This window comes from Membranihabitans marinus, assembly GCF_019802045.1.
GTDB lineage: Bacteria > Bacteroidota > Bacteroidia > Chitinophagales > Saprospiraceae > Membranihabitans > Membranihabitans marinus_A.
This window is the reverse complement of record NZ_JAHVHU010000008.1, coordinates 57,672-115,342: the sequence shown is the minus strand read 5'-3', so window position 1 is coordinate 115,342 and position 57,671 is coordinate 57,672. Positions and strand designations below refer to the sequence as shown.

Annotated in this window: 51 protein-coding genes and 1 tRNA gene (2 of these 52 cut by a window edge); 14 read left to right on the top strand and 38 right to left on the bottom strand. The window is 43.1% G+C overall.

Annotated elements, in window-relative coordinates; translation table 11 throughout:
- A protein-coding gene (gene scpA / locus KUV50_RS09265; protein ID WP_222579855.1) for a methylmalonyl-CoA mutase crosses the window boundary here: on the bottom strand, positions 1 to 1,789 show its 5' portion. The gene continues 215 nt to the left of window position 1, outside the view; the window shows 1,789 of its 2,004 coding nt (coding positions 1–1,789); it begins with the start codon at positions 1,787 to 1,789; its stop codon lies off the left edge, out of view.
- A gap of 135 nt (positions 1,790 to 1,924) precedes the next feature.
- Positions 1,925 to 2,425 carry a DinB family protein gene (locus KUV50_RS09260; protein WP_222579854.1) on the bottom strand — a complete coding sequence of 167 codons (501 nt, stop codon included), beginning with the start codon at positions 2,423 to 2,425 and terminating at the stop codon, positions 1,925 to 1,927.
- A gap of 154 nt (positions 2,426 to 2,579) precedes the next feature.
- Between KUV50_RS09260 and KUV50_RS09255 the strand changes: the two genes are divergently transcribed.
- Positions 2,580 to 3,806: a M16 family metallopeptidase gene (locus tag KUV50_RS09255; RefSeq protein ID WP_222579853.1), complete on the top strand. Its 1,227-nt coding sequence runs from the start codon at positions 2,580 to 2,582 to the stop codon at positions 3,804 to 3,806.
- An 84-nt stretch (positions 3,807 to 3,890) separates the two neighbouring features.
- Here KUV50_RS09255 and ribA read toward each other — a convergent pair whose 3' ends face one another.
- From ribA to KUV50_RS09230, 5 genes are all read right to left on the bottom strand, one after another.
- Positions 3,891 to 4,478, bottom strand: a complete 588-nt coding sequence (gene ribA, locus KUV50_RS09250) for a GTP cyclohydrolase II (protein WP_222579852.1) — start codon at positions 4,476 to 4,478, stop codon at positions 3,891 to 3,893.
- A 121-nt stretch (positions 4,479 to 4,599) separates the two neighbouring features.
- Positions 4,600 to 5,694, bottom strand: coding sequence for a chorismate mutase (locus tag KUV50_RS09245; protein WP_222579851.1), 1,095 nt, complete (start codon positions 5,692 to 5,694; stop codon positions 4,600 to 4,602).
- Between the two features lie 7 nt (positions 5,695 to 5,701).
- Positions 5,702 to 6,544: a prephenate dehydrogenase gene (locus KUV50_RS09240; protein WP_222579850.1), complete on the bottom strand. Its 843-nt coding sequence runs from the start codon at positions 6,542 to 6,544 to the stop codon at positions 5,702 to 5,704.
- A complete protein-coding gene (locus KUV50_RS09235) occupies positions 6,541 to 7,722 on the bottom strand; it encodes a pyridoxal phosphate-dependent aminotransferase (RefSeq protein ID WP_222579849.1) in 1,182 nt (393 codons plus the stop codon). The genes KUV50_RS09240 and KUV50_RS09235 overlap by 4 nt, the downstream gene beginning before the upstream one ends.
- Positions 7,712 to 8,539: a prephenate dehydratase gene (locus KUV50_RS09230; RefSeq protein ID WP_222579848.1), complete on the bottom strand. Its 828-nt coding sequence runs from the start codon at positions 8,537 to 8,539 to the stop codon at positions 7,712 to 7,714. The genes KUV50_RS09235 and KUV50_RS09230 overlap by 11 nt, the downstream gene beginning before the upstream one ends.
- Before the next feature lie 609 nt (positions 8,540 to 9,148).
- Here KUV50_RS09230 and KUV50_RS09225 point away from each other — a divergent pair.
- The 3 genes from KUV50_RS09225 (at position 9,149) to KUV50_RS09215 (ending at position 15,445) form a co-directional block, all read left to right on the top strand.
- Positions 9,149 to 11,299 carry a S9 family peptidase gene (locus KUV50_RS09225; RefSeq protein WP_222579847.1) on the top strand — a complete coding sequence of 717 codons (2,151 nt, stop codon included), beginning with the start codon at positions 9,149 to 9,151 and terminating at the stop codon, positions 11,297 to 11,299.
- A complete protein-coding gene (gene smpB / locus KUV50_RS09220; protein ID WP_222579846.1) occupies positions 11,299 to 11,760 on the top strand; it encodes an SsrA-binding protein SmpB in 462 nt (153 codons plus the stop codon). The genes KUV50_RS09225 and smpB overlap by 1 nt, the downstream gene beginning before the upstream one ends.
- A gap of 226 nt (positions 11,761 to 11,986) precedes the next feature.
- Complete coding sequence (locus tag KUV50_RS09215; protein ID WP_222579845.1) at positions 11,987 to 15,445, top strand: gliding motility-associated C-terminal domain-containing protein; 3,459 nt, start codon at positions 11,987 to 11,989, stop codon at positions 15,443 to 15,445.
- A gap of 101 nt (positions 15,446 to 15,546) precedes the next feature.
- On the opposite strand, the gene KUV50_RS19585 is transcribed toward KUV50_RS09215, so the two are convergent.
- From KUV50_RS19585 to gltX, 3 genes are all read right to left on the bottom strand, one after another.
- Positions 15,547 to 16,398 carry an OmpA family protein gene (locus tag KUV50_RS19585; protein WP_410000040.1) on the bottom strand — a complete coding sequence of 284 codons (852 nt, stop codon included), beginning with the start codon at positions 16,396 to 16,398 and terminating at the stop codon, positions 15,547 to 15,549.
- A gap of 230 nt (positions 16,399 to 16,628) precedes the next feature.
- Complete coding sequence (locus tag KUV50_RS09205; RefSeq protein ID WP_222579843.1) at positions 16,629 to 16,847, bottom strand: hypothetical protein; 219 nt, start codon at positions 16,845 to 16,847, stop codon at positions 16,629 to 16,631.
- Between the two features lie 10 nt (positions 16,848 to 16,857).
- Entirely contained in the window at positions 16,858 to 18,393 is a 1,536-nt protein-coding gene (gene gltX, locus KUV50_RS09200) for a glutamate--tRNA ligase (protein ID WP_222579842.1), read from the bottom strand.
- Positions 18,394 to 18,524: 131 nt separating this feature from the next.
- Here gltX and KUV50_RS09195 point away from each other — a divergent pair, with 131 nt between their 5' ends.
- Together KUV50_RS09195 and KUV50_RS09190 are read left to right on the top strand one after the other, a co-directional pair.
- Positions 18,525 to 19,178 (top strand): polysaccharide deacetylase family protein, encoded by a 654-nt coding sequence (locus KUV50_RS09195; RefSeq protein WP_222579841.1) that lies wholly within the window; start codon positions 18,525 to 18,527, stop codon positions 19,176 to 19,178.
- Between the two features lie 253 nt (positions 19,179 to 19,431).
- Complete coding sequence (locus tag KUV50_RS09190; RefSeq protein ID WP_222579840.1) at positions 19,432 to 19,785, top strand: YkvA family protein; 354 nt, start codon at positions 19,432 to 19,434, stop codon at positions 19,783 to 19,785.
- Between the two features lie 331 nt (positions 19,786 to 20,116).
- Here KUV50_RS09190 and KUV50_RS09185 read toward each other — a convergent pair whose 3' ends face one another.
- The 4 genes from KUV50_RS09185 to KUV50_RS09175 form a co-directional block, all read right to left on the bottom strand.
- The gene (locus KUV50_RS09185; protein WP_222579839.1) at positions 20,117 to 20,755 is read right to left on the bottom strand and encodes an O-methyltransferase; all 639 of its coding nucleotides are present in this window, start codon (positions 20,753 to 20,755) and stop codon (positions 20,117 to 20,119) included.
- 46 nt (positions 20,756 to 20,801) lie between these two features.
- Positions 20,802 to 20,909: a hypothetical protein gene (locus KUV50_RS19725; protein WP_410000038.1), complete on the bottom strand. Its 108-nt coding sequence runs from the start codon at positions 20,907 to 20,909 to the stop codon at positions 20,802 to 20,804.
- Positions 20,902 to 21,087: a four helix bundle protein gene (locus KUV50_RS19720; RefSeq protein WP_410000039.1), complete on the bottom strand. Its 186-nt coding sequence runs from the start codon at positions 21,085 to 21,087 to the stop codon at positions 20,902 to 20,904. Before KUV50_RS19720 ends, KUV50_RS19725 begins: the two co-directional genes overlap by 8 nt.
- A 91-nt stretch (positions 21,088 to 21,178) precedes the next feature.
- Entirely contained in the window at positions 21,179 to 22,090 is a 912-nt protein-coding gene (locus KUV50_RS09175; RefSeq protein WP_222579837.1) for a DMT family transporter, read from the bottom strand.
- A gap of 172 nt (positions 22,091 to 22,262) precedes the next feature.
- Between KUV50_RS09175 and KUV50_RS09170 the strand changes: the two genes are divergently transcribed.
- Positions 22,263 to 22,607 carry an ATP-dependent Clp protease adaptor ClpS gene (locus KUV50_RS09170; protein WP_222579836.1) on the top strand — a complete coding sequence of 115 codons (345 nt, stop codon included), beginning with the start codon at positions 22,263 to 22,265 and terminating at the stop codon, positions 22,605 to 22,607.
- Positions 22,608 to 22,628: 21 nt separating this feature from the next.
- Positions 22,629 to 23,321: a leucyl/phenylalanyl-tRNA--protein transferase gene (aat, locus tag KUV50_RS09165; protein WP_222579835.1), complete on the top strand. Its 693-nt coding sequence runs from the start codon at positions 22,629 to 22,631 to the stop codon at positions 23,319 to 23,321.
- Between the two features lie 141 nt (positions 23,322 to 23,462).
- Here aat and KUV50_RS09160 read toward each other — a convergent pair whose 3' ends face one another.
- Complete coding sequence (locus KUV50_RS09160; protein ID WP_222579834.1) at positions 23,463 to 24,269, bottom strand: alpha/beta hydrolase; 807 nt, start codon at positions 24,267 to 24,269, stop codon at positions 23,463 to 23,465.
- Positions 24,270 to 24,552: 283 nt separating this feature from the next.
- Positions 24,553 to 27,366, bottom strand: a complete 2,814-nt coding sequence (gene uvrA, locus KUV50_RS09155; protein ID WP_222579833.1) for an excinuclease ABC subunit UvrA — start codon at positions 27,364 to 27,366, stop codon at positions 24,553 to 24,555.
- A gap of 223 nt (positions 27,367 to 27,589) precedes the next feature.
- On the opposite strand from uvrA, the gene KUV50_RS09150 reads away from it, so the two are divergent.
- Positions 27,590 to 28,171, top strand: a complete 582-nt coding sequence (locus KUV50_RS09150) for an RNA polymerase sigma factor (protein ID WP_222579832.1) — start codon at positions 27,590 to 27,592, stop codon at positions 28,169 to 28,171.
- Positions 28,172 to 28,506: 335 nt separating this feature from the next.
- Here KUV50_RS09150 and KUV50_RS09145 read toward each other — a convergent pair whose 3' ends face one another.
- On the bottom strand, positions 28,507 to 30,447 hold the full coding sequence (locus KUV50_RS09145; protein ID WP_222579831.1) for an OstA-like protein: 1,941 nt from the start codon (positions 30,445 to 30,447) through the stop codon (positions 28,507 to 28,509).
- Positions 30,448 to 30,608: 161 nt separating this feature from the next.
- Here KUV50_RS09145 and KUV50_RS09140 point away from each other — a divergent pair, with 161 nt between their 5' ends.
- The gene (locus KUV50_RS09140; protein WP_222579830.1) at positions 30,609 to 31,070 is read left to right on the top strand and encodes a DUF4293 domain-containing protein; all 462 of its coding nucleotides are present in this window, start codon (positions 30,609 to 30,611) and stop codon (positions 31,068 to 31,070) included.
- Between the two features lie 343 nt (positions 31,071 to 31,413).
- Here the strand turns inward: KUV50_RS09140 and KUV50_RS09135 are convergent, their stop codons facing one another.
- The 10 genes from KUV50_RS09135 to KUV50_RS09090 all read right to left on the bottom strand — a co-directional run bounded on the left by KUV50_RS09135 (position 31,414) and on the right by KUV50_RS09090 (position 42,358).
- Positions 31,414 to 31,905, bottom strand: a complete 492-nt coding sequence (locus KUV50_RS09135; protein ID WP_222579829.1) for an ExbD/TolR family protein — start codon at positions 31,903 to 31,905, stop codon at positions 31,414 to 31,416.
- 22 nt (positions 31,906 to 31,927) lie between these two features.
- Positions 31,928 to 32,476, bottom strand: coding sequence for an ExbD/TolR family protein (locus KUV50_RS09130; RefSeq protein ID WP_222579828.1), 549 nt, complete (start codon positions 32,474 to 32,476; stop codon positions 31,928 to 31,930).
- Positions 32,477 to 32,494: 18 nt separating this feature from the next.
- A complete protein-coding gene (locus tag KUV50_RS09125) occupies positions 32,495 to 32,968 on the bottom strand; it encodes a hypothetical protein (protein ID WP_222579827.1) in 474 nt (157 codons plus the stop codon).
- A 12-nt stretch (positions 32,969 to 32,980) separates the two neighbouring features.
- Positions 32,981 to 33,700, bottom strand: a complete 720-nt coding sequence (locus tag KUV50_RS09120) for a MotA/TolQ/ExbB proton channel family protein (RefSeq protein WP_222579826.1) — start codon at positions 33,698 to 33,700, stop codon at positions 32,981 to 32,983.
- 92 nt (positions 33,701 to 33,792) lie between these two features.
- A tRNA-Ser gene (locus KUV50_RS09115) sits at positions 33,793 to 33,879 on the bottom strand.
- Between the two features lie 146 nt (positions 33,880 to 34,025).
- Positions 34,026 to 34,784, bottom strand: coding sequence for a TatD family hydrolase (locus KUV50_RS09110; RefSeq protein ID WP_222579825.1), 759 nt, complete (start codon positions 34,782 to 34,784; stop codon positions 34,026 to 34,028).
- Positions 34,785 to 35,363: 579 nt separating this feature from the next.
- Positions 35,364 to 38,102 (bottom strand): 2-oxoglutarate dehydrogenase E1 component, encoded by a 2,739-nt coding sequence (locus tag KUV50_RS09105; protein ID WP_222579824.1) that lies wholly within the window; start codon positions 38,100 to 38,102, stop codon positions 35,364 to 35,366.
- 105 nt (positions 38,103 to 38,207) lie between these two features.
- Positions 38,208 to 39,302: an ABC transporter permease gene (locus KUV50_RS09100; RefSeq protein WP_222579823.1), complete on the bottom strand. Its 1,095-nt coding sequence runs from the start codon at positions 39,300 to 39,302 to the stop codon at positions 38,208 to 38,210.
- Entirely contained in the window at positions 39,299 to 40,654 is a 1,356-nt protein-coding gene (locus KUV50_RS09095) for an ABC transporter permease subunit (RefSeq protein WP_222579822.1), read from the bottom strand. The genes KUV50_RS09100 and KUV50_RS09095 overlap by 4 nt, the downstream gene beginning before the upstream one ends.
- Positions 40,655 to 42,358: an ABC transporter substrate-binding protein gene (locus KUV50_RS09090; protein ID WP_222579821.1), complete on the bottom strand. Its 1,704-nt coding sequence runs from the start codon at positions 42,356 to 42,358 to the stop codon at positions 40,655 to 40,657.
- A gap of 43 nt (positions 42,359 to 42,401) precedes the next feature.
- Here KUV50_RS09090 and KUV50_RS09085 point away from each other — a divergent pair, with 43 nt between their 5' ends.
- Entirely contained in the window at positions 42,402 to 43,313 is a 912-nt protein-coding gene (locus tag KUV50_RS09085; RefSeq protein ID WP_222579820.1) for a TIGR01777 family oxidoreductase, read from the top strand.
- Positions 43,314 to 43,438: 125 nt separating this feature from the next.
- Here the strand turns inward: KUV50_RS09085 and KUV50_RS09080 are convergent, their stop codons facing one another.
- Both KUV50_RS09080 and KUV50_RS09075 read right to left on the bottom strand, forming a co-directional pair.
- Positions 43,439 to 43,882, bottom strand: a complete 444-nt coding sequence (locus tag KUV50_RS09080) for a phosphoheptose isomerase (protein ID WP_222579819.1) — start codon at positions 43,880 to 43,882, stop codon at positions 43,439 to 43,441.
- A 52-nt stretch (positions 43,883 to 43,934) separates the two neighbouring features.
- On the bottom strand, positions 43,935 to 44,822 hold the full coding sequence (locus tag KUV50_RS09075; RefSeq protein WP_222579818.1) for a M23 family metallopeptidase: 888 nt from the start codon (positions 44,820 to 44,822) through the stop codon (positions 43,935 to 43,937).
- A 274-nt stretch (positions 44,823 to 45,096) separates the two neighbouring features.
- Here KUV50_RS09075 and KUV50_RS09070 point away from each other — a divergent pair, with 274 nt between their 5' ends.
- The 3 genes from KUV50_RS09070 to KUV50_RS09060 all read left to right on the top strand — a co-directional run bounded on the left by KUV50_RS09070 (position 45,097) and on the right by KUV50_RS09060 (position 49,768).
- A complete protein-coding gene (locus KUV50_RS09070) occupies positions 45,097 to 47,964 on the top strand; it encodes a tetratricopeptide repeat protein (protein ID WP_222579817.1) in 2,868 nt (955 codons plus the stop codon).
- Positions 47,965 to 48,033: 69 nt separating this feature from the next.
- Positions 48,034 to 48,468 carry an RrF2 family transcriptional regulator gene (locus tag KUV50_RS09065; protein WP_222579816.1) on the top strand — a complete coding sequence of 145 codons (435 nt, stop codon included), beginning with the start codon at positions 48,034 to 48,036 and terminating at the stop codon, positions 48,466 to 48,468.
- Between the two features lie 52 nt (positions 48,469 to 48,520).
- Positions 48,521 to 49,768, top strand: a complete 1,248-nt coding sequence (locus tag KUV50_RS09060) for a hypothetical protein (protein ID WP_222579815.1) — start codon at positions 48,521 to 48,523, stop codon at positions 49,766 to 49,768.
- Here KUV50_RS09060 and KUV50_RS09055 read toward each other — a convergent pair.
- The 9 genes from KUV50_RS09055 to KUV50_RS09015 all read right to left on the bottom strand — a co-directional run.
- Entirely contained in the window at positions 49,765 to 50,235 is a 471-nt protein-coding gene (locus KUV50_RS09055; RefSeq protein ID WP_222579814.1) for an acetyl-CoA carboxylase biotin carboxyl carrier protein subunit, read from the bottom strand. The genes KUV50_RS09060 and KUV50_RS09055 overlap by 4 nt on opposite strands.
- A complete protein-coding gene (locus KUV50_RS09050) occupies positions 50,216 to 50,611 on the bottom strand; it encodes a hypothetical protein (RefSeq protein ID WP_222579813.1) in 396 nt (131 codons plus the stop codon). The genes KUV50_RS09055 and KUV50_RS09050 overlap by 20 nt, the downstream gene beginning before the upstream one ends.
- Before the next feature lie 73 nt (positions 50,612 to 50,684).
- The gene (locus KUV50_RS09045) at positions 50,685 to 51,149 is read right to left on the bottom strand and encodes a polymer-forming cytoskeletal protein (RefSeq protein ID WP_222579812.1); all 465 of its coding nucleotides are present in this window, start codon (positions 51,147 to 51,149) and stop codon (positions 50,685 to 50,687) included.
- A gap of 19 nt (positions 51,150 to 51,168) precedes the next feature.
- Positions 51,169 to 52,227: a PorP/SprF family type IX secretion system membrane protein gene (locus tag KUV50_RS09040; protein ID WP_222579811.1), complete on the bottom strand. Its 1,059-nt coding sequence runs from the start codon at positions 52,225 to 52,227 to the stop codon at positions 51,169 to 51,171.
- Between the two features lie 186 nt (positions 52,228 to 52,413).
- Positions 52,414 to 53,598, bottom strand: a complete 1,185-nt coding sequence (locus KUV50_RS09035) for an amidohydrolase family protein (protein ID WP_222579810.1) — start codon at positions 53,596 to 53,598, stop codon at positions 52,414 to 52,416.
- Positions 53,595 to 54,638, bottom strand: a complete 1,044-nt coding sequence (locus KUV50_RS09030) for a DUF1015 family protein (RefSeq protein WP_222579809.1) — start codon at positions 54,636 to 54,638, stop codon at positions 53,595 to 53,597. Before KUV50_RS09030 ends, KUV50_RS09035 begins: the two co-directional genes overlap by 4 nt.
- A 405-nt stretch (positions 54,639 to 55,043) precedes the next feature.
- Positions 55,044 to 55,568, bottom strand: a complete 525-nt coding sequence (locus KUV50_RS09025) for a GbsR/MarR family transcriptional regulator (protein WP_222579808.1) — start codon at positions 55,566 to 55,568, stop codon at positions 55,044 to 55,046.
- Entirely contained in the window at positions 55,546 to 56,646 is a 1,101-nt protein-coding gene (gcvT, locus tag KUV50_RS09020; protein WP_222579807.1) for a glycine cleavage system aminomethyltransferase GcvT, read from the bottom strand. The genes KUV50_RS09025 and gcvT overlap by 23 nt, the downstream gene beginning before the upstream one ends.
- Positions 56,646 to 57,671, bottom strand: partial view of a peptidylprolyl isomerase gene (locus tag KUV50_RS09015; RefSeq protein ID WP_222579806.1) — the final stretch only. 1,104 nt of this gene lie beyond the right edge of the window; only the last 1,026 of its 2,130 coding nucleotides appear in the window; its start codon lies beyond the right edge, outside the window; it ends in the stop codon at positions 56,646 to 56,648. The genes gcvT and KUV50_RS09015 overlap by 1 nt, the downstream gene beginning before the upstream one ends.

Here is a 57,671-nt window from a genome sequence, read left to right as displayed (position 1 = left end):
CACCTAAAAAGTGAACATCGTTCTCGATCGCCTGACGTGCAGCATCTTCCGGGGTCAGAAACAACGGACCAATATCTACATCAAATCCAATATCGGCAAAACTACTGGCGATCATCCGCGCACCCCGGTCATGACCATCCTGACCCAACTTAGCAATAAGAATCCGGGGTCGTCGTCCTTCTTGTTCTTCAAATGCAGCACACTTTTGTTGCGCTAGTTTATATTGGTCATTACTACTCATTTGACTACCATATATGTGTTGAATTAAACCAGACCGGGCTTGGTACCGCCCAAAGACCTCTTCCAGGGTGTATGATATTTCACCCAGCGTGGCCCGGCTTCTTGCTGCTTCGACGGCCAACTCCAGCAAATTATTCCCATTTTTGGCTCCCTTTCTTAAGGCGGTCAAAGCATCGCTAACCTGTTTTTTATTTCGTTGTTTTTTGACTGTATCAAGCTTTCTCTGCTGATCACCCAGTACTTTTTGGTTATCAATCAACCGGACTTCCGGGGCCTTGGTTTTGTTGGATTGCGTCAACACATTCACCCCGACCATTTCAAAATGACCTAGTTCGATATCGGCCTGTCTTTTCGCAGCAGCTTCCTCAATTTTTTGTTTAGGCACCCCACTCTTAATCGCTTCCGTCATTCCACCCATCGACTCAATATCTTTCACATAGGATAATGCTTCACAGTATATCTTTTTGGTCAAATTTTCTATATATTCTGAGCCGGCCCATGGATCGATGGCTTGCGTCACTGCAGATCTATCTCTTAGATATAACTGAGTATCTCTGGCAAGTTTTGCAGAATGATCAGAAGGAAGTGCGAGTGCCTCATCGTATGAGTTTGTATGCAGAGATTGAGTTCCTCCAAACAAGGCGGCCATGGCTTCCATTGTTGTTCGGGTCAGATTGTTAATCGGTTGCTGTGCCGTCAAACTCCAACCGCTCGTTTGAGAATGGGCTCGTAAACGTTGGCTGGTGGATTTTGCCGGCTGGAAGTCAGCCATTTGGTCACTCCATAGTTTACGAGCGGCTCTTAGTTTAGCAATTTCCACATAAAATGATGTACCTATTCCCCAGAAGAACGACATTCGCGGGACAAAATCATCCACTTCCAACCCAGCCCGAAGACCTGCCCGAACATATTCCACCCCATCCGCTATGGTATAACCCACCTCCAAAGCCGCGGGTGCACCAGCTTCGTGCATGTGGTATCCACTAACAGAGATGGAATTAAAACGGGGCATATATTTTCCAGTATATGCCATGATATCAGATACGATCCGCATCGAAGGTTCCGGAGGATAAATGTAGGTATTACGTACCAGAAACTCCTTGAGAATATCGTTTTGAATGGTTCCGGTGAGCTTATCCAACGAAACGCCTTGTTCTTCGGCGGCTACAATATAGAATGCCATGACCGGAATCACCGCGCCATTCATCGTCATGGATACAGACATCTTGTCCAAAGGGATTGCGTCAAACAACACCTTCATATCTTCCACAGAATCAATCGCTACTCCCGCTTTACCCACATCTCCACTGACCAGATTGTGATCCGAATCATACCCCCGGTGTGTGGGCAAATCAAATGCTACGGACAATCCTTTTTGTCCGGCTTTTAAATTGGCTCTGTAAAAAGCATTACTTTCTTCTGCGGTCGAAAAGCCGGCATATTGTCTGATCGTCCAAGGTCGCCCCACATACATACTGGCATATGGACCTCGCGTAAAAGGTGGCAAACCAGCCTGTCCAATTTCCCATTTGCTGTTTTCATTGCTCATAGTAAACTAAAGATAAAAATACCTGTGTATCCATTCGAATAAAATCAATTTATTATCACAAAAGAAGCATCACTCACATCATGCCTCCGAAGGTATATCTGAATTAACGAAACGAAGCTTTGCGTTTTTTCCCGGTTAAGCGTCCCTCCGCGGGTACACGCCCAACATGCGCCCCATCATCACCAATTGTCCCGTATGATAAGCAGAATGTTCTATGACCAAAAGCACTTCCCGAAATATGGTGTGGATCTCATCGGAATTCTCAGATTGACCCGCTACCCGGTCGTCCAAACCATATTCTGATGTACGTATTAAGTCCGCCAATTGATCCCGCTCTGTGAAATAGGATTTCTTAAGCGCTTCCCACTCTTTCTCATGGTTCGGACCTGTTTTACCTGGCCAGTAATCGCCCGGCCAGACCGGAGGCTCATAAGAGCTATGAATACAGTAGTTTAAAATATCCAGCTGTGTAAACCGAATATGCCAAAACAATTCATAAAAAGAGTATGGGAATGGTTCCGGTCGAAAACCGATCTTTTCGAACGGAACGAGATTCACGATCTTTTCCACAGGCCGAAATGCCTGCCCCATCTTGAGGTGGTAGATAAGTTCATGGGGTACACGGTCTTCGTTCATTATGTCCAATATTTTTATCACGGTGTATTGCACCAAAATTGCAATAAACACTATAACTTTATGATTAATATACAACTTTTAGACCAATTGTCCGGTAAGAATCAACGACTTGTTCTATCTTCGTTTTCCTATGGTCAATTATGAAAAATTTGTTTTGAAGAATGGTCTCAAGGTCATTCTGCACCGAGATGAGGATTCAACGCTTGCAGCGGTGAACCTGTTATATCAACTGGGTTCCAAAAACGAACAAGAAGATCACACCGGTGTCACCCACCTGTTTGAGCACATGATGTTTACCGGCACCAAATCGGTACCGGACATCGATCAGTTATTGCAAGAAGCTGGTGGAGAAAACAACGCCTTTACCAATGCAGATTATACCAATTACTACTCCTACGCGCCCACCAGCAATCTGGAGTTGCTTCTGGCCATTGAAGCAGACCGAATGTACGATCTCGCCATCACCAGAGAGAAGTTTGACATTCAGAAAAATGTAGTTATTGAAGAATTTTATGAGACATGTCTAAATCAGCCCTATGGAGACGTGTGGCATCTGATGTCGGATATGGCTTTTAAAAATCATCACTATAAATGGCCGACGATTGGAAAAACACCAGATCATATTCATAAGTCCACCTATGAAATGATTCATGAATTTTATCAATTTTACTGTCCAAACAATGCCATTTTATCGATTGGCGGTCACATCGACATTGACCATGTCAAAAAATTGGTCCACCAGTACTTTGATCCGATCCCGCCGAAATCGTATGAATTACCAGATCCGGGCCGCGAACCCGAGCAAATGAGTTCCCGGTACAAACAAGTCCAGCGCAATGTACCCACATCGTCTATTTATATAGGGTTCCATATCCCGGAACGGATTCACCGTGATTTTTACACCCTGGATATGATGACTGATTTTTATGCAAGTAATAATTCTTCCTATTTGTATAAAAAATTGGTTAAGGAAAAAGATCTGTTTTCAGGTATCGACGCCTGGGTGGTCGGTTCTATGGATCCGGGGTTGTTGCTTTTTGAGGGAAAACTAAATGACGATACACCTATTGATGTCGCGTTATCTGAACTTCAGACAACCATCGAAGAAGGCCCGCGTGGTCTGACCGACCGAATCGTAAAAAAGATAAAGAATAAAATCCATACCAATTTGATTCAAAGTGAAGTCAATATACTCAACAAGGTCATTTCATTGGCTTACTTTGAAATGCTGGGTAACATCGAACTGATTAATTCCGAAGGCCGTATTTATGATGCGATCGATCAGAATGAAATGATCAGCACGACGAAAAAGTACATCGATTTTAAAAAAGCCAATATTCTGATTTACGAATCCGTGGATCAGTTTACCAACAAAGGGTAATACCACAAGACCATTGCGGGGGGAGTAGTTACCGCCGAAACCGAAAAACCAAAAAGAATACAACCATGGCCTGCGCTCAGTCTTCTATTGGTGGTCAAGCAAATGACCGAAATAATCTTCTTTGGTTTTCATATAACCCTGATTACTTTCCCGGATAGGAATGATTAAGGGTTCCCGGTGAACCAGTTTTACAGAAGATTCCCGGATCGCTTCGACCTTTTCAGGGTTATTCGTCAAAAGTGTGATTTCCCGAACATCCAATTTTTCTAATATTTGCACGGCGACGTCGTAGTGCCGTTCATCCGGGTCAAATCCCAGGTGTACATTGGCTTCTACGGTATCCAATCCCTCATCCTGGAGCATGTATGCCTTGAGTTTATTCACCAAACCTATGCCCCGGCCTTCTTGCCGAAGATAAATGAGGATTCCACCTTCTGCGCCGATGCGTTCTAAGGAAGCACTCAGTTGTTCTCCGCATTCACACCGGTGAGAGCCAAATGTATCTCCGGTCAGACACTCCGAATGTATGCGAACCAACACCGGTTTATCCATATTGGTTTTTGTACTGACCAATGCCAGGTGGGGACTGTATTCATCTTCGTGATCACCAAATGCAATCACTTTAAAATCTCCATAGTCGGTGGGGATGCTTGCCTGTGATAATATCTTCATTGAACCGTGGATGCGTGTGCCAAAAAATAAGAGAATAAACTAATCATATAAAAACTTAAAGCCTGAATAGTTTATTCTCTTTCGTTCTTAATTTCCTGAAGCGCCAAATAGTAAGCAGTACTTACTTTACAGCATTCTCATTCTCACTTTGCATAATTTGTTCCTGACGGCTGATTGATTCTTCGTGAATTGCTTTGAGCACTTTATCGACGAACCGGGAGGAAAGCCCCATTGGTCCAGCTTTCTCCATCATGCCTTCCAAGATCTCGGACCATCGTCCCTGCTGGTAGATGGTGATGTTGTTCTGTTTTTTATACTCTCCGATTTTCTCGGCCAAATTCATTCGATCTGCAAACAACTGAAACAGTTCCTTGTCGATCAAATCAATCTGAGATCGAAGGTCTTCCAGGTTGTGTTGAAAAACCGGATCATCACCCGTTTCTTTACGAACGATTAATTTGTCCAGTACATTTTTCTTTAGATCAGCCGGAGTCACTTGCTGGGCTGCGTCACTCCACGCATCGTCCGGCGTTGGGTGGGTTTCCAACATGACGCCATCAAAGTTCAAATTGAGCGCTGCTTGTGAAACCGAATACAGGTTTTCCCGGTTTCCGGCAATGTGCGAAGCATCACACAAAATCTGAATTCCAGGAAACTCTTGTTTCAGGGCCAGTGGGATCTGCCACTGCGGGCTGTTCCGGAACACACTCTTACCAAACTTGGAGAATCCCCGATGAATCACACCTACCCGATCCAGACCGACGTTGAGCAAACGCTCGATACCGCCCATCCACAGTTTCAGATCCGGATTAATCGGATTCTTCACCAGGACAGGGATATCCGTCCCTTTTAAAGCATCTGCAATCTCCTGCACGGCAAAAGGATTCACCGTCGTTCGCGCACCGATCCACACGACGTCAACTTTTGCTTTTACCGCTTCAAAAGCGTGATCTTTGTTCGCTACTTCGGTGGTAATTTTATAACCAAACTCGTCACGAACTTTCTTGAGCCATTCCAGCCCTTCTGCTCCGATGCCCTCAAACGAATTGGGACGGGTACGGGGTTTCCAAATTCCGGCACGAAACAAATCGACCTTCACATCATTCTCTGCCAATTGGCGGGCGGTTTCCATTACTTGTTGCTCTGTTTCCGCACTACATGGGCCCAACACCTGTATGGGTCGGGTTACATTTTCAAAAACTGGTTTAAACTTCATCATTCAATTATTTAAGTATTTTTTTAATATCATTAGCACGTTCCATGAGTGCATGAAAACGCTCAAAATCCTTTTTGATCAACATCGTCCTGAACTGGCTGATTACGTTGATATGTTCATCCAATACATCCAGGACATTGTCTCGGTTTTGTTCGAAAATAGGAATCCAGGTATCCGGGTTACTCTTCGCCAGCCGCACCGTACTCGAAAAACCACCACTAGCCAGTTCAAAAATCCGGTTTTCATTTTTTTCTTTTTCCAAAACAGTTAGCGCCAGAGCAATGGAACTGATGTGTGATATATGCGACACATAGGCGGTATGTACATCATGCTCTGCTGAATGGTATTCTACAACATCCATTCCAATCCGCTCGTACATCGTTAATATTTCATCCACCACCTCTTTATCGCTGTCTTCCACATCGCAGAATACGCACACCTTTCCCTCAAATAACCGTTGCAAAGCCGCTTGCGGACCACTATATTCCGTACCGGCCATGGGATGCGTGGGCAAGTACCGAGAACGCTTCGGGTGTCCCTTCACACTTTCTACCATATCTTGCTTCGTACTGCCCACATCGATGACCATCTCCTGATCAACCAGGTCCAACACCTGTGGAAGTAGGCGAACAATTGATTGCACCGGCACCGCTAGAATAACCACATCAGATGCTTGAACGAGTTTTTCCAGACTATCGCATCCCTCATCAACGATTCCTTTCTGAAGAGCCACTTCAACGTGCACTTCTAGCTGATCATACCCATACACCCGGCTGGCATAATTACACTCCCTCAGAGCCAATCCCATCGAACCACCGATTAATCCCAATCCAATAATCCCAACCTTCATACGACTGCATTTTTGGTTTTGATCAACTCCTTGACCCGATTCCGGGCTTCATCCAACTGGTCATTCTCGATGCAAATCGATATGCGGATATATGGATCGCCTTGTGTTCCAAATATACCACCTGGTGTAATGAAGACATCCGACTGATAAAGCAACTCATCACTCAAAGCATACCCATCTTCATAATCCGAAGGTACTTTTCCCCAGGCAAACAACCCGGCCTGATTTCGTTCAAAGTCACATCCGAGATCTTCCAGTATCTGATACGCAATTTCTTTTCTATTTCGGTACATGCTATTGAGCTCTTCATACCATTCATCATCCAATTTCAAGGCTGCTGCGGCAGCTAACTGAGTCGCCCGAAACATCCCTGAATCCATATTGGATTTGAACTTGATGACTTCGGATAAAAATTCCTCCCCACCTACCAAAGCGCCAATTCGCCAACCGGCCATATTGTGAGATTTACTCAGTGAATTCAACTCAAGGCAACAACTCCGGGCACCCGGCACAGAAAATATACTACGGGGTTCCGGATTGAGAATAAAGCTGTAAGGATTGTCATGGCAAATCAAAATATTGTGTTTGTCACCAAAAGCAACCAGTTCTTCCCAAAACGAGGTCGTCGGTTGTGCCCCGGTCGGCATGTGAGGATAATTGACCCACATCAACCGAACCCGTGATAAATCTTCTTGCGCCAATTTTTCTAGATCCGGCATCCACCCATTGTCTGCGGACAACTTGTAAAGCCGGTTTTCCCCACCTGCCAATGCGGTAGCTGATTGATAAGTTGGGTATCCCGGATCGGGAACCAATGCTTCATCACCAGGATTGAGGAAAGACATACTTATGTGCATAATCCCCTCTTTGGATCCAATCAAAGGTAATATTTCAGTGTCTGCATCCACAGAAACCGAATACCGCTTCTGATACCAATCACTAAAGGCTCTGCGAAGCTCCGGTATGCCGTAATAACTCTGATAGCCGTGCCCTTCTTCTTTTTGAACTTCCTGATTAAAAACCGACCGCACAGAAGGGGCCGGGGGCTTATCGGGACTTCCGATGCCCAGGTTAATGATGGGCTTGCCTGATACTTTCAATCGGGCAATCTCCTTTAATTTTCGGGAAAAATAATATTCCTTTACCTCGGATATTCGATTTGACGGTCTAACCTTCATAATGCTGTCCTTCTTTATATTTTCCTAATACCCGAACCCCCCGCGCATGTTGGGATAATTCATCGATGATTTCATCTAAACGTTCAGGTTGTGCCAATACAAAATCAGCAAAAAACAAATATTGCCAGGGCTCTCCAAGTATGGGTACACTTTGAATTTTTGTCAGATTACACTTGTTTAGAGAAAGATTCTCCAAAGCCTTATAGAGGCTGCCAATAGCATGGGATACCCGAAAAGAAATCGATATCTTATCAAATTGCTGGTCCGGCATGTGGTCATCCAATACCAAAAACCGGGTGTAGTTTTGCTTATTTGTCTCAATGCTTTCTGCCAGCATTTCCAGATGATACATTTCTCCGGCCAATGAACTGGCTATCGCACCAATCTGATTGTTTCCATTTTGAGAAATGTCATACGCAGATTCCGCCGTATCATAAGTTGATACCAACTGTACATCCGGATACTGTGAAAAAAACTGTTCACACTGAGCCAATGCGATCGGATGGGAATGAACTTCTTTCAGATCTTTCAGCTGCGTACCGGGTAATGCAAGCAGGTTCTGCTTAATCCGTAGATACGTTTCACCCACGATTTTCACACCGGAGTTCTGGATGAGCGAGTAGTTGCGGAGCAAGGTTCCGGCAATACTATTCTCGATGGCCATCATCCCATAATCAATCGTGTCATCATTCATCACATCAGTGATGACTTCATCAAAAGTATGTCGCCCCACCACCTCCACGGGACTGCCTTCATAATTCGCAGCTGCTATGTGATGGAAAGCACCGGGAAATCCTTGTATCGAAATTCTTTTCATAAAGTTTGTTCGTTCCTGTCCTAAATAAAAAAAGGCCCCAAATTTGGGACCTGATTTAGTTTTTCACATTGTGCAATAAACGTCAGATCCCTTTTTGATCGCCAAAAAAGAAATAAACGAAATAAGCGTTTTGTGTACTGTAGTTCATTGCCTATGTATTGTACCGGTCAAATCTAAGGAATATTTTCCGGAAAGAGAAAAATATTTTAGCTTGACAATCAATGCGAAAGGGAAAATCACCAACACAACCTAGAATAATTTTCCAATAACAGGAGAATTACGCGTCTTGATAGAATATTATTCTACATGAATACCATATATAGAAATATTTTTTTTAATCCGTCCACGCTAAAATTAATCCGGTTCGTCAACGGATCCTATAATTAAAGGTTGGCATGACAGAAGCCAGCTCTTGAAAGACAACGCAGACCGTTTCAAAAAAAGCTTTTCACCAGATATTCGTGCCACGATTTTCCGATTCAATCATCCCCCTTCGCTGGATTCCTCCACACTTTATCCTATTTTTGTCAACCAAACCAGATTATATGCATTATACAAATTGGATCATAAATACAGGCTATGCATTTTAAAATATTAATATTAACAATCATGACATTAGCTATGGGATTGACGACAGCCGTTGCCCAGAAAGAAATAACCCTGGAAGACATTTGGTCAAAAGGTACTTTTGCGGCCAAATCCATACCCGGGTTTAACTTTATGAATGATGGTCGTCAATATACCTTGAGAGAAGGAAACACGATCGCGGCCTTTGATATCACCACGGGAGAAAAAACACAAACCATTTTTGATCCACAAACCCTGCGTGAAAAAAACGGGTTTGATGGCAAGTTCGCCAGTTATACTTTTTCACCGGATGAACAGCTTATTTTATTGGCTACCAACCGCAAACAGGTTTACCGCCGATCTTTTCTGGCCACCTACTATCTATACGACCGGAATAAAAATGAAATATCTCTGCTCTATGATGCGGACAGACAGATGAATGCTCATTTTTCGCCAGATGGAATGAAAATAGGATTTGTGCACAAAAACAACCTGTATTATAAAGACCTGGCTACAGATGAAGTAGTTCAGATTACAGAAGACGGTCAGGAAGATGCCATTATTCATGGTGCCGCCGACTGGGTATATGAAGAAGAATTTGCCATTACGAGAACTTTTGAGTGGTCACCCGACGGCCGTTTTCTTGCATGGATCCGGTTTGATGAAAGAGCCGTTCCCCAGTTTACCATGACCAACTACAGAAACGGACTTTACCCCGACTACGAGACTTTCAAATATCCGAAAGTAGGGGAGAAAAACGCTCTGGTTTCTGTACACTTATATGATGTGGAGGATGACCGTTCCCGGGAAGTTGATATCCTAACCTCAGAATCTGACCTCTATATTCCACGGATAAAATGGACCAAACAAGCAGACCAACTGGTTGTGTTCGTATTAAACCGGCACCAAAATAATCTTAAATTAATCCTCGCCAATGCCAACAACGGGGACGCTCGTGTACTCATGGAGGAATCCAACAAATACTATATTGACATCGATGACAATCTGACCTTCCTCGAAGATCGGGAACACTTCTTGTGGACCAGTGAAAAAGCGGGCAGAAATCAAGTTTATCTCATTGATTTTGATGGTCGCAAGAAAAGGATAACACCAAAAAACGATATAGTCACTGAAGTTTATGGTTATGATCCGGCCAGAAAACAAATTTATTATCAGGCCATCGACCATTCACCACTCCAACGAGCTGTTTTTTCAATAGACCTTAAGGGGCAGGTCAAGAAATTAACGAGTGCTGATTTAGAAGGTTGGAACGGTGCCCGATTTAGCACCACGTTTGACTACTATGTACTGGTCCATGCTACGGCAGATTCGCCCCCGGTGTATTCAGTGTATCGCAATGATGGAAAACTCATCCGGGTCATCGAAGACAATGCAGAATTAGCGGACCGGACCACAGAATATGGTTTCCAACCCAAAGAATTTTTCACATTTAAAAATCAGGAAGGTACTACCCTCAATGGGTACATGATCAAACCAAATGATTTTGATTCCACCAAAAAATACCCGGTTTTCATGTTTCTTTATGGGGGGCCGGGAAGTCAGCAGGTGGTCGATGATTGGCAAGGTCGATACCTGACCTGGTTTCAAATGCTGGCTCAAAAAGGATATATTGTTGCCTGCGTCGATAATCGGGGGACAGGTGGTCGCGGTGAAGAGTTCAAGAAACAGATCTATATGAATCTGGGCAAAATGGAAACAGCAGACCAGATTGATGCGGCGAAATACCTTGGAGATCTGCCTTACATTGATCCGTCCCGAGTAGGCGTATTCGGGTGGAGTTATGGTGGATACATGTCTACGAACCTAATCCTTCATGGCAACGACGTCTTTAAAATGGCTATTGCTGTAGCGCCTGTCACCAATTGGCGCTGGTATGACACCATTTATACCGAACGTTATATGCGGACCGAAGCTGAAAACGAGCAGGGGTATCACGATTACTCACCGGTGTATTATGCTGACAAACTAAAAGGTTCCTATTTACTGGTTCATGGTTTATCCGATGATAATGTTCATTTTCAACACGCCGCAGAGATGGCACGCGCTTTAATCGACGCGGGCAAAGAATTTGACACCATGTATTATCCCAATGACAACCATGGGATTTCAGGACCGGGATCCAAGCTTCACTTATTTCGCCTTATGACCAATTTTATTAAAGAAAACCTATAATGGCTCAAAGCAACACCATCCAAATCAAGAATCGCAAAGCAAAATTTGAATATGAATTCATAGAAGAATTCAATGCGGGGATCATACTCCACGGCGCCGAAGTCAAATCCGTGCGTGCGGGAAAAGCCAACCTGGCAGACGCTTTCTGTTATTTTAAAAAAGGTGAACTCTACATCAAAAATTTTCATATCGCAGACTACAAATACAATACGGTACTGGAAATGCGTCCCACTCGTGAACGGAAGCTACTTCTCAAAAAGCGGGAACTTCGAAAAATCCATAAAATCGTCAAAGAGAAAGGGCTGACCATTATTCCGTATCGGGTATTTATCAATGAACGTGGATGGATCAAGGTTCACATCGCTGTAGCACAAGGTAAAAAAGTGCGTGACAAACGACAATCCATTAAGGAACGGGAAAGCAAACGAGAGATGGCACGGGCCAAGAAAATTGATTATTAATAATTACTCAGATATTAATCAGCCAATTATTAGTTCGTAGGACGTCAACCTGAACCACATCAAACAACTATAATTCCACCCAATACATCTTTCAACGTATAAAATTCTAATATTTATATTTATACAAAATAACAACAAACTATTGAAGTTTATTTCGTATATTGGTACCCCATTTTTTGAAAAATCAAAACATCATATTGATTTTATAATTCAATAGTGGCCAGCCATGGCAAGATCGTGGCAAAGAATTGTTGTTGCATTTGGAAGTATGATCTTAATTACTTTCACCAGCCTGAACGGGCAAGGCCACTGGAATGCCTCCAATTGTGGGAATTATGCCCCAACCCTGGATCGGATTGTCACCAACAGTTGTAGCAGTTATGAACCGGATGAATATTTTATTTTTCATACCAATAATAGCAATCTCAATGTATCGGGGCAACAACTCAGTATCCGGGTGAATGTAACCAACGGCAGCTTTGTTTCTGATCGATGGACCTCCAATCCCACAGCTCTGCAAGCCATGAACCAACAAAGTGGTTGTGGAAAACCACTATTTTTGGATCCTTTTGCCGCTCCCTATAATGGCACCATCCCGGCACATGCCAACGTCATCGCATTTGTTCAGCGCAGCCCCGATTTCAGTGGAAAGCTCTCCGGATTGTGCAGCCAGAAAGCCATTTTTGTCCTTTTTGGTAATTATACACCTGGTTTTATCAAGTCGATGTTTGCAAACACCTGCGGATCCAAACCTGGATGCACCCGCCATATCGTGATGAACCTGGGTGGGTGCAGCTATGATATCGTTTATGAACCGGATCGGCAGTCCAATAAGAACGGTGATTACATTTACGGCAGTGGAAATTCTATTCGATATGGCAACGCCTCTAGTTGCCACCCCGTCTTTGCACCACCCAAATATACGCCACCGCCAATTCTTAACCGCACCGAACTGATGAAATGTGAAAATGATGCAGACATCTTTCACAACTTTTCAGTAATGAACGGAGATAATTTTACAGCCTGGTATACCAATATAAATGATCCTCCGATCCATCGGGGCCCTACATTCCGACCACCAGCTTCTTTATTCCCCCAACCCGTCAATAGTCAGACAGCCTCTCGCTCCCTCTTCGTTGCGAACGAATACGGTGGGCGTTCTGGCAAACCCGTTGAATTAACACTTACGACGTATCCGTCTCCCCTCACTGCATCTATTTCACTACTGTGTGGTGGTGATCAAACCTGTAACTTCTGTGACGGTCAGGAAGTCCTATTGGAACTCGATCTTGATCAAAATACACAACAGGGTGGTTTTCCATATAGCAACCTTATAATCAAGAACAATACCACCGAATTCCCGATAACACCACTCCAGACCGGAATCAATAAAATTGTATTACCGCCTCCTTCCTCAGCAAATAATACCTACCGGACCGTTTCGGTTGAAAATAAATACGGTTGCATTTCGACCTCAGGATTTAAAGTAGGCGAACAAGCGATTAATATCCAGAAAAGCACGGCTTATACTCTTCCAAAAATTCCGGATATGTGCACCAGCAGTAACAAATTTCCACTCCCACTTACGGTAGACCAAGTGACCGGGTCCTGGTTTATACAGAACAGATTGATTAAAGAAATTAATCCAAAATCCCTGAAGCCGGGAATCCACTTTGCCACATTCAAACCTTCTAAGCCCTGTCATTCCATTGATTCGGTGCCGTTCCAAATCAGTCCTGTCCCTACTGCGGAAATACTGTTGTCCGATATTGATTGCAGCAAATCCACTTATACACCACAGCTTTCCAGAAGTTCAAGTGCAGGCGGTAAATGGTCCATATCGCCTAAAATCCCCATCGATGGAGTGACCGGCAGCGTTTCCATGAAAGATTTCTTCCCAGGAACTACCTATACCTGGTCCTATCACGTTGGTACAGAATGCATGATCATAGTGGAAGCTGCTATCACTGCACGGGACTGCGTTTGTAAGATATCAAGTAGATCGACTGCTTTATCTTGCAACGACAACGCCACCCCGTCTGATTCCACCGACGATACCTTCACTTTCGATTTAGTCGTAACCGGTAAAAATCATTCCGGACAGTGGATCTTTCAGGATGGATCGTTCAGTGGAACCTACGATACCCCGACTCCGATCGGACCATTCCGAATCAGCGATGGAACACGAACCATCCGAATCAGGGACCATGATGACCCAACGTGTACTACCGAAATTACGATCGACCCACCACCTGCCTGTTCCAACCAATGTGAGATATCGGCAGCACTTACTCAGGTCACGTGCCACGACAACGCCACCCCGTCTGATTCCACCGACGATACCTTCACTTTCGATTTAGTCGTAACCGGTAAAAATCATTCCGGACAGTGGATCTTTCAGGATGGATCGTTCAGCGGAACCTATGACACTCCGACTCAGATCGGACCTTTCCGAATCAGCGACGGAACACGAACCATCCGAATCAGGGACCATGATGACCCAACGTGTACTACCGAAATTACGATCGACCCACCACCTGCCTGTTCCAACCAATGTGAGATATCGGCAGCACTTACTCAGGTTACGTGCCACGACAACGGCACGCCATCTGATACTACCGACGATAACTTCACCTTCGAGTTATCTATGTCCGGACAAAATCACTCCGGAAACTGGACCCTCCAGGATGGATCGTTCAGCGGAACCTATGACACTCCGACTCAGATCGGACCTTTCTCGATCCATAATGGTCAGCAATCCATCCGGATAATAGATGCGAATGATCAAGCCTGTCAGGCAGATATTTCGATCGATCCACCACCTGGCTGTTCCAGCCAATGTGAACTTAAATTTAACCTCAGAGATTCATGCGTAATCGACTCACTTGGGGAGAAGTACATCTACTATTTCATCCAAGTTAACCCCATCCAGCCTTATACAACCATAGGCATATATTTTCAGAATCAGCTGTTTGATATTGTGCCTGGAAGTGGTGAAATTCCTATTGGACCTTTTATGAAAGGTGACATAGGAAAAGAGATTTTCATCACCCATAATAGTCATACTAATTGTCAACACACTTTTAAAATCACTGCTCCTTTGAAATGTAAACATCCTTGCAATCTAAAGATTTCAGATATTTCTCACCCCATCTGCCTGCAGGCTTCGAGTGGAACTTTGAAAGCTAGACATCTTAGTCTGAGAGTTTATTCGAACACTTACCCGGTCCTTTTACAGTTGAATGATCATACAATAGGAAAAGCGATAAACTCTGATTTAAATACATACACTCTTCCGACAGTGCATAGAAAGGCTGTTTCGGGCACCTACACCCTATCCGCCAGAGAAAGCGAGCAATGCAGTACAGAAATCATTCTGAATAGTGCGTGTCTACCGGAAGACATTACATTCCCTAATGCCTTTACACCGAACCAGGATGGGGCCAACGATCTTTGGATTGCACGACTTCCTGATGAAAGTAAAATTATACGGGCAACAATATATGATCGATGGGGAAGGCAAATATACAATGCAGATCAAAAAACATTGTACTCTGGAGAAATTATCTGGAACGGCATGGATGGATCTGTATCCTCAGGAACCGGAGTTTATAAGTTTGAAATAATCTGGACGCACAAATCAAAGAAATATATTCATTCGGGAGACATCCTGCTTATCCGGTAAGCACATTTTATACTCCTGAAACTAAAAAAAACGGGTCGAAAATGATATCATTTTCGACCCGTTCTATATATTATACTGATTTGGCAATTATCCGATCCAGATTATTCGGGAGCCATCAAGCTAAAGTACTGATCCAATTTTGGAAGTACAATTATTTCTGTACGACGGTTCAGTGCTCGTCCGTCGCTAGATCCGTTGCTTGCTTTTTCGATGTATTCAGATCGTCCACCGGCAGTCATTCTCTTCGGATTTACATCATGTTCTGTTTGCAATGCGCGAACAATTGAAGTAGCTCGAAGCACACTCAAATCCCAGTTGTCTTTGATGCACGATGTAGCGATCGGAACGTTGTCTGTATGTCCTTCTACAAGGATGTCAAAGTCATTGTGATCATTAACGATTTTAGCAATTTTTGCTAACACACTATTCGCTTCAGAGGTGATCGCGGTGCTTCCGCTTCGGAATAACAGTTTGTCAGAAAGAGAAATAAATACAACCCCTTTCTTCACTTCTACATTCACATCATCATCGTTCACGTCAGAGAGTGATCTTTTCAGTTTTTGAACCAAGACCAGATTCAGGGAATCTTTGCGTCGCATCGTTGTGTTCAAATCCTGTATATATTTACCTTGTCGATCCAGGGCATTCAGTGACTTCTTGATGCTTTCAGCACCAGTTCGGCTTAACACTGAAAGTTCCTCCAAACGTCCCAAAAGGTTGGTATTTGTTCGCTTCAGGTAATCGATCTCATCTTGCAATTCTTTTACCCGGCTTTGGCTGTTTGAAGCCTGTGACTTAGATTCTGACAATTGGGAATTCAACTCAATCAGTCGTCGGTCTACATCTTCTTTCTGAGCCAACAAAGCAGCAATTTCCTGCTCACAGTCTTTCTTCTCTTGTTCAAGCTGATCCTGTAGGGCTGTGTATTTTTTCTTACTTACACAGGAGGTCATGGATAGGCCAATCACCAGCACAAGGCATAATAGTAGATTTGTTTTCACGGTAACAAGTTTTAATATCAATAAAATTATTTGCGTATTCCAGGCGCTAAAATATTACATTTATATCACATAATGCGAAAAATCACAATGAATTTTAAGATAGTTATTTAACCACCTTCCAATCCCCGCCTTTGATTGGGCAAAAACGATCCCACAGCCACATCTTCCCAGGAATATTCTTCCTATTCTTCCTGATCGATGGTCGTATAAAGTTCTTCCAATTGTTTTTTTACTTTCGGAGAAAACTTTTTGTCATCCACCTGTTCATTGAGAAAGGAATTCAGATCTTCCTGGCTCAAAGTCGTTTTAACCTGGCCAAATTCATCAATATGAATATTAAATCCTTTTAGATCGTCATGGATTCTTGGATTATCTTCCTCTTTCTTACCTTCCTGTGCCATATTTATCGCTTTAAACCGTGGGGAAATATTCTAACGCTTTATTGAGTCTGTTGTTTACTTTTTCTTTCCCAATCACTTCCATCATTGCAAAAAGGTCGGGCCCTTGGAGTACCCCGGCGACTGCTAACCGAAGAATGGGCAATACGACACCATATTTCGTACTCTGAGTAGCAACAAATTCTTCAACTATGGATTTTAGAGTGCTCCGGTCAAAAGGTTGTGCATTTTTAATGTCATCAAATAAGGTAAGGTACAACTCCTGATTTTCTTCTTTATATCTTTTTTTGATCTGTTTTTCATCATAATCCGGCCATTCGGTAAAGAAGTATGATGCCTGATCACTTAATTCGGGAAGCACATGGATCCGTTCCAGGAACAGAGGCACGACCTGAGCCAAATATTCAGGGTCTGCCAGACCGTACATTTCAGGAAACTGCGTTTTGATATATGGCAATAATTCTTCCACATCAGCATGTATCAGGTACTGCTGATTAAACCAACGCGCTTTATCCAGGTCAAAACGAGCTCCTCCTTTAATAATCTGAGATAACATAAAAGCATGAGTCAGTTCCTCCATATTAAATATCTCTCGGTCGTTCCCAGGCGACCAGCCTAATAAAGCCAGAAAGTTAATAGTAGCTTCAGGCAGGAACCCCTCTTCACGAAACCCCTGAAAGACAGCACCGGTATCAGGATCATTCCACTGCAACGGAAAAACAGGTATATTTTGTTTGGCTCCATCCCGTTTACTCAATTTTCCACCGCCCCCAGGTTTTAGTATAAGCGGAAGGTGTACAAATTCTGGAATATGATCTTCCCAACCCAGCATTTGATAAAGCAACACATGATGCGCAGTACTGGACACCCATTCCTCGCCGCGAATTACATGACTAATCTTCATATGATAATCATCCACGATATTAGCAAGGTGATAGGTTGGCCAGCCATCCGCTTTCAAAATCACTTTATCATCTAGTTCGTTGGTATCGAAGGTCACCCGATCACGGACTGCATCGAAAAAGGTCACTTCTTCATCTTCAGGAACCAGCATCCGGATCACATAAGGTGCTCCTTCGTTGATTTTGTGTTCCACTTCAGCAGAAGATAAATTCAAACTGTTATTCAGTCGATGGCGAACCGTCGCATCGTATTTGAATGTAATCTTTCTGGATTCATAAGATTTTCGGATTTCACTTAATTCCTCCGCTGTATCAAAGGCGATGTAAGCATATCCCTCATCAAGTAATAACTGAGCAAACTGTCCATAGAGCTCCTTGCGTTCGGATTGGCGATAGGGTCCAAATGGACCGCCTTTATCGGGTCCTTCATCCGGCTCCAACCCTAACCATTGTAAACTTTCCTTGATGTATTCCTCTGCCCCCGGCATCTTTCTGTTTTGATCGGTGTCTTCTATACGCAAAATAAAATCTCCACCATTTTTTCGGGCAAATAAATAATTATATAGTGCCGTACGAACTCCGCCTATATGAAGTGCCCCTGTCGGACTGGGTGCAAACCGAACTCTTACTCTGTTTTCCGTGGACATAAATTCACTGTCTTTATTTTGTTAAACATTAGCATTATTTATCATATGATTGACTGATTCATTACTTTTACCTGACGAACATATGCCTTGCAAATGTATAAAAATATCCGCCCATCCGAAACCCAATAAAAATGTATTTAATCAAGACGCCGGGATTTGTTAAAGATTTTTTTCCTCAGCTGACCTGGAGCATGCCAGCAGGCGAAAAGAAAATTTATTTGACATTTGATGACGGTCCGCACCCTGAGATCACACCTGCGGTATTGTCCATTCTAAATCACTACGAAGCTTGTGGGACTTTTTTTTGTGTTGGTGAAAACATCGAAAAATATCCGAATACTTTCGAACTGTTGAAAAAAAATGAACAGGGCATCGGAAGCCACACCTTCCATCACCTAAATGGCTGGGCAAGCGACAATATCGATTATTTTAGAAATATAAAACGTGCCGCTATTCTAACAGGCTCCACGCTGTTCCGCCCCCCCTATGGACGAATCAAGCCTTCCCAGGTGTCATTTATCCAACGACATTATAAAATCATTATGTGGTCGATCCTAAGCGGGGACTTTGATAAGACCATTTCAGGTGAAACGTGTTTTGAGAATGTACGGAACAATGCCCGGGATGGGTCCATCATTGTGTTTCATGACAGCCTCAAAGCTAAAGATCGTTTGTTGTACGCTTTACCTCGAGTTCTAGAGCATTTCACGCGTATGGGATTCCAGTTTGCAGCCCTTCCGCATTCCAGAGAATACAAAGAGGAAGCACTATCTGTCAATGAGTGATGGCTGATGGCTAAATGAGAATTGGGGCGCTTCGCTTTGGGTGTTGGAACGCTTCACTTGGGATATAGAACCGTTTCGATATTGCACTAGTTTCCCGATCTCTGAATGACACGTAGGGCAACCAGATTTCTAAGTTTTCCTCAACCACCCAACGAATAAGATCCATCGACTCCATAAACCAAAAAATATCTCATATCTGAAACCAAAACGGAAATGCCGCTGTTCTTAACCTGAATTGAACAAAATAACATCCATGCGGAAACGCAAAATATTAAAATACGTCCAATCGAAATTCCAAATCCTGGGCTATAAGTTAGCCTACATGGTATTATTGCAGTACTATGCCTTCAATAATCCAAAGACACCTCGATGGGCCAAGAATATTATCCTAGGTTCATTGGGCTATTTACTAAATCCCTTTGATGCCATTGTAGACGTGACCCCTTTCATCGGTTACACCGACGATATCGGTATTATTTCTTTTGCATTGGTGACCATCAGTGCGTACATCAACGACGATGTCAAGATTAATGCCCGTCAAAAATTACAGAAGTGGGTTGGTGAACTGGATATGGAATCAATCCAGGAGGTGGAGAAGATGTGGTGACAAATCATGTTAGGTGTAAGGTATTAGTTGATAGGAATTAGGGCGCCGTTCTATTTCGTACCGGGAGGTACACTTATAGTCCGCCTTATTCACCTCGTCAATCGATTATAATGCATCATACGGTGCTTCAATTGCTTAAATCCCAAAACATTCTAAGCGCTCTTCGCAGGAGCTCACCGTTCCTTGAACAAGTGACGATTGACGACCTTTGAACTCGGCCGAGCCGAGACTGCTTTCAGTCATTCTCTGTTAAAATCGCTGTGTCTTTCCGTGAAATCCCCTGTGACTCTCCGTGAAATTCTCTGCCCACTCCGAGAAACCTCTTTACCGCTCATTTTTTCTGCACCAAATACACCCCATCCCGGATCGGCATCAAAAAAGGTTCCACCCGATCATCCGCAGCAACCATTTCATTAAACTTCTGTATAGATTGGGTCTTTTTGTCGGGCTCAGCATCCACTACTTTACCCCGCCACAGCACATTATCAATAATCATCAAACCGCCTGATCGCAATCTTTTGATCGACTCTTCATAATACAATCCGTATTCTCTTTTTGCTGCATCAATAAACACCAGATCAAAAACATCTTCCAATTGTGGTAATAATTCTTTAGCATCACCATACCTGACTTCTATTTTTTTTCCAAGAGATGTCCAAGAGAGGTGTTTTTCAATCAGATCTTTGAGGTTGTGATCCTTTTCCAGACTGATGACCTTCCCATCCTCTGTCATCCCTTCAGCCAGACAAACCGCAGAATACCCCGTGAAAGTACCGACTTCCAGCACCCGTCGGGGTTCAACTAACCGACTCAGCATCCGTAGCAAACTGCCCTGGTAGGCTCCGGAAAGCATATTGATCTGATTGGAGTGCTCCCGGGTAGAAGCTTCGATCCGATCGAGGACATCGTTGGACCGGTTGGTATGGTTTTCGCAATAAGTGATGACTTCTTTGGTGAAATGTTCTAACATGGTAAATGAGTTTAGGAGTTTAAAAGTTTGGTCCTTCTGATGAATATTAACTGATTAACATGGCCGTTATTCCTTCAATATCACTTCGTAAGGAATGATAAATATCCTGATTAATATAATTTAATTCCTTGCTGATTATTAGCTGATTAAGCACTTACATGGTGGATAGTACCTGTTCTGATTTTTTTATATTTTCTTGAACTACCCTCCGCAATATTGGATGCGATGGAAATTGAAACCCTCCTAAGCTGAGATATCAATCCAAATTTTTCATCTGCCCGGAATTTAAGTGTTGTTTTATAGGTAGCCACAGCAATATCACGGGAAATCATCCACACATTCAACTTTTCAAAACTATAAAACATATTCAAATTTTATAAAGTTATTTGCCGCTTACCAAACTGTGGAATTTTTATATTGCCCTCAACTCCTCAACACCTCAACCCTTTTTTTCATCATCCGTTTTTCGAATATAGGAAAAATAAAGACAACCAGCAAGATGAGTGCAGCACCGGTATAAAAACGGAAATCCAGATCTTCATTCTCATCCAGAATCCAGGCTGCCAATAAAATCCCATAAATTGGTTCTACGTTTATGGAAAGATTCGCCGCAAATGCCGACATATGTTTTAAGGCATCAAAGGCCAGCGTGTAACATACAGTGGTACAAATCACCGCTAAAACTAAAAGATATTTCCAGTCAGATACCGGAACAGGCCATAAGCGAATGGACGAATCCCAATTTCGCGCGAATAATATAATGATTGAAAGTACGATCATTGCCAGAAACAACTCCACAAAAGTAAAGAACAAAGTGCTCCCTTTACCGACGATGGATTTGTTAAAGGTTGTAAATATCGCAGAAAAAAATGCGGATATCAATCCGGAAGCAATCCCCCAATACATGCCCGGATCGACTGATGACACTACGAGAAACATGCCGGGAATAATCAACAGTCCAAAAAACAACTCAATGGGATGAAATCGGTTTCGATTAATTAAAGGCTCAATGACAGAAGTCATGGCGGAGGTGGTAGCCACGCAAAGCACTCCGATAGATGCATTGGCCAATTTGATGGCGCCAAAAAAAGTGACCCAATGCAAAGCCAAAAAGATACTTACCAGGATTAAAGGCCCTCGAACCACATTGAATCGATCCCACTGAAATTTTTTACGGATCATCAACACAGGCAGGAAAGCCAAAGCTGCCAAAATCAGGCGCCACCAAACCAATGGCAACGGCGACAAAGTGATTAGTTCACCCAAAATGGCGGTAAAACCAAAAAAAACAATGGCTATATGCAATTGAACAAAAGACTTCTGGCGTGGGTTCATAGTTTATCTCATAGGTCGGCGTAGGGAATCATAAAGATCTTAAATTCCTGCCATTATGTGGTTATTCTCCTTCTATAAATGGAGAATTTTTTGTACTTTTGTATAGTCGTTGAAGACTATGAAATTGATATGCCAGGGCAATATCCCCGAAGTATCGAAATCAAAACAAATCATGAAAATAACAGATCAGCAAAACCATCCGTGGAAAACGCATTATGTATTATATACCAATTCTTCAACTTCAACCGAAGAAGAAGAATTAGTATTGGTCGATGAAGAAATCGATGAAGGCTCACCGGCTGAATTGGTGGTCTACAACGATGACTACAATACGTTTGATCACGTCATTGAATGTTTTGTCCAAATCCTAAAACACAGCGAAGTTCAGGCAGAGCAGCTTTCGCTCATGATTCACTTCAATGGAAAAGCCATTGTAAAAACAGCACCTTTTAAGGTTTTAAAACCTTATAAAGATGCTTTGGTGGAACGTGGTCTTTCAGCGGTCATCGAGCAATAAGTTCGAAATCAATTCACTTGCGTGCATTCCCCCTTATATTTTCCACATCCACTGATAGCAGATAAAGATGGTCTGCTTGCTGTAGGTGGTGATCTCTCTATCGACCGGCTTATTCTGGCGTACCGTTTTGGTATATTCCCATGGTATAGCGATGATCAGCCGCTACTTTGGTGGGCCCCCCGCGAACGTTTTATTATCGATGTCGGCCAGATGCACATTCCCAAATCAATGAGACGGTACCTGAACAACCCTATATTCCAGGTCACTGTGGACCAACATTTTGATGAGGTCATTCACCAATGTCAGCAAATCCCTCGTCGCAATCAGACGGGAACCTGGATCACTGACCATATGAAGCAGGCTTATCAGCAGCTCCACCAGTCAGGTATAGCTCACTCTGTGGAGGTATGGCACGAATCAGAGATCGTGGCGGGTCTTTATGGTGTGGGCGTAGGGAAAATATTCAGCGGGGAGTCTATGTTTACAAACTTGTCTGATGCCTCGAAATTTGCCGTTATTATGCTGAATCATATCCTGGCAAAATTGAATTTCAAAATCATGGATTGCCAGCAATACTCTCGACATATGGAATTGTTGGGCGGGTATTCAGTAGATCATAAAATTTATTTCGAAGAGATTCGGCAAAATTTATTTAATTCATTGACCCCGGAAAAGTGGAGTGGAGAATTGATTCCCGGCCCATTTAGAAAGTAACTACCTTTTCGCTTTTCAACTGTGCCATTCTATGCCGATTGATTCTGCCATTTTAAAAAAATTAGAATCGAAAAAAAGTGTTGTGAAACTAATAAGCAGTACTACTCTTACCTTGATAATCAAATATGCACTATGGTCTGGTCACATGCGCTGGTCCACCCATTTTAAAATAACCGCTTTCACTTTTTCATTGCCGATGTCATGAAGTACTTCATGGTACATCCCGGCAAAGGAGTGCCAGCTCTTGTCCTCTGCGGACACCTGATCGAAAAACGTTTTCGCAACTTCCGGCCGGACAATTTGATCCGACTGACCCTGCACCATCAAAAGTGAGTGATGAAAAGCGTTCCCTTTTTGTTTCACCACTTCCATACGAGACAGCAATTCATACCCCGTTTTGACCTTGATCTTTCCATGGTATACCAGCGGATCCTTCTTATATCCGGTCACCACCTCGGGATCCCTCGCCAACTGCTCCGGAGGCAGACTCAAAACAGGAAGTCCGGGCAATACTTTCCGTAATAAACCCGCCATACGAATCATCCACGGCTTCACAATTTCACCGGCATCCAAAGCCGGGGCCGACAAAATTACGCCTGCGGTCTTCGGACTGAAACGGGTCACGAAATCAGCTGTAATCAACCCACCCATGCTATGTCCAAATAGAAATAGCGGGACTCGCTCTGCCTCACTATAATCCATAGCTATTGTGTATTGAGATTCCAACGCCGCAACCAATACCTCAAAATCTTCAAACAACCAGTCCCCTTTCCGGCTTCTTCCATGACCCGGCAAGTCATACCGAAAAACAGATATATCTGCCCGATTCAGGTCCAATACCCAGTCATCGTAGCGACCACTATGTTCACCCAAACCGTGTGTGATTAATACAACTCCACGGGGATTATCGACCAAATCTTTTTGTATATACATGTGCTGAGTACTCATATTTTTTGTTATTCAAGGGCGCTACACAGACTAAAATCTCAGACCAGGCCCTCTCCAGACCAACCAGATTGCGCTCCTTAACCCGCTTTATTTAGCATGTCAACCTGCTATGGCCCATAATATACAGTGCATCTATTGCTTATATTCCAAAATTGGGCATTTTTCATAGCCCAATTTCGGGTGACGTTTGACTTTTTCGGGGTAATTTACAACAATCTAATTTCATTAGATCTATTTCACATTTTATAGCCGAGCAAAAAACCACCCCTTTAGGGGACGGAGCTCAATTGTTCAATTTCTCCTTCAAATACTGTCCAGTGTAGGAAGCTTCGACATTCGCCAATTCTTCCGGCGTCCCCATCGCAACGATATTTCCACCATCGATCCCGCCTTCCGGCCCCAGATCGACCACCCAGTCAGCGGATTTGATGATGTCCATGTTGTGTTCGACCACGAGGACCGTGTGGCCCAGTTCGATCAATTCATTGAATGCCGTCAATAATTTCTTGATATCATGAAAATGTAACCCCGTGGTTGGTTCATCAAAAATAAAAAGGATGTGTTCCTTGGGATTTTCATGGCCCAAAAAATAGGCCAATTTTAATCGCTGTGCTTCCCCACCCGACAAAGTGCTGGAAGGTTGACCCAGTCGCAGGTAACCCAATCCTACTTTCTCCAGTGGCTCCAGCTTGGCGACGATTTCCAGACGGTCTTCAAAAAACACCAAAGCGTCTTCGATCGTTAATTCCAAGACTTCATAAATGCTCTTATTTTTATACTTGACCTCCAGAATTTCCTTTTTGAATCTTTTTCCACGACACACTTCGCATTCCAGGTAAACATCTGACAAGAACTGCATCTCGATCTGGATCTCACCATCTCCTTTACAATTTTCACATCGTCCGCCTTCTACGTTGAACGAGAAAGAACCAGCGGTGTATCCGCGAAGTTTTGACAGATTTTGGCTGGCAAATGTATTTCGGATGTCATCAAAGGCTTTGACGTAAGTAGCCGGATTGGATCGGCTGGAGCGTCCGATGGCTTTTTGCCCCACAAACTCCACACTGGTGATCAAGCCTAATTCCCCCGAGATGGATTTGTACCCTGTGCGTCGTCCAGAATGAATATTCTCCAGGTGTTGGTTGAGTGCCGGGTACAGGATTTCATGGACCAATGTTGATTTCCCGGATCCCGAGACCCCGGTCAGCACATTGAGCACACCCAGTTTAAAGCGCGGGCTAATATTCTTTAGATTGTGCATAAAAGCATCCTCCACGACAATCTCATTATTTGATGTCCGTCGTCGAAGGGGAAGGTCGATCTTTTCTTTACCGGCCAGATAGGACAGCGTCAGGCTTTTTGAGGCTTGCCCATTTACAGAACCATTAAGCTCACCCTGATATACGACTTCACCGCCGTTTTCTCCAGCCAGCGGTCCCATATCAATCAAATAATCAGCTTCGCGAATAATCTCCTCTTCATGCTCCACCACTACCACCGTATTCCCCAGCTTTTTCAGATCCATCAGTACTGATATCAATTGATCACTGTCTCTGGGATGTAATCCGATACTTGGCTCATCCAGTATATACAGTGAGGAAGTCAGGTTGCTCCCCAGGCACTTCGTCAGGTAAATTCGCTGGGTTTCACCACCACTCAGCGTACCCGAAATCCGATCCAGATGTAGATATGACAGCCCCAGTTGATTCATAGCTTTCAGGCGAACTTCGATCTCATACAATAACTGCTTTGCAATTTTTGCATCATCTTCTTCCAGTTCCAGTTGTTGAAAAAACTCGTACAACTGATCGATCGGTTTTTCAGTCAGATCAGCAATATGATGTCCCTGAATTTTTACGTATAGGGCTTCGGGACGCAAGCGTTTGCCTTTGCAATCCGGACATTTGGTCCGCCCACGGAACCGCGACAAGATAATCCGGTTTTGAATCTTGTAACTCTTCGATTTCAATTTGGCAAAATATTGATCCAGTCCTCTGAAGTAGGTATTTCCAGTCCACAATAAATTCTTTTCTTCCTCACTCAGGTCTTTATAGGGTTTGTGAATTGGAAAATCAAAATGATGAGCCGAATCGATTAATGGGTCCAGGTACTTTCGTGCAGTTTCTCCTTTCCACGGAGCAATCGCCCGATCAAACACCGACAAATTGTGATCGGGAAAAACCTTGTGTTCGTCGATCCCCATGACCCGCCCAAAACCTTCACACGTTTTACAAGCACCATAGGGGTTATTAAAGTTAAAAAGATGGGGGTCAGGCACTTCAAATTCTATGCCATCCATCTCAAACCGATTGTTGAAGTAGCTCATTTTCCCGGTCTCGTGCTCCTTGACATAACAGGCTCCACCACCTTCTGTGAAAGCGATACCCACAGAATCACTAATCCGGTTGGTATTCTCTTCGTCCCCGGGTCGCACCGAAAACCGGTCAATGACCACCAGGATCATCTCTTCTTCCACTGCCTCCAGTTTCTTGGTTAATATCGATTTCTTGGTTTTGTCCAGATAATCTTCGATCTTCCATGGTTCTCCTTCCACTTCGATCCGGTTGTAACCGCGTTGAAGAAGTAGTTCCAGGTGGGTCCGAATGTTCCGTTCGGGATAGTGCTTATTGAGTGTGGTCAACAATATGACACGTGAATTAGCATCACGGGACAAGATAAAGTCAACGACATCACTCACCTGATGTCTTTGAACCACTTTCCCGGAGACTGGAGAATAAGTCACCCCAATACGGGCAAATAAAACGCGCAGATAATCATAGATCTCTGTCATAGACCCCACTGTACTGCGGGCATTTTTGGATCCCACCCGCTGTTCCAGAGCAATGGCGGGACAGATCCCCTTAATGTAATCCACTTCAGGTTTTTTCATCCGATTCAGGAACTGACGCGCATAAGAAGAAAGACTTTCCACATACCGTCGTTGTCCTTCTGCATACAGGGTATCCATCACCAGTGAGGATTTTCCGGATCCGGATACCCCCGATACCACCACAAGTTTGTTTCGGGGAATATTCACATCAACGCTTTTCAAATTGTGAACACGAGCACCTTTTATTTCAATTATTTTATTGGTCATTTGGATTTTTGTTCAATTATCTTGTATATTAGCTCTTGCAAAGAACGCATATAAAAAAATCAATTTGTTAATTTGTTCAAAGTTTCTCGAGCATTAAAAGTATTTTGCTAACTTTGAATCGTTAATCAATCTTTAACCACCAAAAATCAGGCTTTATAGCATAGAACTTTTACACTGAATCGAATTTTATTATTTAACCTTAATGACCCGAAAACGATTTGGTATGCAAATAACTATGCTTTCAGACAAAGACCTTATTAATTCTTATCTAGGTGGAGATGAAAAATGTTTCCAGGAACTATTAAGCCGTTACGAGGACAAAATCTATACATCCATTTATATGTTTGTAAAGAACACCGAATTGGCCGAAGATATTTTCCAGGAAGTCTTCATTAAGATAATTAAAACACTCCGCGCCGGAAAATACAACCATGAGGGCAAATTTGGTCCTTGGGCGATGCGAATCGCTTACAACATGTGCGTAGACAACTTCCGTAAATCGAAGCGGCGACCACAAATTAATCCGACAGAAGAGTTTGACATCTTTGATGTGCTCGAAGTAGAGGATGACAATGTGGAGACCACCATGATCAAAAATGAAACCTTCTCCAAAATCCGGCATCTGATTGATCTGTTGCCTGCGGAGCAAAAAGAAGTGGTCATACTGCGTCATTACGCTGATCTGAGCTTTAAAGAAATCGCCCAGCTGACCCGGGTAAGCATTAATACTGCCCTGGGACGGATGCGGTATGCGCTCATCAACATGCGTAAGATCGTTGATGAACGCAACATAGTGTTGACTTAAAGCAAAGTATCAGCGATCTGACCCCAGATGGTCAGACAACGACGTGTGATAGCCCTGTGGGCTGACTTTCTTTCCCAATAATTCCATGAACAGGTAAAGAATAAACAGAAGCCTTCTGATGCCATTGGTGTCAGAAGGCTTTTTTCAATTAGCACCATTTAGCCAGGTCAAACTTGCTTATGTAATACTGTGAGACTATTTCAAACCAGACACGAAGAACTGACAGGAAAGGATTCAGAAAAACATAAGGACGAGATTGAATATTCTGCGCTGGCTTGGGGCTTATCGGGGATAGCTAACTGTGATAGGGTCGCCCCCCCTAAAATGGCACAAATTTACTGTTTCAACGCTCCCTTCATATTCAGAACATCCCCCTTAGTCAGCACACGTTCATTCTCCATTGTTGACGGCCGAAACTGATTGAGGTTTTGATATCCTTTGAGGATGGAATTCTCCGCATTCACTTCCTTCATGGAAATAAGGTCACCGGTCGGATTTTCCAGAAAAGCTACCCCGGTCACCGTGTTGTTCTCAAAGGTCATTTCGATCCGGCTGCATATAATTTTATTCATCGCAATATATCGGCCTGCTTCGTCCAATGGAAAATAAATCGATTCTGCATTTCCTTCTACATCGGTTTGATATAGGTCACCATCTTTGAAATAGGCCGTAATCTTGCGACCTTTGATCTGGTTAAAAAAGATGCTGTCCGGAGAAGTAATAATAAATCCATTGCCTTTGATCAACACATCCTTAACTTCACCCTCCACCATGGAAATAAATATAGTATCACCGGATAATTGGGTGGTATCCATCCATAGTATGGGATTTCCATAGAGTATGATCAAGGAATCTGATTCTTTGTAAGACAATGAATCAGCACGCCCCTGCATGTCTTCCCGAAGAATGGCCACATCATAATAAGCACTAAAATCCTGGGTCGTATCATTGACTTGTTGCCCCAGTGTATCTTTTCCAGAGACTATGGTCTGATAGGTAAACAGCGTGTCAGAGACCAATCTCAGCGTATCGCCTTCCTCACTACTCCATTCAAAAAGGGGTCTTTGACGGATAGAAAGTGCCCGGGCAGTCTGGCCATCATTGCTATACTGAAGACTATCGGTAAATATCCGCTTTGATCCGGAACTATCCGCCCAGATCACATTGCCCGTAGCTACCCCTTGTTGCGTTTCATCATTATAGTCCAGAAATTCAGATTGGAGTGTAAAATCCGTACGTTCGACCCGGGACCGGCCCCGCGAACGAATGGCCTTGGTCTCCGTATTGTACACCAGGGTATCCCCCGTAGCATTGACATCGTCGCCGCGAACATCTGCCTCACCAAAAAGGTACATTAGTCCGGCCTGCTCCTCATAAATAATTTTCCGTGCCGTAGCGACCTGGTCATCTTTTTTCAAATACGCCTGACCGATCATTTCGTAACGACCTTCCTTCCCAAAATAGTAAATACTGTCCGACCGGCCAAGAGTCGCTCCAGATAGAAACTGTGCAGAATTGTAAAACAAAGCTTCCTCCTCATCCAATAAATAGTAGCCATCTTCAGCATACAACCGGCTGGTATCATTGTATACGACGGTCGGCCCCAGGAATTGAACTTTGTGTTCCTGGGTGAAAAATGCCATGGAGTCTGCTTTCAAGTTGAAGGAATCGCTAATGACCAGTACACTGTCCCTGAAGATAACCCGGTCTTCGCCCACATAGAAGACGCCATTTAAGGAGCTCAATTGTCGGTCGGCATCCATCATGTACGACTTCTCATTGTAATGAGCAATCTTAGTTTCCAGGTTATAAAACAAATGGGGTGTAAATAATCTTTGTGGATCTTTCTCCAACACCACCTCTCCCCTCAGCTCAGCGATGCGGGTATTGCCATTGTACCAGAGCGTATCCGCAAAAATATATGTGCTATCCAGTTCTTGAATAACAACATTTCCATAAGCTTCCACTTGATTTCGGTCATCCAATATTGCTGAATCTGTCCGCATAAAGGTACTGTCATGACGCATCCGGACATTCCCGGTCAATTCCTGGTACTGGACAGAGTCTTTGGTAAATAACCGAACCCGGTCGGCCGGTTCGTCAAGTATGATTGTCGTCTGCTTTAAAGTATCTGTTTCGGGGCGAGTAAAGGCGTCCTGCCCCATTGCAGTTTGTGGTCCCAATAAAGCACCCCCCACTAGCATCCCATATAAGATGGTGTACAGCCATATCGAATAGTGCGTATTAACCTTCACCATATCCTGCCTGTGTTTCATACCGCAAAATTAGAACAATAAAAGCACATCCACATCATTCCCTATATTTTTCATTACAACAAACGAATAGGAGCCCATAAATATGTCACCAAGAGTAAATTCATATCAACAATAGGGCATTTCCTCAAAAACACGTATTTTCACCCAAAAATTAAACAGAAATGATACAACGCATTCAATCCATCTATTTATTCCTGGCTGCTCTTTTTATGGGCGGGTTATTTTTTCAAAGCGCCGATATTATTTCCATCGAAACAACTGCGCCATCCACCTTGGGCGATATGGTATATTTGAACGACAAGGTACTGGACATTTACGATCAAAACATTTTAATTGCCTTTACAGTAGTCGTCGTGGTATTTTCACTGCTGGCCTTGTTTTTATTTCGCAACCGGAAGTTACAGATCACGCTTAGTCGGGTAGCCATGCTCGTGGTTCTCTTCTTTCTCATTTTTTCCGTCTACTTAAGTTATGCAGATTTAGCGCCTTATATTTCATCCGTTAAAATCACTCCTCATATTGGCGTTTTTCTTCCAATCGTTGTCATTATATGTCTCATTCTGGCCGTCAAAGGAATCAGGAAAGATGATTTGTTAGTAAAAGGAATGGATCGGCTGAGGTAATTAAAAGATAAAATATTGCTAGCCTCCAGAAAATTACCCTTTTAGTCGGATGCATCTCAAGAGGTCAAATTGATGGCCAGCGCCATAAAAAGACTGGAAATTCCGGACCATTAAGGGACGTTTTACGTATAGCAACAGATGCTAACTGCTGTTATACGATCTACCACCCTTGGAACATGAAGGGTCAGCACCCAAACCATGCTTTCATTTATTTCCGGTCATAAAAAAAGGTTGTCAGAATAATTCCAACAACCTGAATCAAATAATCTTTATTTTGATGGGCTGATTTGATATCGGCTCCAGCAACCTCCGTCTGGGAGGGCGGCTTCAATGTCAACAATTATCAGTTCATAGCATTCATTTTTTCAGCATCGGGGGTAGCTGAATAATTAATCTTCAACTGATTTGCTTTTCGCAGCGCAGTCTTCACATCCTGGACGATTCCCATGGTTACATCCCGGTCTGCCCGGATGGAAGTAATAATCTGTCCCCACAGTTGCTCGTTGACCTTGAGTTTATGTTGCTCAAGAAACAAAGCGATATCACCGTCCAGATGATTAGAAAACTTATCATCCAACTGAACACGCGGTTGCGTCCCATAAATACTTTGATATTTTTTCGTCGGTCGTCCGATATAGATGGTATTTACCAGCGATTTTTTCTCAAGCTTCTCGAGTTGCGTCGCTTGTGGAACCACTACCTGTACTTTTCGTTCCCCTTCCCGCATCACAGTAACTACCATGAAAAAGAAAAGAAGCATAAAGATAATATCAGGCAGGGAAGCCGTGGATACTTCAGGCGTTGCATTTCCTCTTTTTTTCTTAAAATGTGCCATAATTTATTTTGTATTCAATTTATTAATCCTCATCACCAAAGCTGGTCGGCTCTGCTTCAGACAGTACAAAAGGAATCTTCTTTTTAATAGCGTTCTTTTGATCTGTGGTTAAAGCGTCCGAATAGGGAACCCCATACATCCGCTGTGATTCTTCATCCCACAATTCATCATAAGCTGCTTTCAGTTCATTGTAGACATTGAGGTACGCTTTGTATGTCGTGCCCCGGTCATTCTTCAAAGAAATAATCGCTTTTGTCGGTGTCGCAGCCAGATCTTCCCGGCCTTGTGGATTGGCAATAAATTCCTTGGCTCGTTCACGAAGATTATTGATATCGGCTGGCTCGTCACGCACCAGTAATTGATCATTCGCATTGACCAAAACACTGAACACGTTCCGTTCATTTAACTTAGTGGGATCTGGTGGCTCTTCAGACCAGGGTGGCAGCTTCACTGTAATACCTTTATCTGCATCGATGGTCGTCGTCACCAGAAAGAAGATAAGCAACAGGAAAGCGATATCCGCCATAGATCCTGCGTTAACTTCTGGTGCTGATTTCTTATCTCGTGCCATTATTTATAATTTTTAATGCTATTGAAATAAATTTCTGATTTCGCCAAGGATCATCAGTACAATGGCAGCTCCTGCTAGTATAAAGGAACTCTTCAAAAAGGCACTAATCCACTTACTCATGGATGCTGATACATTAAACTCCTGCATAGCTGCCTGAACTCTACCACTGGCTTCTGCTGTAGAAGTCGAGTAAAGAACAAACACAACCACTAACAATACCGCAATTCCGATGACGCCCTTAATAGCTCCTTTCGGATTTTTAGCCAGACTAAGCAAAGACGCCAGGATCGTGATGACAATCGTTGCGATCAGCAATCCTCCGGTTGCTTTCAATCCCACGTCAAATGCCGTAGTAGCAACCTGTTCGTCATTACCGAGCTCACTAAAACCACTGGGTAGTCCTGAAAGTGCTGGTATGAGGAAGATTAATGTAAAGACCAACCCTATGACAAAAGCCAGAATTAATCCGTATTTAGAAAATATCTTATACATAGGTGATAATTTTTACTTGAAATAATTGTTTCTGGCCAACACATCCAACAATCCCACGGATGCATCTTCCATACGGTTTACAATACCGTCGATTTTTGAAACGATGTAGTTGTAAAAGATCTGCAGAATAATCGCTACAATCAGACCAAATACAGTCGTCAACAAGGCCACTTTAATACCACCGGCTACAATGGTTGGTGAAATATCACCCACGGCTTGAATGTTATCAAACGCTTGAATCATACCGATTACTGTACCCATAAATCCAAGCATCGGAGCAATGGCAATAAACAGCGCAATCCAGATCAACCCTTTTTCCAGAAGTCCCATCTGAACAGACCCGTAAGCTGAGATCGCTCGTTCTACACCTTCCGGACCTTTGTCTACATTTCGAAGACCTTCATACAATACACTGGCAGCAGGTCCTGAAGTTGATTTACAAACTTCCATGGCACCTTCCAGATCACCTTCAGCAAGCCGATTGTCAATCTTAGAAAGTAATTTATCCGTATTGGCGGTAGCGAGATTCAACGTAATCACCCTTTCAATACAGAAAGCCAATCCCAATATAAGACAGATCAGTACCGGGGTCATAAACCTCCAGTCCCCCTGAATAAACTTTTCCTTCAACACCTGAAAGCCTGTAGCAGTCTCTTCCTGTGCCAAAATCTCGGTAGCTCCGAATGAGGTCGCTACGCCCAAAACAAGTAGTAATGCAACTAATTTACGCATGGTATAAACATTTTTTTAACGAATATTTTTCAAAATAATTAATTCCTTATTCAATATGCCGTGAAACATAATTATTCCACTGCAGTACAAAGCGGAGAGTGAGGGATTCGAACCCCCGATACCCGCAAAGGTATACACGCTTTCCAAGCGTGCGCCTTCAGCCACTCGGCCAACTCTCCTTCTTACTTTCCTGGTTCTTTAACCAAAAATTTTGCTAAAATTATAAAACTTCATTCAAAAACCAAATTTCGGAAAAGTTTCTGAATTTTAAGGTACAAACCCTCAAAGTATCTTTTTTTGATGATAAATACAATATTCTTCCCGTCTAATTGAAAATTTCTCTCGCATTCCGGCTCGTTATTTGTTCCACTTCCTCAATATTTACGGATAGTGTCTCAGATAGCTTACGCACCACATGGGATAAATAAGCACTCTCATTCCGTTTTCCTCTATGGGGCGATGGCGAAAGATAAGGCGAATCTGTTTCAAGTACAACATTCTCCAATCCAATCACCTCAATTACCTCGTCCAATGTACTATTTTTATAAGTTAATATACCACCTATGCCCAGAAAAAAATTCATGGCAATAATTTTTCTAGCTTGTTCCTCAGTTCCGGTAAAGCAATGAAACACGCCTTTTAATGCCGGTTTTTGCTCCTGAACCATGTTGATCTGCATGTCCAATGAATCGCGAGCATGAATTACAATGGGCAGATTTCGTTCTAATGCCCATTCGCATTGAATATCAAAAGCATCCTTTTGATACTCCAGGTAGTTCTTGTCCCAGTAAAGATCTGAACCAATCTCACCGATAGCAACCAAAGGCCGTTCGTCCAACCGTCGCTCTATAGCTTCCAATTCTGATAAGTAATTATCTTTTACATACACCGGGTGGAGCCCGAGCATGGGTTTGAAAAAGTCCGGGTATCGGTCACACAAGGAAAAAAGATCATCTATAGTACTATGATCAATGTTGGGCAAATAAACCTCTTCCACCCCGGCATCTCGCGCCCGATTGACCACCAAATCGATATCGGTGTCAAATTTATCCAGGTACAAATGAGCATGTGTATCAATGATCATTGACCCATTGATTTATCCTTCCCATTCAATATATCAACAACTATTTGCCCCATCTCTTCCTTGCTTATCTTATTCATGGGTGGAAAGTTATTAATAATTTCCAAATAATGCCCAAAAATAATCCGAGAATGAGGAAAAGCAGTAAAATATCTTCACTCAAAAAAGATCTGCAACAAAGAAGTATTCCCCTCCTTTCTTCGATTGAATTTTGAAAGTCAAAGTGATACAAATGGTGTTTTCACTTAATTAATCAGATCAGTCTGGCCATAAAAAAATCATAAATTAACACTCTGATAGTTGGGGATTGTGCAGATGAGAAAAACGACTATTTACAATCGGGGTGTAACAAAGACCAAAGTGATGATCCACCTGTTACGGAATAACTCCCGACAGCCATGATGGTACCCAGGTGTCAGGTATTGTTCCCATCACCACGATTGCTCCAGCCTCTGAAAATAGTTCCAGATCGCTCACCCCATTCCAATGGAAGCCGGTTGTGTCCCCACGGAAGACCCGTCGAACATTTTCTTATAGAAACTACTTCACCCCTGGGTTTGGCTCTGATAACCCAAGCTGATATCAGTCCCTGAAAGCCTTATCGATCAAATTCGCTTGTTGTTCATCGTGAATAGTCTTAAATCCGGTGGCAGGTGATGCACTAGCCTCGCGTGAAATAGTCGTCAGATCCCACCCGGATAAGCTGTGACGAATGTACCGGTTGGCTCCCATATTTTCAGGTTCTTCCTGAACCCAGTAAAACTCGGCGTTACTGTATTTTTTCCGAACATCATCCAATTGAAATTCAGGCAACGGATACAATTGCTCAATTCGGACAAGTGCAACATCCTGTCGTTTTGTTTCCTCTTTTTTCTCCAACAAATCATAATACACTTTACCAGAGCATAGGATTACTCTGGTGACCTTTTTTGCTGCTAAGGTCTTGTCGTCATCGATAAGTTCCTGAAAACGATTTCCTTTATAAAATTCAGATTTTTTACTGACACATTTTGGATGGCGCAACAAAGACTTGGGTGCCATATTGATCAAAGGTTTACGAAATGGTCGGTCCAATTGACGTCGCATTGCGTGAAAAAAGTTTGCCGGCGTTGTGATGTTTGTCACCGCAAGATTGTATTCGGCGCACATCATCAGGAATCGCTCTAATCGGGCGCTGGAATGTTCTGGTCCTTGACCTTCATATCCGTGCGGCAGGAGCAAGACGAGCCCACTCATGTTGCGCCATTTGCTTTCTCCGGCTGAGATAAATTGATCTACGATGGTCTGCGCACCATTGTAAAAATCACCAAACTGAGCTTCCCATATAACCAGTGCGTCCGGTGTGGCCAAAGAATAACCGTATTCAAATCCCATCACAGCAAACTCGGAGAGCAAAGAGTTGTAGATCATAAATCGTCCCTGATCTTCGGTCATACCATCCAGTCTATTTAGGGATTTGTATGACTTGGAATCATACACCATGGCATGGCGGTGAGAAAAAGTACCTCGTTTGACATCCTGGCCACTCATCCGAACATTCCGCTTGTCCAGCAATATGGACCCATAGGCAGCCATCTCTGCTAACCCCCAATCCAACATATCCTTAGCCAGAAGTTTATTCATGCCTTTAAACAAACGATGAACCTTCGGTACGGGATTAAAATCTTCGGGTAGATTGGTAATATGATTCAGTATAAAATCCAGTTTTTCTTCTGCAATGCCCGTTTTTGGCGACTTTATAAAATCATTTGGATCTTTGGTGACGCGCAATGCTTTCCATGCTTTTTCCGGCTCTTGATGCGCATAAGGCAATGGTGTTTCCTTGACCATATCCAATCGGTCCTGCAATTTTTTCCAGAACGAATTTTCCAACTCTTCGGCCATTTTCTTTTCGACATGATCTCGTTTGATCAGCTTATCCACATAAATCTCCCGGGGATTTTTATGATCCTTGATGATTTTATACATTTTTGGCTGCGTAAACTTCGGATCATCACCTTCATTGTGGCCGTGTTTTCGATAACACACCATATCAATAAATACATCATTATTAAACTTTTGACGATATTCCATCGCCAAAAGCACTGAATGCACTACCGCTTCGACATCATCGCCATTGACATGAAACACGGGTGCCTGAATAACGTTTGCTGCTCCGGTACAATATGTGGACGATCGTGCATCATCAAAATCCGTCGTAAAACCAATCTGGTTATTGATCACAAAATGAACCGTTCCGCCGGTATAATACCCATCCAACTTGCTCATCTGAACGGTTTCATAAGCAACACCCTGCCCTGCGATGGCCGCATCGCCGTGAATCAACACCGGAAGGATTTTGTCATACTCAGAATCGTATAAAATATCTGCCTTGGCGCGCGAAAATCCTTCTACTACAGGATCGACAGCTTCCAGGTGACTTGGATTTGCCATCAGCCGCATTTGTATCTTTCGGCCATTGGAAGCCTCGATCTGGCTGTTGTACCCCAGGTGATATTTTACATCCCCGTCACCAAATGCCAGTTCTGGTACGGCATTGCCTTCAAACTCTGTAAATATTTCTTCGTAGGTCTTGCACATAATATTGGCCAACACATTTAGCCGGCCCCGGTGTGCCATCCCGATAACGACCTCCTCTACAATATCCTGTGCACCATAATTGATAATAGCATCGAGCGCTGGAATGGTACTTTCTCCGCCCTCCAATGAAAAGCGTTTCTGTCCTACATATTTGGTATGAAGAAATTTTTCAAAGATGGTTGCATCATTTAACTTATCGAGAATTCGCTTTTTCATCTCAATTGAAAGTCCGTAATCATCAGCAAGATTACGATTTTCAATTTTATCCCGAAGCCACATTCTTTTCTCGTTGTCTTCGATGTGAACATATTCGTACCCAATATTCGATGCATACAGGGTATTTAATCGTTTCAGAATTTCTCGCAGGGAAGCATTCTTCATCCCAATTTCTTCGCCTGCGATAAAAACCTCATCGAGATCAGATTCATCCAGATTATAATCCTCTAAATCCAAGTGAGGTTTTCGGTCTTTCCGCTTTTTGATCGGATTGGTCGTGGACAACAGATGACCACGGTCTCGAAAACCATGAATAATAGAGAGCACGTCAAACTCCTTTTCAAGTTTTCCTACGGGGACCTCCCGATCGGCCGCGGCATCCACCCCCCCATTGGTTTGAAAATCAAAGCCGCTGAAAAAAGCACGCCAGCCCTGTTCTACAGAACCAGGGTCATCTTTATAGGTTTTGTAAAGTTTATCTATTACGCTGGGATGTGCATTGAACACGTATGAATAATCTTTCATATTATTTTTATGATTCATTCGCTCACAAATATCGGATTTTTACAAAGACTATCTGCCTCTGATAAACCAATTTTAATTAACTTTAGCAAAGTAACGCATCCTGATTCAATTAGTTGCAATTCCAGCCCTTCTTTGATGACGGTTTTTCATCCCTGATCGCAATAGCGGATACACAAGAATAAATATAAACAGACAGGAAAAAACAATCAACCACCAGGCCGAGATGTTCTGTCGGGAAGATGACACCATTGATCCAATGGTTACTACATCGGGGGGCAAGCCCATACCCAAGAAAGATATTGTTGATTCCAGCAATATAATCCGGGCGACGACCAACGGAAATAATCCCCAAAAAACAGACTTCGTATTCCCCCACAGATAATGGTTCAACAAGTGCCAGCCTGATACTTTATTGCGAATCGCCTGAACAAAGTAAGGCTGTAGTGTCACTTCCACAGCGACTCGCCGGGCAATCAGTGCCAACGACGGCCAGATCACCGCGATCATGATAAGTCCCAACCCCCACCAACTCATACTTCCAAGTGCTGCACTTAAAACCAAAACCATCAAAAGATCAGGCAGCGCCTGGTACCATTCGATCCATCGCCCCCACCACCAGGATCGCCCAATCGTAGTGACGGGTTTGACGGGTTTTCGTCTACTCCACCATCTCCACAATATCCAGCCCGGAATAAATAATAAAAAAAGGTAGGATTGGGTCTGCCAAAATAGGATCAAAACCAATAGAATCCCTACAATCCAATAAGGAACCACCTTGGTGTGATACCGCGCATATATCGACCACATCCCCACCGCCCATCCCATACCCATAGCTAGAACACCGGCAGACAACCCAATCAGCAAGGAACGTTGGCCCCCATACAGTATGCCTGCGAACACATCGCGCCCCAAAGCATCCGTACCCAAAAGATGCCACCCTACTCCGGAGGTATATGAAAGCGGTGGTAACAATGAAGCAACGCGGGCATCCAGTGTCTCCGCATTCATCTGCACCACTAAAGGGGAAATCCCATGACCACAGTCAACAGATCCAAATAATCGGATACCAGTCTCACAATACCCCACCAGAAAATAAGAACCAGCCAGAAAATAGACCCCGCCAAAACAAATTAGTACCAAGAAGCCATACCAGAGGAGAATACCACGATGCTGTTTCACTATATTTGTATATGAATTCATAGCATATCTGATTTTACATCTCCGGACGCAAAGAAATATTCTATCATCACATCCGAGACGATATGGCCGATCTGCTGTACCACTGTAAACAGGAAAATTAGATATACTGTGCTTTGGACATCGTAGTTCACAATAGAATCGTACAGAAACCTGCCTAATCCTGGTATATTAAAAATCAACTCGATGATCATCGAACCACCCAAGATGGCAACAAAAAGGTTGGACAAAAGTGCCCATGTAGCTACGAACAAATATTTAGACAAGTATTTGAAGCGAAAATCCGAAGCAGAAACCCCGGTATGTCGCAAATAGCGGTATGAAGGTTGCGACATTTTAATTTCTTCAATTTTCTCATAAAAGACCCGGTAAAATAAAATCATCGGACTAATAGCGAATAATAGCATAGGCAAGAGCAGCTCAAAACTATAATTACGGTAAATTGCTCCTAAATCACGGACCCCCGTTTCCAAAAAGACAGGAAAAGGAAACATCCGGGATATGGCACCATATCGATGGCTGGTCAGAAAAATCAAAGCCAGCATGGCCAATACAAACGTAGGAAAAGAATATACGAAGACCAAAATGCGATCCAACCGGGCCAATAATGCGCTATGATCATAGAAATACAAAACAAACAAAAACACCACCCCCCACCCAACCAGTAAAACAGGCATGGTGTAAGCCAGCGTCCATCGAACGGTCCGATGGAACCGATGCTCAACTCTTTCACCAGATATGGTTTTCAAAGTTGGTTGGCCTGTGATCAATCCCCGGATATAATAGTGAAATGTATTTTGGAAACCATTCCATTGGAAAGAAACAGGAGGTATACTTCTCAATCGATCAGAACTCAACACCTCCTTCCAAACAGGTGGCCTATTGTCCGGGGCAATCTCCAAGAGGTCTATCTGGTCTTCCAGTTCATGCTTTGAACTAGCGGAAAGAATATGCAGTAACTGTCGTGCAGTAACATTGACTGAATCTTTTGACTTTACCGCATCGATTTCCCGTCCAATCCATAAGGCGTATTTGTTCATTATCATGGGACGACTGACATCCTCAGCCAGACTTTTAAAGGAGGCATGAAATGCCATGGGGACCAGATACATAGAGTCCGGAATATATCCGGCTTTCAAACTAAAATAGAAGAGTCCGGGCGTAGTAAAAAAAGGGTCTTGATTTACCTGTCCTCTCAAGAGCTGCTCCAGCTCACGATCACTACCTAGCACTATTTGCTCACTATCGAACACCTGTGTCCCTGGTAATTTATAAAATAAAAAAAGCGTAACGAATAAGACAGATAGTGTCACCGGAACAATCATCAAAATTCGATATACAAACCGTCGTCCCATTTACTCAGAATCTATGGTTGATCTTAAAAGATCGTACCCCGGACGCTGAGGGGTCCAATGCAGGTTTATGTCATTTCGAAATCCCACGGCATCATCGGGAGCAACTAAGAAAAAAACAGGAGTCAAGGTATCAAACGTCTGCTGAAATTCTTGATAATACTTGATCTGTTCTGCAGGAACTACCGCTCCCCGAAGTTGTTCCAAGGTATGATCCAGGGCCGAATTTGCCAAAGCTTGGTAGTTTTTACCTGTCGCACTGGATTGTGAGCTGTGCCACAATGGGTAAGGATCATCCAACAAGTTATTCTGCCGCAGTGCCAGCGTTGCAAAATCATAGGTTTTATTCTGCAGTTCGGGAAGAAAACTCCGAAAGTCCGAGGATTGAATTTCAAGATCGACGCCTATTGTTTTCCAATACCCTTTTATTAAGGTAGCTACATTGCGTGACAGCTCAGATCGAGTTGTCCAGATATGAAATGACAATGGCCGCACACCGTCCCTACTTTCGCATTCCAAAATACCATCATTATTCTCATCTACACAACCTGCTTCTTTCAGCAAATCTCGTGCCTGATCCGGACTGTAATCCACCGAACGAGCTGAAAAATACCCCTTATCCGGGTGGATCGGCCCATAAGCCGGTTGACCATATCCGTGGAACAGCCGGGTAATAAGATCTTTGCGGTGGATAGCCATATTTAATGCTCTGCGAATGTTAATCTGACCTAACAATGGATTTTTGTGATTTACTGCTATATAGAACTGCTGCAAAGTAGGAACATTATGAACTCGGCCCCAAAATGAAGACAGTATCGCAGAATCTTTTTGATCAATGGTATTTAGTACATCGACCCCACCACTCGTGAATGCATGCAATGCATTTTGAGGATCGGCAATGATCACATATTGGAGGGTATCAATATTTGTTTTAAAAAATTGTCGAAGATCATCCACTCGATCGATCCAGCGGTTTTTGGTCCGTACCAACGTAATGGATTGGTCGGGAGCCCAGGCTTCCATGCGGAACAACCCGGAAACAGGGGAAGGCCAATTTTCAGGAGTCCCATAACTATTAAAATTGCTGGCTAGTGCCTGCAGTATTTTTTCTTCATCCACCGAAAATCTTCCCTCTAAAAAACGTTCAAACGGGATCTTTTTCAGATCATGATTGGGGTCCAGCACATGCGCAGGATATGGCTTTAATCCGGCTATAAATTCATCTGCCAAAATGTAAGGAGTTTCCATGGTCACTAGAAGTGAATCATTTCTTTGCTGAATTGCCGTAATCAATTCCAGATAGGCCGCCCAGGATTGCTGATTGATAAATGGATTCAATCCCATTTTTAAAGTATACATTAAGTCCTGCGTTGAAATGGATACACCATCACTCCATTGGGCTTCTGGTCGGAGATGCAACATAAAGTCGATTCCTCCCTTGGTTTTTCGCGGTTCATAATCATCGATCAATACCGGCAACCAGGACATTGATTCTTCATTCCATACCGCAAGCGGAAGCGACATCGTGTTTTCAATGAATGATGAGACACTAAGTCTGGAAAGTGCCGCATTGATAATATCCGGGGCATGCTTCACCTGAACCCGCAAAATATTCGTACTTTGAGACGGTGGGTGGTGTTGGCATGCATAAAATGCAACCAGGCAGACAATAAATATAGAACCAAAATTAAACTTGCACAACTTCATAGAATAGTGATCTCTTACGAAGTTATCAATAATCACGTTAATCATGAAACATCAATCTGAAAAGATCCTTTTGGCCGGAGGGAGCGGCCTTGTAGGTTCGATCCTCCAGGAAAGACTGGGCCAACACGGAAAAGAAGTGCATATACTCACCAGAAGTCAGGACTCCCATCCGTTTCGACACCAATGGGACCCCGACAACGGTTTTATAGCATCGAGTATTTCAGACCATGCCTTTGAGGCTTTAATCAATCTTTGCGGTGCCGGTATAGCCGACCAACGATGGACTTCGTCTCGAAAAAAAGTCCTTTATGATTCAAGGATTGTTCCGACGCAATTTTTATGGTCATTGATTAAAAACCAAACCATCAATACGGCCAAATTCATTCAAATATCTGCATCGGGCTTTTATGGTAATCGGGATAAACCAGTGGATGAAAAAGCCACGTCGGGTCCGAAACATGACTTCATGGTCCAACTCACAAAAGATTGGGAGTCGGCATTTTTATCCAGCGCAACAAAAAAGGTCCCCCATTGCAGACTGAGGTTGGGGGTTGTCATTAGTGAAAAAGGCGGGTTTATCTCTCAATTCCGGACGCCAATCCGATTTTACATGGCACCCTATTTTGGAGCGGGGGATAATTATATAAGTTGGGTACATGAAGCAGATTTGGCCAATATGATTCACAGGCTGATCGAATCAGATACACTGGCACCCATTTACAATCTCGCCACACCATACCCGGTCACTTCCAAGCAATTTGCCAAAAGCCTAAAAAAAGTTTTTAATTCCAATGCGATCTTAATGAGAATACCGGTTTTCGCACTGAAACTATTATTCGGAGAAATGAAAAGTGCCATTCTGGCTGACGTCCGTATGATGCCTGGTGAATTTGAAAACATCAGTTACAACTTCCTGGTTCCACGGATGAAAGAGGCTTTGGAGAAAGTGAAGTAGACGGTAGTTTTTAGTCCGTAGTCTATAGTCTATAGTTAGGCCTTAGAGCTTAGATTTCGATAAAAGGAAGTCTTAGTCAGAAATGATCTAAAACCTAACAGCCGCGCGCCCGGACACCTATCAAATCAATGATCGAAAACTTCGACCTGCTTTTCCTTAATGACGAGGTCGGTGAATTTCCCCTTGAAACGCGTTGCCCGAACGATGTGGTTATCTATCCAGTGATAGTTTCCACCCCGTGGTTTATCCATAAGCAGACCATGGTACTTAAATCCGTGCTTACGCAACCATTCTTCAGTCACGCTCCGGTGTTCTTCGGTTCGGCTGGTAAAAAAAGTAATTACATGACCTTCGTCGAACCATTTGTTAATAATCTCCAACGCATCCGGATAGATGTTTGCTGTTACCATCCTTTCGGGTTCTTCATTGGGAATATCGTCGCAGATCGTGCCGTCGATATCGATCAGAAAATTTTTGATTTCTTCTGGTAACACAGGACTTAGATGTTCTCCGTTTTCATCTACGATGTCCTTAAATTGTACGTCCTTTACTTTCTTATTGTTTTCCATGGCGCAAAATTAGAACATTATTTATACATAACAGAGCTAACCTTCATAAATTTTACTGAAAGTTGATATAGCTCGTGGGATCCACAGGAAAACCATCCACCCATAGTTCAAAATGGACATGAGGTCCGGTGGTGAGTGTACCTGTATTACCAATGATGGCGACAGCTTCTCCTTGCGATACTTTTTGATAATTTTCTTTGAGTAGTGAGGAGTTGTGTTTGTAGACCGAGATGACCCCACCAGCGTGCAATACCATAATGGTATTTCCAGTTTCTACCGTCCAGTCGGATTGGAGCACAAGACCATCCGCGATGGACTTTACCGCTGTATTCTTCGGTGCGAGAATATCAATACCATAGTGCGACACAGCGGGATCATACCCTTTCCCCATCGGTCCGATCACGGGCGCCATCAGATCTGATAATTGTGATTTTCCCAAAACTTCAGTTCCACTTTGTCGAATATTCTGACGGAGCGAACGCAACCGATCTTCCATTTCCATCGTTTCTCTAAGCTGAACTTCTTCTTCGATTTTTTGAACAGGCTTTGCAGAGGTATCGAAGTCGGTTGAAAACCGGGTATCCTGGTGCTGAAGACTATCTAAGGGTTCTCCGCTCAATATCCCCTGCATGGTTATGATATAATTATCTTGCTGTTTGAGAATTTCTTCCATTTCCTGGACCCTGTTTCTCAGTTCGACCATCTCTGGCACATCCAATTGTGAATAATCACCCGGCAACAGCCTACGCAACGGGGTAAAACCAACCAACGCATACGTAACCCCTACAATACCGACGATTAATAAGGCAAATAAAACAGCAATTTTCCATCGCTGCATGCTAAAAAAGTGCTTCCGCTGCAGGGTATCCGGATTGACAGTTTCAAGACGTAAAGGCATCTGCCACCAGGCCTGCTTGTCGTTCTCAGAGAATTCACTCATGTTTTCCTTCGACTTTTATAAAATAAAACACCTGGTCGGTAAGTTATGTTGAATGGAGAACGAAAAACATTTTGTTTCCGGCGCAACCTCAAATACTAGTAACCATCGTATATTGCCGTAAAAACAGAACCCTTCGCTGATCCAATAACAAAGGTAAAAGTAATTTGTGGAACGGGTAAACTTCTGGGTTGCAAATTTGATTGGCACAATATGTGCTTTGCAACCTATAGTTTATATTATTGATTACCCTAATGTGTGATATTAAAAGTCATTGATGAACCGATTAATTTATACTTTCTTACTATTGATTCTCTTTGCATCTGCCTGTACTGTGCGTAAAAGTCAGGATGACCCTTCTTTTCTTCAAAAAATCTATCATAATACGACGGCCAAGTACAATGGTTATTTCAATGCAGATTTATTGATGCAGGAAAGTCTGGCGGCACTAGAGCAGGAATACACCGAGGATTATGACACCTTAATTCCCGTGTATCCTTACATGGCAAACCCCAATGTAGAAAACCAATTTAACACCCTCGATAAAGTTATTGAAAAAGTAACTACCGTCAGTGCGTTGCACCGTCAAAGTCATTGGTTAGACGACAATTACCTGATGCTTGGAAAGGCACAATTCCTTAAGAAGAACTACCGGGAAGCCGGTGCCGCCTTTCAATACCTGGTGAACAACTTTGATCCTGTATCACCCAATGATCAAGTACGTAAGGAAGAAAAAGAACGATCCCGGGGCCGGGAAAGTCGCTCATCATACAAGCAACGACAAAAAGAACAGGAAAAAAGACGGAAAGAAATTAATAAACGACGTAAACAGGAGCGAAAAAAAGCAAAGAAAAGGAGGGGGCAGAAAAAAAGAAGAGAGCGTCCTGAAGAAAAAGAGACGGTGCCATCTGAGGTTTCTGCTCCGGATGCTCCATTGCTCGCTTCTGCTTCAGAAGAGCCGCAACCACCTTCGTCGGGTGGTCTGATTCCCGAATCATCAAACCCTGATCACTATTTCCTGAAACACAAACCAGCCTACCAGGAAGGTTTGCTCTGGGAAGCTCGGACATGGACCGCTCAGGAAAATTATTTCAGTGCCGAAGCCCGGTTATCAATGCTCGTCAAAGACCCCAACACTTCTGAAGAGATTCGAAAACAAGCTCTCGTCGCCCTCATTGACAGTTACGTAAAGAGCAAAAAGTACCGTCGCAGCCTGGAAACCATCGATGAAGCACTCACTCAAAATATCGATCAGGAAACAAAAATAAGACTGGCTTTTCTAGCTGGCCAGATATCGGCGCAGCTCAAAAACAATCAACAAGCCATTCAATACTTTGAACAAGTCATCAAGTATCATCCTAATGATTATGAAAAGTACTTTTATGCAGAACTCTACATCACCCGACTTCAAGGCGGAGATCTGATTGGAAAGTTTCAGGATTTACTCCGAAACCCCAATAACCAGATGTATAAAGGCCAGATCTACTATGCGATGGGGGAAACATATCGGGAAAACTATGATTTCCAGCGCGCCATTGATGCGTATAAAAAGGTTGACGACCCAGAGATAAATGTCAACCCGGTTATCAAAGCCAAATCTTTTGTAGCTATAGCTGATATTAACTTCAACAACGAAGATTATTCGGATGCCAAAAAGTATTATGATCGCGCGCTTAGTGTGTTATCGCCAGATGATCATCGCTACAAACGGGCGAATGAACGGTCAGAACAATTGACAGCTATTGTCGAGGCTGAAAACACCATATATGTTCAGGATAGCTTGTTAAGAATTGCTGACTACACACCAGAACAAAAAAGAGAATTAGCGCTTAATATCAAAAAACAACGGCAGCAGGACCAAGCCGATGCAGCCAATGAAGCCAGTAGGAATTCCATAGCCGGCGGACAAATGGTTTCAAAATTTGGTTCAGCAGGCAGTGTTCAATCTTCCTTTTTTGCCTACGATGAAAAAAGCGTATCCCAAGGAGAAAAATCATTTAAAAGAATATGGGGTGATCGTAAACTGACCGATAACTGGCGCTACTCCAGCATCGGCGGAGCTGTCACCAGCGACGATTCTCCAGGTGGCGGACGAACCATCTCGCTGGGAATCTCCCAAACAGAAATCGATGAAATTCTTCAAGATGTTCCAGATTCTCCCGAAGACAAAGAAAGGGTTCGTCAGACTATAGATAAAGCCATGCTCCAACTAGGGTTTGCGTACCGATCTGATCTTGACAACCTCGAAAAAAGCAACGAAACATTACATCAGCTTATTAACCGGCAACCGGACAAGGAGATCCATGCTGAAGCACTCTATCTCTTGTTCGTTAATGCAAAAGAAGCGGGGAATAACACGAAAGCTGCAGATTACAAACGTCAATTTGACAGTCAGTTTGGGAGCACCGAATTCAATAAAAAAATATTGACATCTACGACCTCACTGGGCATGGACGGTGTCGCAGAAAGCGCTCTGGATCAAGTGCGAAAAGATTATGAGAATGGCAATTACGAAAAAGTCCTTCAGCTGAGCGACCAATCAAAGACTATGTTTGAAAACCGAAAAGACCTACTTGCCCAGTTTGCCATGCTGGAAGCTCTTGCCACGGGAAGAACCAAAGGCCGGGAACCTTATATCGACAAGCTAAAATACCTGGTCGCGAACTACCCCAATTCTCCAGAGGGGGAAGAAGCCCGGGCTTATTTGCAGATATTGGGTGCCACGGTCAATACGAACATAACTTCCGGTAGAACCGGATCCACAGAAGAATTTAGCGATAAAATAGAAAATACACCCCACTATTTACTCGTGTTGGTTCCTGGAAATGACGCGATCAATCCTTTAAAAGCTACCATTTCGGATTTTAATAAGGAATTTTTCCAGAATTCCAACCTCTCTATCAGTACGGTCCAGATATCCACTGACAATGGGCGGGAACCGGCCCTATTAGTGCGCCGGTTTAATAATAAACAAGAGGGAATGGATTACTACAACGTCATTCAAAAAGAAAAATCCAAGTTCAATGGGGACCTCTCTGTGACTGTTTTACCATTGGCCATCACGAACTATCGATTTTTGATTACCGAAAATAAATTGCCAGAGTACAAGGTCTTTCTTAAAAACCATTATGGTATTGATTTATAACAGCCGTTTCGGATAACCATCTCCGAATTACTATTATTTTTGTATATTTGACCAACTAAAATAAAATTTATGTTTTCTAAAACCTGTGAATATGCCATTAAGATAATGGTATTTATCAAAACCCTTGAAGCCAAGGGCACCCATGTTGGTCTGAGAACCATTGCCAAGGAAATAGATTCGCCACAGGCTTTTACTGCCAAAATACTCCAACGACTTGTCCGGGCTGACTTACTTACTTCCGTCCGAGGTCCCCATGGTGGATTCAAAATCAATGATCAACAGGGTCCCATCTATCTCAAGGATATCGTTTATGCCATTGATGGAAATGCACTGCTCACAAATTGTGTACTGGGATTTGAAAAATGTTCTTCAGAAGCACCGTGTGCAGTTCATTATAAGTTTGTAGAAATCAGAGATGAACTTAAAAAGACCTTGTCAAACACTCACATTGAAGAAATTGCAGGCATCGTCGCATCAGGTTCGGGCGCCCTCAAACTTCAGTAGTATAGACTGATAAAAAAATCATTTTTCAGTTTGTCGGAAAAGCTTTGTTCTCATGCAATCAAAACCGAATATCTTCGTGCGTCGATGGCTCGGTAGTGCATTGATATTCTTATTCATCGCCAGTATTTTAGGACTTCTAATGCGTTTGAAGGTTTTCAAAGCAATTCCTGTGTTACCCTACAAAAACCTATTGCACGCCCATTCCCATACGGCACTACTTGGCTTTGGATTTTTACTAATCATGGGTACCTACCTTTTCTTGATTCTTCCCCGGCCAATAAATATAAAAAGATATTCCAGGTTATTGTATGTTTATGTCCTGGCTGGTATTGGAATGGCGGTTAGTTTTCTATACCAAAGCTATGGCCCGATTAGCATTGCCTTTTCGACGATTATTATGCTCGTGGCATACGTGCTTGTTTATCGCTTTCTCAGAGATTATAAAAAAGCCGAACCAACCTCTCAAAACCCACTTATTAAATGGAGTATTTATTGGTTTTTACTATCCACCTTGGGCATATGGGCGGTAGGACCCGTTACCGCAATATTGGGCAGGACACATGAATTGTATTTTTTATCTATTCAATTTTTTCTTCATTTCCAGTTCAACGGTTGGTTCACCTTTTCTATTCTAGGGCTTCTGATTTACCTGGCAAAGCAACGTGGATTGGATTACAAAGTTTCCTCCACCGGATTTTGGTTACTCAATACTGGGCTTGTGTTGATGTATTTTCTCAGCGTGACCGTGGTCCGTAAATCAGCCGTATTTTTTGTGCTGACTTCTGCGGGCGCAATACTTCAGGTTATATCGTATTACCTGATTTTAAAACCGATTATTATGCATTTGGCCCATGGTATGAATTTTCGTAAATGGCAAACCCGACTTCTGATGACTGGAGTAGGTTGTCTTATCCTTAAAGTTGTTCTACAGGGGCTGGTAGTTGTTCCATCTTTGGCCGTAATATCCTATTCTGTGCGGGAATTTATTGTCGCATATATTCATCTTATTTTATTGGGTGGGACGACATTAACAGCGTCCGGCATTCTGTTGAAGCAAGGCATCCTGAGTGATAATGGTTGGAGTAAATCGGGATGGATCGGATTAGCTGTTACGTTTATCATCATGGAAGCAGTCCTGTTTGGTTACGCTGTTTTGACCTGGCAAGGTATGGGAAATGCCTTATTCTATATCCGAACAATCTTCTACGTAACAATTCCTTTCCCTGTTTTTACTGCATGCATTGTGATTGGCGCATGGCGCAGGCCACCAACAACGAGGATAACCAAATCAGCCTCCTAATGAATGAGGGTAAGTAGTTTTTCTCCTTTACTTACATGATCTCCTTCAGAGACATGATATTCAATTTGCTCAACCGCATATGGAGCCTGTATGGTGTTCTCCATTTTCATCGCTTCCAGAATGAGGACCGATTCACCCTCTTTCACAGAATCGCCATTTGTCTTGATCAGGTTTTTGATCAGCCCCGGTATGGGTGCGACGATAACCTCATCTCTGGACGATCCTGAATCTTGCTGACGAATCATTTTCAAAACATCATCGAGCCCATCTTGAAGAGTCACCTTAAAAACATGACCATCCTGGGCAAATTCAAAACTTTTCTGACGAATATCGTAATCAAGCACTTCGATGGTAGAGGTTCGCCCTTGGTATCTGATTTTATATTGGGCGCCTTTTTGTTCTACTATTTCAAGATGCGACTGGGCTGACAAATCATATAAAAACCGGTCATTTACTTTCGCCTTCATAATTGTGATGCTTATGTGAATTGGCCAATAAAATAAAATCAAATGTGGCTGCGATCAAATATCCCACCACTAGTAATAACATGATAAATTTTCGTTCCTGCGTAAAATATGTTGTCAAAAGATAGGCAAAACCAAGAACAAACAAGACTTTAGTAAAAAACGAAAAAAACAGATAGGCAAATGGATTAATCTGGAGTTGATCTAAAACAAATTTTCCCCCATATGAAAACAGAATATAAAAAACCATAAACACATACAAGGTCACCAGTAGCAACCAGGGGGTGCAGCCGCAATAAAAAAAAGATATCAATAAAAGTACTGCGAAAAAGATCAGGGTAAACCACATCAACTTTTTCTTCAAATCCGACAATTTCATGAATTTAAAGACCATTCAATCCGTGGAAGATAAGTGAAATCCGTAGAAAGGCGATAGTAATTCAAGATAAAGTTTATCTTCCTTTCTTGGAAGACTTGGACGTGTTGTTTTTGGCCATCACCTCTTCCTCAATCTTAATATTCGGATTATCCTGGCCGGTCATTTTGCATTGTACTTCAAAAATGGATCCGGATTGGACCACCAACTTTCCGGTAACGACTTCGCCGTGAATGACGGCCGTTTCTTTTACATACAGTACTTCACTCACGCTCAGCTGCCCTTTAAAAGTTCCTTCGATTACAGCGTTAGCACATTTGACCTCTCCCTCGTAGCGTCCACCTTCCCCGATAATAACTTTGGCTTCACAGTCCAGACTTCCTTCAAATTCACCGTCGATGCGAAAATCATTCTTTGACGTCACATTGCCGGTCAGTTTTGTAGTAGACACAATCATATTGTGACCATCTCCACCTCCGGGCATTTTGCGATTGGTTCCGTTGTCCTTGCGCTGATTTTCTGAGTTTTTCTTACCAAACATAGTCATTCTTATCTTCTTATTAAAAGGTCGGACAGTACAGGCCACGGCTCTCCGGACCACAAATTAAATAGCTCAATGAGAATTCAAAAGCACCATTTCCACGAGATGCTCCCCGAAGCTTTGAAACGTTCCAATCATAGGAAAACCCAAGTCCAAACTCATTATAGTTGAACCTTGTCGACAAAATAACAGACTCTGCTCCGAGGTTTTTAGAAGACTCATCGATGTAATTATTAACCACTCGGAGCCAGGCTCCTACTTCAAATGATTGGGAAAAGAAGTTCGTTGAGCCCATATCAAACCGGAAGGAGTTTCCGATATTTCCTTCAAAAGAGGGTCCCTGGCTAAATACCACAAACCCTGGTACCAGGCTGACCGTATTGCTAACTGGAAATTCTCCCCCTCCATGGAGGGTCAGTCGCTGATACAACTGAAATTCATCCTCGATCATAGAAACATTGGGTTTGTTGATATGTGCCAGTGCTGCACCTGCATAAAAATTCGTCCGTTCATCAAAAACACTAAACCACAGCAAACCACCGGATAAATCAAAAAATGTCGTGGGCGAAATAAGATCCAGCAGAGGATCTGGTGGCAATGTCGGATCAAAAACGCCGGTCGTCGGATCATACTGGCTACCAAATCGCAAGGCTCCCACATCTAGGCTTCGTTGATTAATCCCTACATCTGCACCAGCTACGAGATAGTGAGATTTTTTCCGTCCTCCAAATAGTTTTTTACTAAATGAACCGGTCAGACGCCCCATGAATTGCTTATATTTTGTCTCGCCAGCCACATCGCCCCAAACGGACGCACCCCATCCAAAATAATCGGACCGGCCTACGGGAACTTTCTGATCATAAGAAGCTGAAAAGGTATTGTAGGGATTGGTCAATACAGTGGCCCATTGATTCCTGTAATTGGTAATGACCCGGTTGTTGCAGTTCATCACACCAGCCATCGCCGGATTCAAATGCAGCGGGGCCATATAAAACTGAGAATAATGCAAATCCTGAGCCTTCCCGTTCAGAGTCCAAACGGTCAAAAATATAAGTACAAATAAATACCTCACATTCATATATTTACTAAAATGGGTTGTATAAAGATATCAAAAATAATTGAGCTTCCGTAAGAATCAAACGACGTTGGCGCATATTAATTTCACCTGTTCCCAATATTTCCGGGGATTTATTTGCCGCCTGAAAAGGATCAATAAAGCGGACGTTCTATGACTCTTTTGTAATCAACATCTTCTGTGCTTGCTCTATATAATTTTTCGTGGCAAAATTGATTCGTTGATGAGTTCATCTGGGGTATGCTCCAACAAAACCAATCCAGGTGACTTACCGGATTCTAAAGAACCCAATTCTCTTTGCATACCTAATGCAATCGCTCCGTTCACCGTCCCCCACTCTACCAATTGCTTCCAACTCAATTCAGGATGCTTATTTTGTATAGTACAGATTTCATGCCAGATTGACAACTGGCCATTCGAAGCATAGCTGTCAGTCCCTATGCAAATGGGTAACTTTGACTCCAGCCATAAATCATATTTTGGAAGTCGCGATTCGATATAGAGGTTTGCGTTGGGACAGGTTACCAAATAAGCATTTTTTCTTTCATTGTACCGCCTCATAGCTCCCAAATCAGCCCGGTCAGCAACAGTATTGTGCACAAACAGCATATGATCCGGCTGATAACCTGATTCCATAAACTGCTCCATGCTCGTGCAATGTGGAGCCTGGTAATGATCCATTCCAAATCCCAGCAGCTCAAAAAATCCCGGATAGTCCGATTCAGCACCGCTTAACAGATACCCCTCTTGTTCATTTTCAAGCATATGAATTGACCCGGTCATGCCGGGTTGAATAGTCTGCGCGAGGCGGCTCATTAACTGATTACTAACTGTATATGGGCTATGAGGAACCCGTACCACCGGACCACATGCTGCATGCTCAAATGCCTCATACACCAGCTCGTATTGATTATAAAAGCCATTCGCTCTATCGGGGTTCAGGAAATCAAACATTTCTACAAACGTATAGTAATTGATCGGACTACTCGCTTTGACAGATGCTGTTATGGCCCGATTGCTAATATCTCCTACCGCAACAATCCCGGCTTCCTGCATTTCCTTATCTGCACGAATAATAGCTTCCTTTACGATCTCTTCTGGGACCGGATCCTGGGTGACCACTTCAGTTAAAAAGGTCGTCAAACCTGTTCCTGAATCGATTTTTCCTTCCATATATGACAGTTCCAGGTGGCAGTGCGCATTAACCAACCCTGGTATTAGCGTTCCATCATAATGTTCCAGTTGACTCACATCAACCTTTTCAACATCGATAATATCGATTATCCGGGAACCCTCGAAAACCAAAACAGGGTCCTCCGGAAGCGTTCCTCCCATGGGCCAAATGTGCGTGGCTGTAATAAACCTTCTATTCATCTTCGTTGATTAGGTATCTGAATAATTCCCGACGGCATATGTGGTTCAATCCAGGTAGATTTCGCTGGCAAAACCTCGCCACGATGTGAAGAATCCCATAGAAATTCATGTGACACGGGTGGAAACAAAAATATAAAATCGTTCTTCCCGGACGGTAAATTTTCCAATTCTCGACCCGTTACAAAATTCATGAGGTCATGTATGTCTGATTTGGTATCACTACAAAATGCACCAACGACCCTTTCTTCAAATTGAGCCAGCAAATCAGCACTCCCTTTTCGTATCAATGCACTATTGTTCCTCGGGTATAGTCTGTTCCATTTCTTCTCGACTTGCATAAGTATCATCCGCTCCTCAGGTCCGATCTGGTCAGTACTCTTAATAGTCATCCCTCCATGCCATTCCTCGATTTCATAAACTCGCTCCAACAATTGATAAAAATCCATTTCCGATCCTTTGGGGATATGAATCTGCCGGTGATAACTTCGCACGTCAACTTGATCCAGTGAAAGAATAGCACTGAACAACCCCGAATTCCCATCGTTTTTCTCCCGCATCGCCCAATATGCTGCTGTACGATGATGCCCATCGGCAATAACCAGGCTTTCCTGTCTAGCGAATAGGGACATAAGTTGATCTGCCCAAACCGCATCATCATACACGGTATACTCATATAGAAAATCATCCTGCTCACGCCGGACCAGGACCTTTTCTGGATCAAATCCTTCTATAAGATGTTCCGTTAATCCTTTATTTGGCCCATAAAGCAAACAAACGGGTTTAGTCAAAAATGATTCCGATTCTGCTTCATTCTTTTTAGCATCCACTTTTTGGAGAATAACTTTTTCATGGGGTCGGATCATTGAAGGATGATCAGGATAAGTCAGCGCTAAGAAGCCAAAAGCAGGTTCACGATCGGGTTTCGTTACCCGAAAAACGATAAAGCCCTGATCCAGCGTTAATGGGTATTGACCAAAAACACCGGATTCGATGGGAAAGGGATTTTCGATCTGAAAGGTGTGAATGGGTCGTATTTTCATAGTGCCAATTTAACTTTATTTTGCTTATTTTTGGATAGACCGGATAAAGTTCATTTTTCTCACAATCGGTTCCTGAAATCTCTTTATGAGATATCGAGGTTGCACGGGAGTACCTTGACGTTTTTTTACATGAAAACCCCAAAAAGCTTTTAAACCCTTAACCGGATCAGTCATTCACCCAATAGTTTCATCGCAGGTAATCTTAAAAGACGATGTCGGGTATGGTATTCCCATTGCAAGATTAAAACGGAAATGGTACAGTGTCTTTGAATTTATGGTACGAACACAGGCGTATTCGATGTCTCGTATCAATTTGTCAAAAAGATTAGAAAAGAAATGCCAGAATCATAGCAGGCACCCATGCAATCCTTCATAACATCAAAAAAAAATCTCAATTCTGAGTTATCACTTGATCATCCTTAAAAAGGATCGTACAAAGACCGATTCTGATTTGCTTTCCAGGCTGGACAAAAACTTATCCGATTTCATTGCATAATGTCTGAAATCACAGATCATCTCCAAGGATTCTTTGGGCATTTCATTTTCCATTTGGGACGGACAGTAATGTTCCAGCATTTGGATGAGGGGGGTCAATTCTTTTTCCCGACGATAAGCTATGACCCGTTGAAGAATAGTGAAAGTATTTTTGGTAGCAGTATAATAATCTCTGCGTTGTTGATCATCCGCTTTTTGGACAAATTCATATTTAACCAATTGGCTTAGATTTGTCGATACGCAACCGCGTGAGATACCCAGTTCATTCATCAGTTCATCAGAGGTCACATATTTATCTGCTGTAAGTAAATACGCGTGAATAGCAGCCATTTTCTTACTCATGCCCCATGAGACTGCGATATTTGACCAATCTTCAATAAAATTTTTCCGAGTACATGGTTTTTTTGTCACTTCAGCTGACATAATCTTTGACATTGACAAAGGGTGGTTTTACAATATTGCCTTCGAAATATTTTTTACCGTTCGAAATTAACACCTGATTACTATCACCTAGTAAGTTTGACCGAATATAGCCCATCCCTATGGGTTTTTGTAAACAGGGTGAGAATGTGCCTGATCGTACATCACCGATTTTTTTCTGTCCCATGTTATGAATAGTATAACCGGATCTGGGCACTCTTTTGTCGTTCAGCTCAAAACATTTCAACCTTTCAACAACACCTTTTGACTTTTGTTTAGCTAGTTTCTCCTGACCTACAAATGAGGGTTTATTCATTTTAGTTATCCATCCCAACCCGGCTTCCCACGGCGTGGTTTGTTCATCAATATCCTGGCCATACAGACAATACCCCATCTCCAGTCGCAGTGTATTTCGTGCTCCCAGGCCAGCACGTTTCAATCCATGTGGTTCACCTGATTGCAGGATAGCTTCCCATAGATCCACGGCATGCTCATGGGGAACGTAGAGTTCGAATCCGCCGCTGCCCGTATACCCAGTAGCTGAGATCAATATATCGTCAATTTGTGCTACAATATCCCTTTTGAAGTGATACGATGAAATGGTCTTTAAATCCACGGAAGTCAGTGGTTGAAGAATTTCAATAGATCGGGGTCCCTGAAGTGCGATCAATCCTGTCTCGGCAGATATATTCCGTGTGACTGAAGTATATGATTTATTTTCAATGATCCAGTTCCAGTCCTTCTCAATATTACCCGCATTGACCACGAGCATATATTGTTCTTCTTCCAATCGATAAATAATCAGATCATCAATAATTCCACCTCCTGGGTTGGTCATCAAGGTGTATTGAGCACGGCCGACTTTCAAATCCGCTACGTTATTTGTAGTTAATCTTTCCAATAATGGTAAAGCTCCCGTGCCTTCCACGATGAATTCACCCATATGAGATACGTCGAACACTCCGGCGTGCGTCCGGACAGCCATGTGTTCTTCCTGTATTCGTGAAAACTGCATCGGCATTTCATAACCCGAAAAATCAGTCATTTTAGCGCCTTGACGCACGTGATTATCGTACAGTGGTGTTTTTTTCATTATCGATGTATTTTTATGGTCTCTATCTGATCTCCGCGTCGAATCAAAGGCAAGATGTCTTGACCTGAAACCACGCGGGCGAACTGGGTATATCTCCCATTGAGATGCAACGCGGGCCGAAGAGTAACAAACCATTGCTGGCTTTCGGTATGTAAACCAGCAGAGGCCATCCCCAAAATTCCTGATTGATCGTAGTACTGTGGTCCCACTTCCGATCGAATGGTATAATCCATACTGCCATATCCATCGCCGCGATTGCCCCCACCTTGTAGTACAAAATTAGGCACGACCCGGTGTATTAATTTTCCATCATAATAGCCCGATTCTGCCAGCTGAATGAAATTCAACACCGTAGCAGGAGCTTCTTTTTTAAACAACTCAACCGCCATCGCACCTGCACTTGTAAAAATTTCGGCACGAGGTTGATCACTGAGCTGTTCGTAGAGCTTCCAATCCACCGGGTGCGTATAAAACTGATCCTTACGATAGAAAAGAGGGTCATATTCAATACCGAAAAGTTGTTGTCTTGCTTTGTCAACAGCCATGCGAGCCTCGATACCCCCTGGCATGGATATCGCAGTACTCTGCGCAGTCCAACGTGCTTTATCCGCAGTAAGTTCCGGAAACCACATTTTGTTTTTTGCAAAAAAAGGACTCAGTACAGCGAGTGCAGCGACATCACCAGATTCCCATCGTTCAATCAGGAATTGTCGCTCCCTGGACCCCAGGCGATCAGCCGCATTTGCAGCCTGAATCAATGCTTCTATGATACTGATCCGGACCACAGGGGGTGTCTCCTCCGCATCATACGCGATCAAGTGGCGGGCGGTCTCCATTCGCTGGCCTGCAGCCATGATGAAATCACTTTTCAAAAAAGGATCTTTTGTTGATCTCATCCGACGGAAGATAAGATCTTGAACCATTTGACGAAATCGGACATTGCTTACGTACTTATTCCCGGCTCCAAGAAGTCGAGCATATACCTCGGGCGCGTAATTGCCAAATGCCCAATTGGCATAAGTGTC

Excerpts from the sequence above, each read along its gene's own strand:
- KUV50_RS09135 (WP_222579829.1), bottom strand. The coding sequence starts at position 31,905 with ATGGCACATTTTAAGAAAAAAAGAGGAAATGCAACGCCTGAAGTATCC.
- KUV50_RS09090 (WP_222579821.1), bottom strand. The coding sequence starts at position 42,358 with ATGAAGTTGTGCAAGTTTAATTTTGGTTCTATATTTATTGTCTGCCTG.
- KUV50_RS09080 (WP_222579819.1), bottom strand. The coding sequence starts at position 43,882 with ATGGAAAACAATAAGAAAGTAAAGGACGTACAATTTAAGGACATCGTA.
- KUV50_RS09205 (WP_222579843.1), bottom strand. The coding sequence starts at position 16,847 with ATGGCACAGGAAGGTAAGAAAGAGGAAGATAATCCAAGAATCCATGAC.
- KUV50_RS09045 (WP_222579812.1), bottom strand. The coding sequence starts at position 51,149 with ATGTTTGGTAAGAAAAACTCAGAAAATCAGCGCAAGGACAACGGAACC.
- KUV50_RS09040 (WP_222579811.1), bottom strand. The coding sequence starts at position 52,227 with ATGAATGTGAGGTATTTATTTGTACTTATATTTTTGACCGTTTGGACT.
- KUV50_RS09085 (WP_222579820.1), top strand. The coding sequence starts at position 42,402 with ATGAAACATCAATCTGAAAAGATCCTTTTGGCCGGAGGGAGCGGCCTT.
- KUV50_RS09030 (WP_222579809.1), bottom strand. The coding sequence starts at position 54,638 with ATGAAAATACGACCCATTCACACCTTTCAGATCGAAAATCCCTTTCCC.
- KUV50_RS09075 (WP_222579818.1), bottom strand. The coding sequence starts at position 44,822 with ATGAGTGAATTCTCTGAGAACGACAAGCAGGCCTGGTGGCAGATGCCT.
- gltX (WP_222579842.1), bottom strand. The coding sequence starts at position 18,393 with ATGTCCACGGAAAACAGAGTAAGAGTTCGGTTTGCACCCAGTCCGACA.
- KUV50_RS09025 (WP_222579808.1), bottom strand. The coding sequence starts at position 55,568 with ATGTCAAAGATTATGTCAGCTGAAGTGACAAAAAAACCATGTACTCGG.
- KUV50_RS09185 (WP_222579839.1), bottom strand. The coding sequence starts at position 20,755 with ATGTTAGAACATTTCACCAAAGAAGTCATCACTTATTGCGAAAACCAT.
- KUV50_RS09215 (WP_222579845.1), top strand. The coding sequence starts at position 11,987 with ATGGCAAGATCGTGGCAAAGAATTGTTGTTGCATTTGGAAGTATGATC.
- KUV50_RS09110 (WP_222579825.1), bottom strand. The coding sequence starts at position 34,784 with ATGATCATTGATACACATGCTCATTTGTACCTGGATAAATTTGACACC.
- KUV50_RS09050 (WP_222579813.1), bottom strand. The coding sequence starts at position 50,611 with ATGAAATTGTCGGATTTGAAGAAAAAGTTGATGTGGTTTACCCTGATC.
- KUV50_RS09145 (WP_222579831.1), bottom strand. The coding sequence starts at position 30,447 with ATGAAACACAGGCAGGATATGGTGAAGGTTAATACGCACTATTCGATA.
- KUV50_RS09105 (WP_222579824.1), bottom strand. The coding sequence starts at position 38,102 with ATGAAAGATTATTCATACGTGTTCAATGCACATCCCAGCGTAATAGAT.
- KUV50_RS09100 (WP_222579823.1), bottom strand. The coding sequence starts at position 39,302 with ATGAATTCATATACAAATATAGTGAAACAGCATCGTGGTATTCTCCTC.
- KUV50_RS09060 (WP_222579815.1), top strand. The coding sequence starts at position 48,521 with ATGCAATCAAAACCGAATATCTTCGTGCGTCGATGGCTCGGTAGTGCA.
- KUV50_RS09140 (WP_222579830.1), top strand. The coding sequence starts at position 30,609 with ATGATACAACGCATTCAATCCATCTATTTATTCCTGGCTGCTCTTTTT.
- smpB (WP_222579846.1), top strand. The coding sequence starts at position 11,299 with ATGGCTCAAAGCAACACCATCCAAATCAAGAATCGCAAAGCAAAATTT.
- KUV50_RS09195 (WP_222579841.1), top strand. The coding sequence starts at position 18,525 with ATGTATTTAATCAAGACGCCGGGATTTGTTAAAGATTTTTTTCCTCAG.
- KUV50_RS09170 (WP_222579836.1), top strand. The coding sequence starts at position 22,263 with ATGAAAATAACAGATCAGCAAAACCATCCGTGGAAAACGCATTATGTA.
- KUV50_RS09150 (WP_222579832.1), top strand. The coding sequence starts at position 27,590 with ATGCAAATAACTATGCTTTCAGACAAAGACCTTATTAATTCTTATCTA.
- KUV50_RS09130 (WP_222579828.1), bottom strand. The coding sequence starts at position 32,476 with ATGGCACGAGATAAGAAATCAGCACCAGAAGTTAACGCAGGATCTATG.
- KUV50_RS09225 (WP_222579847.1), top strand. The coding sequence starts at position 9,149 with ATGACATTAGCTATGGGATTGACGACAGCCGTTGCCCAGAAAGAAATA.
- KUV50_RS09235 (WP_222579849.1), bottom strand. The coding sequence starts at position 7,722 with ATGAAGGTTAGACCGTCAAATCGAATATCCGAGGTAAAGGAATATTAT.
- gcvT (WP_222579807.1), bottom strand. The coding sequence starts at position 56,646 with ATGAAAAAAACACCACTGTACGATAATCACGTGCGTCAAGGCGCTAAA.
- KUV50_RS19720 (WP_410000039.1), bottom strand. The coding sequence starts at position 21,087 with ATGATTTCCCGTGATATTGCTGTGGCTACCTATAAAACAACACTTAAA.
- KUV50_RS09065 (WP_222579816.1), top strand. The coding sequence starts at position 48,034 with ATGTTTTCTAAAACCTGTGAATATGCCATTAAGATAATGGTATTTATC.
- KUV50_RS09120 (WP_222579826.1), bottom strand. The coding sequence starts at position 33,700 with ATGCGTAAATTAGTTGCATTACTACTTGTTTTGGGCGTAGCGACCTCA.
- KUV50_RS09190 (WP_222579840.1), top strand. The coding sequence starts at position 19,432 with ATGCGGAAACGCAAAATATTAAAATACGTCCAATCGAAATTCCAAATC.
- KUV50_RS09055 (WP_222579814.1), bottom strand. The coding sequence starts at position 50,235 with ATGAAGGCGAAAGTAAATGACCGGTTTTTATATGATTTGTCAGCCCAG.
- KUV50_RS09160 (WP_222579834.1), bottom strand. The coding sequence starts at position 24,269 with ATGAGTACTCAGCACATGTATATACAAAAAGATTTGGTCGATAATCCC.
- KUV50_RS09095 (WP_222579822.1), bottom strand. The coding sequence starts at position 40,654 with ATGGGACGACGGTTTGTATATCGAATTTTGATGATTGTTCCGGTGACA.
- KUV50_RS19585 (WP_410000040.1), bottom strand. The coding sequence starts at position 16,398 with ATGACCTCCTGTGTAAGTAAGAAAAAATACACAGCCCTACAGGATCAG.
- KUV50_RS09260 (WP_222579854.1), bottom strand. The coding sequence starts at position 2,425 with ATGAACGAAGACCGTGTACCCCATGAACTTATCTACCACCTCAAGATG.
- ribA (WP_222579852.1), bottom strand. The coding sequence starts at position 4,478 with ATGAAGATATTATCACAGGCAAGCATCCCCACCGACTATGGAGATTTT.
- KUV50_RS09240 (WP_222579850.1), bottom strand. The coding sequence starts at position 6,544 with ATGAAGGTTGGGATTATTGGATTGGGATTAATCGGTGGTTCGATGGGA.
- KUV50_RS09245 (WP_222579851.1), bottom strand. The coding sequence starts at position 5,694 with ATGAAGTTTAAACCAGTTTTTGAAAATGTAACCCGACCCATACAGGTG.
- KUV50_RS09070 (WP_222579817.1), top strand. The coding sequence starts at position 45,097 with ATGAACCGATTAATTTATACTTTCTTACTATTGATTCTCTTTGCATCT.
- KUV50_RS09175 (WP_222579837.1), bottom strand. The coding sequence starts at position 22,090 with ATGAACCCACGCCAGAAGTCTTTTGTTCAATTGCATATAGCCATTGTT.
- KUV50_RS09035 (WP_222579810.1), bottom strand. The coding sequence starts at position 53,598 with ATGAATAGAAGGTTTATTACAGCCACGCACATTTGGCCCATGGGAGGA.
- uvrA (WP_222579833.1), bottom strand. The coding sequence starts at position 27,366 with ATGACCAATAAAATAATTGAAATAAAAGGTGCTCGTGTTCACAATTTG.
- KUV50_RS09230 (WP_222579848.1), bottom strand. The coding sequence starts at position 8,539 with ATGAAAAGAATTTCGATACAAGGATTTCCCGGTGCTTTCCATCACATA.
- KUV50_RS09125 (WP_222579827.1), bottom strand. The coding sequence starts at position 32,968 with ATGTATAAGATATTTTCTAAATACGGATTAATTCTGGCTTTTGTCATA.